Raw genomic sequence first — 57,671 nt, 5'->3', positions numbered from 1 at the left:
ATGCGCAGGGGATGGGGGTTTGGTTGGAGAAAGAGGCAAAGCAAAATATTTCCAAAAACTGAGAAATTAATAAAAGAAAGCGTTATCACTTTAGGAGATGAAGAAGGGTGGAGCGCAATACAATACACGACTGCGCCCTGGCTTCACTAAAATTTATACAAAGTTAAATTCCAAAAAGTTTCCTTTCAAAACCAAACTATCAGCCAGCACACCACAACAACATCTCTTCTTCTAAGGCTTTTAAGGTGACGCCACCCCCGAATGCCACCCAAAGCAAATATAATCATAAAAGCAAGCCAACTTTTTAAATTGAGTAGACTTTGAGTCTTTATTTTTTATAAATCCAAAATTTACGACAAGAAATTTTTTCACTAAAGCACAATCAAAATTTTCACCCTCTAGATAAGCCAAATATATTGCTGCTTTTTCAGGACTATAAAAATCTACAATTTCGGCGGCAGATTTTCCAAGAACATCTCTATTGTAAGATTTTTCATAGCTTTTATTTCTATAAAAAATCAAATCACCGGAATAATGCTTATCTAAATTGATTCCAAGTCTTTTGCAATCCTCATATGAACTCGCACCGATAGCTTTAAGATATTTGAAAATAGGAAGATAAGTGTTATTTTTACCAAGCATAGGAATCGTTTTATTAACCACCAAATTTGGCTTAAGCGCACGATCTTCCAATATCAAATCGGAGAATAAATCTATCGAACCGAATCCCTCATAACCCTTTTCAGACGCCCTTTCTTCTGCGGCCACTCCCACGCCAGCAACAAACTCCACGTCATCTTTGCTTTGAATTTGGTCAATGTATTTAACAAACAGCTTGGCCGACGGTTCAGTTGTTCGCACCAAATCATAAAGCTGCTCCTTAAAAAATCTCAATATACGGATCGGCAATTTTCTTTTAGACTCTTGTAGCGCAGAATACACAGACGAAAAATCATCTGTTTTTACGACGGTTATTGGCAATTGCGACTTATCTATGGCAATAAATGAAGGAATAACGCTCGCCGAAGCACCATGAGCTTGTTGCACAAAAATCAAATTATTTTGAAGCTTGTAGACTTTATCCGACCCTAAAGCATCCAGTATATTCCTCAACAAAAATCCAATATGAGGATCATGCAATGAATATCCTAAAAATATAATGGGGTGCTCGACAAATAAAGTAATCAACTTTGCAGCTAAGTACGGATTTTTTCTTTCAAAATCCTTATAGTCATCTTTCGTTAGAACCAATGAAGATGGATCGCTGGCACAGCCATGTATTTTATATATTTCCGCTATTGATTGAGGATTCGAAAACAACAATTCGTTTTGACCAAAAAAAACTTTATAATCTCCAAATAGCGACTCAAGCATGCCATCCCAGTTGGTTGTTATAACCCCGTCTATGCTTATATTGCGCAACAGAGATACCTCCTCCGCGAGAGGCATGTCCGCAGCATTTTTAATCTCAAGAGAGCTCAAGTAAATACATATTTCCATTCGCAGAGGATCAGATTTTTGCTTAACCTTCGATTTATGTATTAAACGACTTTCTTTATAATTATCACTTGACCACCAATAGGCATGAAAATCTTCATCCATTAGAGACGCCACTTGCGCCAAATCCCCATCAGCCAAGGAGTTATAGAACTCAAAGTCTTTTATGCCTTCACAAAATTTTCTAAGAAGCCTTTCCCAGGTCTCTAGACCCAAGTATCTTCTAGAAAGTCCGGAGCCAACAAATATAAAAGGGGCAGACGCAAACTGCTTTAAATGTTCAATGAGTTGCTGCCTTATGTCCATATAAGTCCAAAAATGGGTCACTAAATTCAAAGCGCCAAAATTCAGAAATGATATCTCGCAGCCCAGTAAATTGCCAAAATACTGACCACGAAACCACTTCCCCAGAATGAATCTATATGTTACACCTTTTTTTGCAACTTGTACATACCATCGAAATTTGGCCATAACGGATTTTAATACACCAAATTATATCGGTATTTTCATGCAAGATCAAAATTGATTGCCCAATACATTATAAAATTTGAGTCACCAATCAATCGCGAATAAAAGCAAAATCGCCCGATACAAAGTATTATTTTCCTGATATTCACCCTTCTAAACTTCCCTTCTTAATCCCAAGGAAAGCCTACCCATGTCCTCCATCACCTTCGGCCTAACCGACCGCGTCTTCGTCATCACTGGCGCCTCCCAAGGCATAGGCGCCGCCTGCGCCCGCCGCCTGATCGCCGACGGCGCCCGCGTCGCGTTGTGGGACGTCGCCGATGAGCCCGGCCGCGCGCTGGCCGAGGAGCTGGGCAGCGAGGACGGCCGCGCCCTGTACCAGCGCTGCGACGTCGCCTCCAGCGCCGACGTGCAGGCCGCCATGGCCGCCACGCTCACCTTCTTCGGCCGCGTGGACGGGCTGGTCAACAACGCCGGCATCTTCCGCGCCGCGGAATTCCTCGACATCACGGAAGCCGACTGGGACGCCGTCATCGCCGTCAACCTCAAGGGCGCCTTCCTCGCCGGCCAGGCCGTCGCGCGGGAGCTGGTGCGCCAGGGCACGGGCGGGGCCATCGTCAACATGAGCTCGGTCAACGGGCGCACGGCCATTCCCACGATTGCCAGCTACAACGCCAGCAAGGGCGGCATCGACCAGCTCACGCGCGTGATGGCGCTCTCGCTCGTGAAGCAGGGCATCCGCGTCAACGCCGTGGCGCCGGGCACCATCGCCACCGAGCTGGCCCGCCAGGCGGTGCTCACCAGCGAGGCGGCCCAGCAGCGCATCCTCAGCCGCACGCCCATGGGCCGCCTGGGCGAGCCGGACGAGGTGGCGGACACGGTCGCCTACCTGCTCAGCGACGCGGCCAGCTACGTCACCGGCGAGGTCGTGGTCGTGGACGGCGGGCGCATGGCGCTCAACTACACGATGCCCGCCGCCTGAGGACGCGCCGTCCGGGAGCCGGGTGGCAAACTCGCCGGCCCAACTGCATCACCACCGGAAGGCACAAGCCATGCGACTCCTTCACACCATGCTGCGCGTGGGCAACCTGCAGCGCTCCATCGACTTCTACACGCAGGTGCTGGGCATGGAGCTGCTGCGCACCACGCAGCGCCCCGAGCAGCAGTACGACCTGGCCTTCGTCGGCTACGGCGGCGGCAACCCGGGCCAGGCTGAGATCGAGCTGACCTACAACTACGGCACCGACCAATACGAGCTGGGCACGGCCTACGGCCACATCGCCATCGGCGTGCCGGACGTGGCCGCCACCTGCGCGGCCGTGCGCGACAAGGCCGCCGCCCTGGGCGGCGCCATCACGCGCGAGCCCGGCCCGGTCAAGGGCGGCTCCACCGTCATCGCCTTCATCACCGACCCGGACGGCTACAAGATCGAGCTGATCCAGCGCGGCACCTGAGCCCCCGGCCCTTCCTCACCTCACGTCCCTCGCCCCATGTCCCGTTCCCTCTACCAGCCCAGCCACGGTTTCTTCCAGCAGCAGGACGCCGCGACGCTGCACGCACTGATGCGCGCCCATCCGCTGGCCACGCTGGTGCACGTGGGCCCGCACGGCCCGGTGGCCGACGTGGTGCCGCTGGAGTTCGTCGCCGACGCGGGCGAGCACGGCACGCTGCGCGGCCACGTGCCGCGCGCCAACCCGGTGTGGCAACAGGCGCAGGGGCAGGAGGTGCTGGTGCTGTTCCACGGCCCGCAGGGCTACGTCAGCCCGGGCTGGTACGCCACCAAGGCCGAGCACGGCAAGGTGGTGCCGACCTGGAACTACGCCGTGGTGCAGGCCCGCGGCCCGCTGCGCGCCATCGAGGACGCCGCCTGGCTGCGCACCGAGCTGGGCCGCCTCACGGCGCACCACGAAGCGGCCGTCGGCGGCCATTGGGCGCTGGAAGACGCGCCGGCCGACTTCACCGACAAGCTGCTGGGCGCGATCGTGGGCATAGAGATCCCCGTGGCCTCGCTGGAAGGCAAGTTCAAGCTCAGCCAAAACCAGCCCACCGTGAACCGGGATGGCGTGGAGGCGGGGCTGGAAGCGCAAGGGGCGCCTGCGGCGGCGCTGCTGGAGCGCATGCGGGCGACGCGGTGAGGGGCGAAGGCTGAGGCGTTGAGGGCTACGGCCTGTCCCTTACGCACACTGCCCGCCGCAAGAGTCCGTCAGCGGTCCGTCAGCGCCAGCCGGAGGCCGATCGGCAGCGCCCCCCGAGTCGTCATTCCCGCGCAGGCGCACTGCTGTCCGGGGAAAACGTAACGGTGGCCGCACAAGGCTGTAGGCCGAAGAAAAACCGCCGTCATCCCGGCGAAGGCCGGGATCCACGCGCACCAAGGCGCTGGCGTGAAGCCTGTTGGCACGCTGCGGTGCACAACAGGGCGACATCTCGGCACTCGTGGATTCCGGCCTTCGCCGGAATGACGACCTTTTTTCTTGCGGCCTGCACCCGTAGCACTCGTGGTGCTTGATTGAGCAGCGTGCCCGTCACCGTTACGTTTTCCCCGGACAGTAGTGCGCCTTCGCGGGAATGACGAAGTAGAAAGCGAAGCGCTTCGGCTGACGGGATGCCGTCGCCAGGCTGCAGACCGCCGCTCGTGGATGCCCGCTTCCGCGGGCATGACGGGGTAGAAGGCGAAACGCCTTCGCTGCCGGGATGCAGGGGTGCCGCCCCCAAGTCATGGACCGCCGCTCGTGGCTGCCCGCTTCCGCGGGCATGAAGGGGTAGAAGCGTGGCACCTCGGCTGATGAGATGCCCTCGCCTCCTCTCACTTCCTCAGCGCCTGCGCCTCCCGCGCCAGTTGCGTGATGCGCTTCCAGTCTCCGGAGGCCACCGCATCGGCCGGCGTGAGCCAGGAGCCGCCGCAGACCTTCACGTTGGGCAGCGCCAGGAAGTCCGGCGCGTTCTGCGGCGTGAGGCCGCCCGTCGGACAGAACACCACGTCGCCGAACGGCCCACCCAGCGCCTTGAGCATCGGAATGCCGCCGGCCGCCGTCGCCGGGAAGAATTTCAGGAAGCTCAGCCCGTCCGCATTGGCGGCCATCACTTCGCTGGCCGTGGCCACGCCGGGCAGCAGCGGCAGGCCGATTTCGCGGCACTCCAGGCTGATCTCGGACACGTAGCCCGGCGTCACGGCGAACTGGCAGCCCGCGTCGCGCGCGGCGCGGGCGTCCGCCACCGAGCGCACGGTGCCGGCGCCCACGATGGCGTCCGGCACCTCGCGCGCAATGGCTTCCATGCACTGCAGCGCCACGGGGGTGCGCAGCGTCACTTCCAGCACGCGCACGCCGCCTTCGACCAGGGCCTGCGCCATGGGCACGGCGTCTTCCAGCCGCTGGATGACGATGACGGGAATGACTGGGCCGTAGCCGGCCAGCTCAAGTGCGTTGTTCACAGCCATGTGCAGGCGCCCTCCTCGGCGCTGTTGACGTTGCGGCGCATGCCGCCGAAGAGCTCGCGGCCCAGGCCGTGAGCGTTGTCCTCGGCATGCGCCGGGGAGATGGTGGCCAGCTCGCGCGCCGACCAGTCGGCGTCGTCCACCAGCACTTCCAAGGTGCCGGCGACGGCGTCCATGCGAATCAGGTCGCCATCGCGCACCCGGGCCAGCGGCCCGCCGTCCAAGGCCTCGGGCGTCACGTGGATGGCCGCCGGCACCTTGCCGGAGGCGCCGCTCATGCGCCCGTCCGTGACCAGCGCGACGCGGAAACCCTTGCCCTGCAGCACGGCCAGCGGCGGCGTGAGCTTGTGCAGCTCCGGCATGCCGTTGGCGCGCGGGCCCTGGAAGCGCACCACGGCGATGAGGTCGCGCTCCAGCTCGCCGGCCTTGAAGGCGGCCATGAGCGCTTCCTGCGAGTCGAACACCCGCGCGGGCGCCTCCACCACGTGCCGGTCGCCGGGCACGGCCGAGACCTTGATGACGGAGCGGCCCAGGTTGCCGGTCAGCAGCTTCAGCCCGCCCGTCTCCGAGAACGGCGCCGAATGGGTGCGGACGACGGCCGGGTCGATGGGCGACGGCGGCAGCGCGCGCCAGGACAGGCGCCCCTGCTCGTCGCGCGCAGGCACCTGGGTGTAGTGGCCTATGCCGCCTTCGGCGACGGTCATGACGTCCGGGTGCATGCAGCCGGCGTCCAGCAGCTCGCGCAGGACGAAGCCGGGGCCGCCGGCCCTTTGAAAATCGTTCACGTCGGCGCTGCCGTTGGGGTAGACGCGCGCCAGCAGCGGCACCACGGCGGAGAGCTCGGCGAAGTCGGTCCAGTTGATGAGGATGCCGGCCGAGCGCGCCACGGCCACCCAGTGGATGAGATGGTTGGTGGACCCGCCCGTGGCCAGCAGCGCAGCCATGGCGTTGACGATGACGCGCTCATCCACCTGCTCGCCGATGCACTGCTTGCGCTTGACCAGCGACACGGCGGTGCGCAGGGCTTCGCGGGTGAGGTCGTCGCGCAGGCCGTCGTGCGGATGGATGAAGGCGGCGCCGGGCACGTGCAGGCCCATGGCCTCCATCAGCATCTGGTTGCTGTTGGCCGTGCCGTAGAAGGTGCAGGTGCCGGGGCCATGGTAGGCGGCGCTCTCGGCCTTCAACAGCGCGTCGCGGCCCACCTTGCCCTGCGCGTATTCCTCGCGCACGTGGGACTTTTCGGTGTTCGAGAGGCCGCTGCTCATCGGACCGCCGGGCACGAAGACGCAGGGCAAGTGACCGAAGTGCAGCGCGCCTATGAGCAGCCCGGGGACGATCTTGTCGCAGATGCCCAGCAGCAGCGCGGCGTCGAACACGTCGTGGCTGAGCGCGATGGCCGTGCCCATGGCGATGGTGTCGCGCGAGAACAGGCTCAGCTCCATGCCCGGCGTGCCCTGCGTGACACCGTCGCACATGGCGGGCACGCCGCCGGCCACCTGCAGCGTGGCGCCGCTGCGGCGGGCCTCGTCGCGCAGCAGCGCGGGGTAGCTCTCGTAGGGCTGGTGGGCCGAGAGCATGTCGTTGTAGGCCGTGACCACGCCGATGTTGGGTGCCCGCTCCACGACCACTTTCAGCTTGTCGTTGCCGGGCAGCGCGGCAAAGGCGTGGGCGACGTTGGCGCAGCCCAGGCGGTCGCTGCCGCGCTGGCGGCCCCCAAGGCGGCGCACCTGCGCCAGGTAGGCGCTGCGCGTGGCGGCGCTGCGCTCGCGTATGCGTTCGGTGATGTCGAGGATGGCGGTCTTCATGGGCGTGCGGGGCTTCATGTAACTCGGTTACCCATTCTGAAGTAACCAGGTTACAGCGTCAAATCCGTAGAAGCCCGGGGCCGGCAAGCGGGGCACCCGCTACGCTTTCGGCCATGGACGAGACGCTGTCGCAAGAGGCCCTGCTGCAAGAGAGCCTGCTGTTGCGCGATCCGCTGAAGCTGCTGCAGCAGGTGCGGCAGGAATGGGAGCGCGCGGGCCGGGGCGACTTGTGGGTGTTCGGCTACGGCTCGCTGATCTGGCGCCCGGAGTTCGAGGCCGAGGAGCACCGCCCCGCGCAGGTGCACGGCTACCACCGGGCACTGCGCATGCGCTCGCGCATCAACCGTGGCACGCCAGAGCGCCCGGGGCTGGTCTATGCGCTGGTGCCGGGCGGCTGCTGCCGCGGCATGGCCTACCGGCTGGCCGCCGCGCGGGTGGAAGACGAGCTGCCCCGCCTGTGGGCGCGCGAGATGCCCACCGGCGTCTACGACCCGCGCTGGCTGCAGTGCCGCACGGCCAGCGGCACGGTGCGCGCGCTGGCCTTCACGCTGAGCCGGCGCAGCCCAAACTACACGGGCCAGTTGTCGGAGGAGGAGATCCTGGAGGTGCTGCGCCACGCCCGCGGGCGCTACGGCAGCACGATGGACTACCTGCTGCATACCGCCACGGCGCTGCGCCGCCACGGCATGGCCGATCGGGAAAGCGAAAAGCTGCTGGCCCTGGCGCGGCGGCATCGGCTGATCGAGGAGCGCTGAAAACGAAAAGGCCGCTTGCGCGGCCTTGTCTGCTTTTGGGCGGGTGGGTGCGCCTCACCAGGCGGGCGGCGCGGGCGCGAAGGCGCGGGGGCCGGGCGGGGGCTGCAGGCTGGCGGCGTCGCGCAGGGATTCCACGTCCATTTGCGTGCCGGGGTCGTCCACGTCCACGCCACAGGACGGATAGCGGGCCACCAGCCGCCGCGCGGCGCTGTCGTCGGGCAACAGCACCAGCTCCGAATACAGCTCGGCGCCGAAGCCCACCGGATGCCCGCGCCGCCCCGCGTGCTGCGCATAGGCCACCGCGTGCACACGCAGCGCCTGCGCCACGGCCACCAGCGTCGAGGGCAGCACCAGCGGCATGTCGGCCGGCAGCACCACCCAGCCGGACGAGCCGGGGCGCGCGCTCACGCCGGCGGAAATGCATTCGCTCAGGCCCGGTGTGCCGTCGCGGCCGTCGGGCAGCAGCACGTCCGGCACCACCACCACGTCGCGCGCGGCCAGTTGCGTGCACGCCCGCGCGGCCAGGGCTTCCCGGGTCACCGCCAGCACCGGCAGGCCACTGGCCACGGCCACGCGCAGCGAGGCCTCCAGCATGTCGCCGTCATCGAGCTGGCGCGGCGAGCGCAGCGGCCCGTAGAAACGACTTCCCCGACCAGCACCCAGTACGACGACCGTGGGGCAGAACGCCGTGTCAAGCACCATCGAGTCACCTCCGTCAAGTGAGCGGCCGTCAAAGAAGGGGCAGTCTCGTTGCGGTGCAACAAAAATCAAAGTGGGAACTCCCCCTAGGGCCGACCTCCTATGTGGAACACCCTGTTCAAGGGTTTATCCTCGGTTCATGGATACCCGACTTGCAGATTTGCGCAAGAGCTACGAACGCGCGGAGCTCGATGAACAGGCTTCGCTTGCCGATCCGATCAAGCAGTTCGAGCTGTGGCTGCAGCAGGCGCTGGACGCGCAACTGGCCGAGCCCAACGCGATGACCGTGGCCACCGTGGGCGCCGATGGACGGCCGTCCACGCGCGTGGTGCTGATCAAGGGCTGCGACGAGCGCGGCATCGTCTGGTACACGAACTACAACAGCCGCAAGGGCCGCGAGCTGGCGGGCAACCCCTTCGCGGCGCTGCAGTTCCACTGGGTGGAGCTGGAGCGCGTGGTGCGCATCGAGGGCCGCGTGGAGAAGGTCAGCGACCAGGAGTCGGACGCCTATTTCGCCTCGCGCCCGCTGGACTCGCGCCTGGGCGCCTGGGCCTCGCCGCAGAGTGAAGTGATTTCCGGCCGCACCGTGCTGGTGGCCAACGCGGCCAAGGCCGGCGTGCGTTTCGGCCTCAACCCGCCGCGGCCGCCGCACTGGGGCGGCTACCGGCTGGTACCGGACGGCTGGGAGTTCTGGCAGGGCCGCAAGTCGCGCCTGCACGACCGGCTGCGCTACCGGCTGCAGGAGGGGCAATGGGTGCGGGAGCGGCTGGCGCCCTGACCCATTGCCCCAAGGGCGCCCCGGCGGGTACGGGACGCCGGATCGCTCAAGCCGCCCTCACCCGCGACTTGAACGTCTTCCTGAACTTCTCCACCTTGGGCGCCACCACGAAGGCGCAGTAGCCCTGCCCGGGGTTGTTGGCGAAATAGTGCTGGTGGTAGGCCTCGGCGCGGGAGTAGTTGCGCTCGGGAACCAGTTCCGTCACCACGCGACCGCCCAGCGCCTCGTTGACCTCGGCCATCACCTCGCGGGCGACGGCGGCCTGCTCTTCGCTGTGGGTGTAGATGCCGGAGCGGTACTGCGGCCCAACGTCGTTGCCCTGGCGGTTGCGCGTGGTGGGGTCGTGGATGGTGAAGAAGATCTCCAGCACCTCGCGCAGCGGAATGCGCTCGGGGTCGAAGCTCACGCGCACGACTTCCGCATGGCCGGTGTCGCCCTCGCAGACCTGCTCGTAGCTGGGATGCAGGACGTGGCCGTTGCTGTAGCCCGACTCCACGGCCAGGACGCCGTCCACCAGCTCGTACACCGCCTCCAGGCACCAGAAGCAGCCGCCGCCCAGGGTGATGGTTTCAGAAGCCATGTACGCCGTCCTTTCGCAAGCAGCCGCCCCCGGCCGCGAGGCGTGGATTCTGCGGCCGGGGCGGCAACCCTATCGGTCACGCAGTTCGATGGCCTGCGCGGCGTAGAAGGCGGCCAGCGCGTCGATGTCGGCGTCGGACAGCGGCTTGGCGATGACGCTCATGATCTCGTGCCGCCGCTCGCCACCGCGAAAGGCGCGCAACTGGCGCTGCAAGTAGCCTTCCGGCTGCCCGGCCAGGTGCGGCGCATCCGGCGCCGCGCCTATGCCGCGCGGACCGTGGCAGACGGCGCAGGCGCCGGCGAGCTGGCGCCCGCGGGCGTCCTTGTCGGCGGGCTGCGCCCAAGCCGCCGCAGGCAGCACGCCGGCCAGCGCGGCGGCCAGCAGCAGCAGCAGCGCCGGCGCCGCCCGGCGGCCTTTCACTCCGGGGCGCTGCGTCATCACGGCTGGTAGGTGATGCGGTAGAGGGCGCCGGCGTAGTCGTCGGACACCAGCAGCGAGCCGTCCTTCATCACCGCCACGTCCACCGGGCGGCCGCGGAAGGTGCCGGTGTCGCCGTCCAGCCAGCCGCTGGCGAAGACCTCGGTCTTGTCGGCCGTGCCGTCCGGCTTGAGCGAGGTGAACAGCACCTGCGCGCCGTTGGGCTTGGTGCGGTTCCACGAACCGTGCTGCGCCGAGAAGAAGCCGCCCTGGTACTTGGCCGGGAACTGCTTGCCCGCGTAGAAGACCATCCCTAGGTCGGCCGCGTGCGCCTCGGTGAGCACCTGCGGCGCCACGATGTCCTTGGGCAGCGGGTCCTTGTCGTAGCCGTTCTCGGTGACGCGGGTCTTGCCCTTGATCCATGGGTAGCCGAAGAACTGGCCCGCCTTGGTGATGCGGCTGATGGTGCCCGCGGGGATGTCGTCGCCCATGCCGTCGGTCTGGTTGTCGGTGAACCAGAGCGTGCCGTCCTTGGGATTGAAGTCCTGGCCCACGGAGTTGCGTATGCCCGTGGCGTAGACCTCGCGCTTGCTGCCGTCGAAGGCGTTCATGCGCACGATCCCGCCTATGCCCCACTTCTTGTAGAGGTCCAGCTTCTCGCGCGGGGGCACGTTGAAGGGCTGGCCCAGGGTGACGTAGAGCATGCCGTCGGGGCCGACGCGGCAGGTGCGCGCGCCGTGGTTGAAGGACTCCTCCTCCACCGGGATCAGCCCGCCTTGAGGCACCACCTCGATGACGGCCACGTCCGGGCTCTCGTAGAAGAACTCGGCCGCCGGGAAGTTCAGCACCCGGTTGTGCTCGGCAACGATGAGGAAGCCGTCCTTGGTCCAGCACACGCCGTTGGGGTTCTGGAACTTCAGGCTGGGCGCGAAGGGTTTGACTTCGTCGGCCACGCCGTCGGAGTTGCGGTCGGTGACGGCCCACACCATCGTCTTGCGCGTGCCCACGAACAGCATGTTGGTGCTGGGCGCCACGGCCATGTGGCGGGCGTCGGGGACGACGGCGAAGAGGTCGATCTTGAAGCCCGGCGGGAGCTTGACGCGCTTGAGGTTGTCGCGGATGGCGTTGGCGTTGCGCCCTTCCTGCGGCACGGGCGGGATGTTGAGGTCCGTGCCCGACACCTTGAACTGCTTGAGTTTTTCGATGTTGCCGGGGCCGGCGGCGGGTTGGGCCTGCACGGCACCGGCCAGCAGCATCGCGCCGGCCAGCAGGCTCAGGACGAGCGGTTTCTTGCTTGCTCTCACGTCGCTGTCTCCTTCCACTGGCGCGCCGGAGCCACTGCAACATGGGCGGCCCGGCGCCAGGCGAGCCACTGTGAGCACGCCACCACCAGGGGTGCAGATGGGGCAAGCCCCAATGTCGCCCGCCTCGCCAAATCGGGCGGGCGTGCCGTTTCAGCGCATGTACCAGCTTGAGCACGGGCGGCGGCGCGGCCCAAGGCAGCCTGCCCCGGGCCGGCCGCGCCTCGTGGCGCCCCGTTGCCGACAGCCGCGCGTGGCTCAGCGCAACGACAGCTCCACCCGCGGCGCCCAAGCGGCGGCGGGCTTGCCGCCGCCGTCCTCGCCACCTTCGGCGGGCGTGTGAAGCTTGGGCGCGGCCACGAACAGCCGCTCGCCCGGGACGCCCTCGGCCATGAGCGCGTCGCGCACGGCCAGGGCGCGGCGCACGGCGAGCTGGCGCGCATCCTCGGCCGTGACGCTCATGGCCGCCAGCAGCCGCTGTTCCATTTCGGCCACGGGCAGCTCGCGCGCCAGCCCTATGAAGTTGCGGGGCTTTCCGGGCAAGGGGGTGTCGGCGTAGACGCGGCGCAACAGCGCCTCGCGCAGCGCAGGGGTGGGCTCGGGCAGCGCCTCCTGGCCGGTGGAGGTGCCCGCGCGCAGCGCCTGGCGGCGCTGCTCGGCGCGGATGCTGTCCTCCAGCCGGGCGCGGCGCAGGGCGTCCTCCTCGGCCACCGGGTCGGCTTCGCCGGTGATGGTGGTCTGCAGCGAGGATTTATCGACCAGCGCCTGCGCGGCCTTTTTCACCACGTCACGCCCGGCCTCGGCGGGTTGGGGGCTGCCGGGGTCGAAGGCCACCGTGCTCAGGTCCGGCCCGTGGGCGCCGGCCAACAGCGCGAAGGGCGACGTGATGGCCTTGAGCAGCAGGTTGCCTATGAGGCGCAGGACGATGCCGCCGATGCTGAACTGCGGGTCGTTGAGGCTGCCGCTGATGGGCAGCTCCAGGTCGATGTTGCCGTCGCGGTCCTTGAGCAGCGACACGGCCAGCAGCACGGGCAGCTTGGTGGCGCTGGGCGACTCCACGCGCTCGCCGAAGGTGAGCTGGTTGAGCGTGAGACGGTTGCGCGCCTGCAGCCGGCCGTCCTTGTCGATGCGGTAGCCCAGGTCCACGCTGAGCTTGCCGCGCTCTATGGCGTAGCCGGCGTACTTGCCGGCGTAGGGAGACAGCGGCGGCAGCTCCAGCCCGGTGGCGCGGGCCGTGATGTCCAGCTCCGGCGGGCTGGCCAGCGGGTTGAGCGAGCCCTGGATGTCCAGCAGCGCGCTGCCGGCGGCACGGCCCTGCAGCGACAGCGGCGCCAGGCCGGGCTGGTCGGAGCGCAGCGCGCCCATCGCGCCGTTGAGCCCCGTGAGCTCGGCGCTGTAGTTGGGCCGGACGAAACGGTCGTTGAAGTCGATGCGGCCGTTGACCAGCGTGGTGGCGCCCAGCACCAGGTCCACGGGCAGCTCGCGGGTGCGGCTCACGGGCGGGCCGACGGTGACGCCGCCGCGCGTGGTGGCGGCCGCAGCGGACGCCGCGGGCGATGCCGCCTCGGCGGCCGCGGGCGGCGTGCCGGCAGTGTCGAGCACGGCACGGCCTCTCAGGTCCTGCAGGTTGAGGCGGCCCTGCTCGGTGACGACCAGGCGGGCATAGAAGTCCGACAGCGTCGCGGCCTGCAGTTGCACGCGCGGCTTGGCGCCGGGCTGCACAGCGGCATCCAGGCCCTTGAGCGAGAGGGCCTGCCAGCTCAGCAGCTCGTCGTTCGGCGCACCGACGGCCACCACGTGCACGCCACCCAGCAGCACGTCGCCGCGGGCCTGCACGCGCAGCCCCGGGGCGGCGGTGTTGACCGAGACCTCGCCGTCGAAGCCGCCCTCGGCCTGCAGCAGGCGCAAGGGCAGCGCGGCACCGGCGTAGTCCTGCAGCAGGTGCAGCGGCAGGCGTTCGATGCGCCAGCGCCCGTCCAGCATCAGCGGCTGGGGCTGCACGCGGCCGCTCCACTGCACGCGGCCCGTTGGGGCGGCGGTGCGCCCGGCGGGGCGGTCGGCCTCGGCGAGCTGCAGGCTGAGGCTGCCCTGGCGCGCGCCGGCGGCCAGCGGCCATTGCAGGTCCTGCAGCGCGAGCTGCAGCCGGCTCACGTCCAGCCGCGCGGGCGGACTGCCGGGGGCGGGCAACGCGTCGCGCCAGAGGATGCGGCCCTCCTCCACCTGCAAGCGCCCCAATTTGACTTGCCAGCCGCCGCCCTGGGCCGCAGCGGCCGCCGGTGCGGGAGCAGGCGTGGACGCCGCGGGCGTTGGGAACCAGGAGGCCACGTTGAGCTGGCCTTGGGCGTCGCGGCTGAGTTGTGCGGCGGGCGCTTGCAGGCGCAGGCGGCCGATGTCCACCTGCCGGCGCGGCAGCTCCACGCGCACGGCCTCCAGCGCCAGCGAGTCCCAGGCGGCCAGGGGCGGCGCGCTGCGGGCGGCCGGGTCCAGCAGCTTCAGGCCGTCCAGCCGGGCTTGGGCGACTTCCACGGTCTGCAGGCCGTCCGGCGTCCAGCGCAGCCGGCCTTGCGTGCCCAGGCGGCCTTCGGCCTGCGGGCGCAGGGCCTGGGCCAGCACGGGGGCCAGCGGGCCCAGCGGCAGGTTTTCCAGCGCGAAGCCCAGCGTGCCGCCTTGGGCGGCGGCCTCGCCTTCGAGCTTCAGCGTAGCGGGCTCGTAGCTGCCCTCCTGCGGACGCAGGCGGGCGCTGGCCTGGAAGGGCGTGGCCTCGCGCAGGGGCCAGTGCACGCCGTGGGCTTGGGCATCGAGCTCCTCGACGCGCCAGGCCAGCTTGAGCGCCTCGTCACGCCAGTGCAGCGTGGCGCCCTTGACGGACAGGTCCTGCAGCGAGACGGCCCAGCCGGCGCCGTCCGCGCCGGCAGCACCGGAGGCGGCGCTCGCCGCCGGCTTGGCGGCTTTGGCAGGTTGAGGAGCCTGGGTCTGGGCCTGCGCCTGGGCCAGCGCGGGCACCACGCGGCCCTGGGCATCGCGCCCGGCATGCACGGCAAGGCCCTCCAGCGTGACGGCGGCCAGGGCCACGCGGCGCTGCAAGGGCTGCGAGGGCTGCACGTCCACGCGCAGCGACTGCCAGGCCAGCGCAGGCGCGTCGCCGGCGGCGGTGAGGGCCACGTCCTCGGCCTTGAGCTGGCCCTGCACGTCCAGTTGCGGCGTGCCGTCGTCGGCCAGTCGAAAGCGCAATTGGAACTGCGTGGCCAGGCGGCCGCGCTGCAGCTTCAGCGGCGCGGGCAGGTAGGGGCTGAATTGGGCGAGGTCGAGCGCGTCAAGGCGCAGCTCCAGGGTGCTGTCGCGGTGGCGCGAGAAGGGCGTGGCGCTGGCGCCGCTGTCGAAGCGGCTGCCGTCGAGCTCGAAGGCCAGGCGCGGCTGCACCTGCGTGTCTACGTCAGCGGGCAGGCTGGAGATAAAGGGCAGCGTGAGCTGCAGCGCGCGCAGCTCGTGGCGCACGCCGCGGGCCTCGTCCTCGAACAGCAGCTCGCCGCGCTCCAGGCGCAGGTTGTGCAGCGCAAAGCGCGGCGGCGGGCCCTCGCTGGGTTGCGCCTGGGGTTGAGGGCTCAACCGCCGCAGGATGTCGTCGAGGTCCGTGCCGCCGTCGGCGCGCTGCTTCACGCGCAACTGCGGCGCGTGCAGCTCCAGGGCACTGAGCACGGGCGCGAGCTTCCACAGCGAGCTGGCCTCCAGGTTGAGCAGCACGCGCTCTATCCTGGCCTGCGGCGGCACGTCGGCCGCGGGTGCGCCGGGGGATGCCGCTGCAGAGGCGCCGGCCAGGCTGACGCCTTCGAGCGCCAGCTCCAGGCTCCAGGGCTTGAAGGTGATGCGCTCCACGCTGAGCGGGCGGCCCAGCAGCTCGCTGCCGCGCTGCTGCAACTGCCACTTCAGCAGGGCTGGCAGGGCCAGCGCGCTCAACAGCCACAGCAGCCCCAGCGCGATCACGGCCAAGGCCCCCCGCCTTGCCGTGCGCTTGTTCAAAAACTTGTTCATCTTTTGCGCCATGCCATGCACCCGGGCTGCGCACAATGCGCGCCGTCCGGGATGAGGAAACAACCAATGAACGAGATTGTGATGCGGCTTGGACTGGAGTCCTGGAAGCCGCTGCTGGGCGCCCTGCTGCTGCCGCCTCTGCCTGCCCTGCTGGTGGTGGTGTTGGGCGGCCTGCTGTGGCGCCGGCGCCTGGGCCTGGCGCTGCTGGGTTTGGGTGTGGCGGCACTGTGGCTGGAAGCCTGCACGGCGGTGGCGGAGCCGGCCAAGCGCTGGCTGCTGCAGCCGCCGCCGGCGCTGGAGGCGGCGGCGCTGAAGGGGCTGGCGTCGGCGGGCACGGCCATCATCGTGCTGGGTGGCGGGCGTGAGGCCTTCGCGCCAGAGTACGGCACGTCCAGCCTCGGCATCTATTCACTGGAGCGGCTGCGCTACGGCCTGTGGCTGTCGCGCGCCAGCGGCCTGGGCGTGGGCTTCAGCGGCGGCGTGGGCCATGCCGGGATGCAGGGCGAGGCGGAAGCCACCATCGCGGCGCGGCTGGCGGCCGAGGAGTTCCGCCACCCGCTGCGCTGGGTGGAGGACGCCTCGCGCGACACGCGCGAGAACGCCGCGCGCAGCGTGGCGCTGCTCAAGCCGCAGGGCATCACCACCATCGTCCTGGTCACGCACGACTGGCACATGCCGCGCGCGCGGCGCGCCTTCGAGCAGGCGGGTGCCGCGGCCGGCATGGCGCTGCGCGTCGTCCCGGCGCCGGTGGGTCTGGCCGGCGACGACAGCCTGCCCCTGCTGCGCTGGCTGCCCAGCGGCGGCGGCTTCACGCTCATGCGCTGGGTGGTGCGCGAACGCATAGGCCTGCTGATGGGCTCGTGAAGGGCTCGTAAAGCCGCCCCAAAAAAAGCGAGCCCCTCCGCGCCGAAGCGCGGAGGGGACGGGCGATTGCCACCGCCGCTGGGGCTCCGGAGGTAGGCGGTCCGGGGCTCCTGTTGCGCAGAAGACTGCGCCACTTGCATGAACCTGCGCCAAGGCAGGCAGGGCAAAGGTAGCGCAGCGCCCTGCCCGCATCAAGCTTGGGGACGGCGGGCGCAGGGGTTTCAAGCGCCCTTGCCGCCAGCCATGAGACGCTCGAAGACTTGGTCCATGCGCGCCTGCACCGCGGGCTCCATGGTGATGGTGCGGCCCCACTCGCGGCTGGTTTCACCCGGCCACTTGTTGGTTGCGTCCAGCCCCATCTTGCCGCCCAGGCCGCTCACGGGTGAGGCGAAATCGAGGTAGTCGATGGGCGTGTCCGACACCAGCGTGGTGTCGCGCACAGGGTCCATGCGCGTGGTGATGGCCCAAATCACGTCGCGCCAGTCACGGATGTTCACGTCCTCGTCCGTCACCACGATGAACTTGGTGTACATGAACTGGCGCAGGAAGCTCCACAGGCCGAACATCAGCCGCTTGGCGTGGCCCGGGTAGGCCTTGCGCATGGAGATGACGGCCATGCGGTAGCTGCAGCCTTCCGGCGGCAGGTAGAAGTCCACGATCTCCGGGAACTGCTTCTGCAGGATGGGGACGAACACTTCGTTGAGCGCCACGCCTAGCACCGCGGGCTCGTCCGGTGGCTTGCCGGTGTAGGTGGAGTGGTACACCGGGTCGCGCCGCTGCGTGAGGCGATCGACGCGGAACACCGGGAACCAGTCCTGCTCGTTGTAGTAGCCGGTGTGGTCGCCAAAGGGGCCTTCGAGCGCGTGCAGGTAGCCGCCGCGCTCCTTGAGCGGCACGCCGTCCTCGCTCACGCCTTCGTAGCCGGGCGCAGCCACGGGGATGTGGCCTTCCAGCACGATCTCGGCACTGGCCGGCGCCTGCAGCTTCTGAGGGCCCTCGCCCACCGAGGTGTCGGCCAGCTCCGTGCGGCTGCCGCGCAGCAGGCCGGCGAACTGGTACTCCGACAGCGAATCCGGCACCGGCGTGACCGCGCCCAACAGCGTGGCCGGATCGGCCCCCAGCGCCACGGCGATGGGAAACGGCTGGCCCGGGTTGGCGCGCGCGAACTCGCGGAAGTCCAGCGCGCCGCCGCGGTGCGCCAGCCAGCGCATGATCAGCTCGCGCCGGCCGATGAGCTGCTGGCGGTAGATGCCCAGGTTCTGCCGCGTGCGCGGCTGCGCCACGGACTGCGGGCCGCGCGTGATCACCAGGCCCCAGGTCAGCAGCGGGCCGGCATCGCCGGGCCAGCACAGTTGAATGGGCAACCGGTGCAGGTTCACCTCGTCGCCCTGAAGCACCTGCTGCTGGCAGGCGGGCGAGGAAACGCGCGCGGGCTTCATGTCCCACAGCGCCTTGCCCATTTGCAGCAGCCGCCCGGCATCCTTCAAGCCGCGCGGGGGCTCGGGCTCCTTGAGGCTGGCCAGCAGGCGGCCGATGTCGCGCAGCTCCGAGGTGTCCTGCGCGCCCATGCCCAGCGCCACGCGGCGCGGGGTGCCGAACAGGTTGGCCAGCACCGGCATGTCGTGGCCCGTGGGCTTCTCGAACCACAGCGCCGGGCCGCCGGCCTGCAGCACGCGGTCGCTCAGGGCCGTCATTTCAAGCTTTGGTGACACTGGCTCGCTGATGCGCCGCAGCTCGCCAAGTCGTTCAAGTTGCACGACAAAGTCCCGCAGGTCGCGGTATTTCATTACCAATAGCTATGTAGAGTGGATTTGATATTCTTGACCGGTTATTTGAACCCTTCCTAGAATGGGTTCACCTGGCGTAGACCAGGGTTGATCCGATCCCTCAACAGGGTACCGCTGCCTTGCAGCCCGTCGCGTCGGGGACGCTGCGGAAAGGGTCCGATTCATGCGGGCCTGCTGCCGAACCATTATCGCCGCCGCCTTGCGTGGCACTTTCAACGCTTCCCGAGGGAGGCGCTGGATTGCCGCGCCGGTGGACGAAAGGAGAGCAATGACAGCGTTTGTCATGGTGCGCGCGGTGCGCGCTTCAGTCGCGGTCTTTGTGCGCGACGTCGTTGCCGGCCTGTTCCAGGTCAGCCACAACACGCTGGCCCTGGTGGGCCTCACCGTCGTGGCATTGCTGGCCTTTGCCGGAAGCCATGCCGATCTGCGCCATCAGGCCGAGCGTGCGGCCTTCGGATGGCTGCAATCCCGCTACGAGGCCCGCGCCGAGCGCGAAGGCAACATGCTCGTGGCCTTGTCGGACCCGCAAGGCGTGGCCCGCGCCACGGCGGCGGACCCGCGCGAGCTCGACCGCCAGCAGGCTGCCGTCGCCAAATGGCTCTCGCGCCGCTACCGCGTGGCACCGGAGCCCATCAGCCGCTTGGTGCAGGAAGCGTGGCAGGTCGGCCAGCGCGCGGGGCTGGAGCCCACGCTCATCCTGGCCATCATGGCCGTGGAGTCCAGCTTCAACCCGTTCGCCCAAAGCGCCGTCGGCGCCCAGGGGCTGATGCAGGTGATGACGCGTGTGCACGACGACAAGTACGAGCGCTTCGGCGGCACGCTTGCGGCCTTCGACCCGGTCACCAACCTGCGCGTGGGCGTGCAGGTGCTCAAGGAATGCATTCAGCGCGCCGGTGGCCTGGAAGCCGGGCTGCGCTACTACGTCGGAGCGGCCAACCTGGACGAGGACGGCGGCTACGCCGTGAAGGTGCTGGCTGAGCAGGGCTACCTGCGCCAAGTGGCCAATGGCCGCGGCGTGCCCACCAACGCGCCCATGCCCGCGATTCAGCCGCGCTCCGCACCTGTGGCCGCTGCCGAGCCGGACACGCAGGCCGTCGCCGTGCGCTGAAACCGCTTCGCCTCTCCCCGCCACACGACGGCGGTCCGGCTGCAACGGCAGCCCGGCCGCCGTTTCTCATTGGGCAGCGCCGGACATCGCAAGCCAAGCGCTCCTCGCACGTCATGGCGACGCACGGCCTTTTCGTGCACCCCGAAAGCAAAGAGCCCCTGACGAGATCACCCGTCAGGGGCTTGCGATTGGTAGGCGCGATTGGACTCGAACCAACGACCCCCACCATGTCAAGGTGGTGCTCTAACCAGCTGAGCTACGCGCCTGTTGTCTTCGCTTGAAAGCGTCTGCTTGCTTGCGAAGAACGCCATTCTAGCAGCAGTTTTTTCAGTTGCGCAAGCGGTTCTCTCGAAAAATTTGAAGAAAGTGCTGCGCGGGCTTTTAGACGGTCATTTGCCCTGGCGCCACGGGCCTTGGCGCCAGCCCATGAGGCGGGCAAAACGCCGCCATGGCGCCCTGCCCCGGCAGCGCATCAGCGCCGCGCCGCACGCCTCACGCCGCCTATGCGCTGCACCTGGCCCAGCACCTGCGACAGCCGCGCCGCGTCATGGACCTCGATGGTGAAGTTCATGCGCGTGCTGCCGCCGTGCGCGTCCTTCACGGACTGCATCTTCATGTCCGTGACCTTCATCTTCTCCTTGGCAAAGAGCTCGGAGATGTCGCGCAGCAGTCCGGGGCGGTCGGCGGCCTCGACGGTCACGTCCACGGGATAGAGCGCGTCCCGGTCGCTGCGCGGCCGTCCCCAGGTGACGGGAATGACGCGCTCCGGCGACTGCTGCGCCGCGTGGCGGAAGTTGGTGCAGTCCACGCGGTGCACGGCCACGCCCTTGCCACGGGTGACGAAGCCGCCTATGGCATCCGGCGGCGCCGGGCGGCAGCAGCGCGCCAGGCTGGTGAGCAGCGATTCCACGCCCACCACCAGGATGCCCCCGCGCGGCCCACCCTCCGGCGCCGTGGCACGCTTGGTGACCAGCTCGTCCAGCGGCGGCGCGGGCTCGGCCGGGCGCAGCAGCTGCTCGATGTTGCGCAGGGAGTACTCGTCCTTGCCGACCACCTCGAAGAGTGCGTCCGCGCTCTTGAAGCCCAGCCGTGCGGCCAGGTCGTCGAGCTTGAGCGCCGTGCGCCCTTCTCGCTGCAGCAGCTTTTCCACCGCCTCGCGGCCGCGCGCGATGGTGTCGCGCTGCGCCAGTGCGTTGAACCAGGCGCGCACCTTGGAGCGTGCCCGCGCGCTGGCCAGATAGCCCAGCTCGGGGTTGAGCCAGTCCAGCGATGGTCCGCCCTCCTTGCAGGTGTTGACCTCCACCGTCTGTCCGCTGCGCAGCGGCGTGTTCAGCGGCACCAGCGCACCGTCCACGCGGGCACCGCGGCAACGGTGGCCCAAGTCGGTGTGCACGTTGTAGGCGAAGTCCACGGGCGTGGCGCCGGCGGGCAGTTCCACCACCGTGGCCTGCGGCGTGAAGACGTAGATGCGGTCGTCGAAGGCGGCGTTGTCGCCGCCTTGCACGTAGTCGCGCTCCCATTCGAGCAGCTGGCGCAGCACGGCCTTGCGGGCCTCGGCCACGCGCTCCTCGAAAGCGCCCGCGGCGCTCACGCCGGCATAGCCGCGCGCGCCCGCCTCCTTGTAGGCCCAATGCGCGGCCACGCCGTACTCGGCGTGCTCGTGCATGGGACGGGTGCGGATCTGCACTTCCACCGGACGGTCCTCGTCGTCCAGCACCACGGTGTGCAGCGACTGGTAGCCGTTGGGCTTTGGCTTGGCGATGTAGTCGTCGAACTCGCCTTCCAGCGGCCGGTAGCGCTCGTGCACACGCGCCAGCGCCGCATAGCACTGCGGCACGTCCTCGACGATGACGCGCAGCGCCCGCAGGTCCAACACGCGCTCGAAGCCGAGGCGCTTGCCCTGCATCTTCTTGTAGATGCTGTAGATGTGCTTGGGCCGCCCCTGCACGGTGGCCTGAATGCCCACCTCGGCCAGCTCCTGCGCCAGCTCGGCCCGGAAACGCTCCACGCCCTGCTCGCGCTCGCTGCGCTTTTCGTGCAGCAGCGTGGCGATGCGCTTGTATTCCTGCGGCTGCAGGAAACGGAAGGACAGGTCTTCGAGCTCCCACTTGATCTGCCAGATGCCCAGCCGGTTGGCCAGCGGCGCAAAGACGTGCTGCGACTCCAGCGCCAGGTCCTGCGGACAGGGCAGCTTGCTCGCGGCGTACCAGCGCAGCGTCTGCAGACGCGAGGCCAGGCGCAGCAGCACCACGCGCAGGTCGCGCGAGAAGGCCAGCAGCATCTTGCGTACGCGCTCGGTCTGCTGCGCGCGCGCGGGCTCCTCGACGCGGGCCTGGCGCGCCGCGCGCTGTATCTGCACCAGTTGCCGCGTGTGGCTCACCAGGCTGGCGTAGGACTCGCCAAACGCCTTGGCGACCACCTCCTCGGGCTTTTGCAGGAAGTCCCCGGCGTAGACCAGGTAGGCCGCGGCCTGCATGGCCGGCGCCGCGCCGATGCTGCGCAGCACAGCGCAGACGCCGTCGGCGTGGGCGAGTGCGTCCTCGCCGGTGTCGAGCTCGCGCTGCCACAGCAGCGGCTCGGCAAAGGCCCGCGCGCGCTGCAGGGCGAGCAAGCCGGCATCCTCGGGAGAAAGAGCGCCTTCGCCTGGGGAAGAAGGCAGCTCGGCCAGTTCAACGATGGTGGCGGGCCGTGCGGTGACCCATTCGGATTGCAGGCTTCTCATGGCGACAACAAGAACTCCCTCACCGCCTGCACCTGATCAGGTTGCACCAGCATGGGCGCATGGCCCACGCCTTCGAACTCCACCACGCGCGCGCGCGGGCCGCGCTGCGTCATGGCCTGCGCGGTTTCGCGCGACAGCAAGTCGGACTGCGCGCCGCGCAGCAGCAGCACCTGGCAGCGCAGCGCGTCGTAGGCCTGCCACAGCGCGGCGCTGCCGGCCTGGGCCACTGCGGGCGTGAGCTGTTTGAAAACGTCGGCAATGCGCAGGTCGTAGTGCAGCGTGACGCCTTCGCCGTCGGGGCGCAGTTGCGGGCGGCAAATCTCCATCCACTGCTCGTCCGTGTGCGGGCCGAAGCTCTCGGAGATGTCGTGCAGGAAGGCCGCGGCCTCCTGCTCGTTGGCCCAGTGGCGCGGCACGCCCACGTAGTCGGCAATGCGCTGCAGGCCCTCGCCTTCAATGGTCGGACCAACGTCGTTGAGCACCATGCGGCGCAGCGGCGCGTTGGCCAGCGCACCCAGGCTCAGGCCTATGAGCCCGCCCATGGACGTACCGACCCAGTCCACCTCGCGCGCGTTCAGCCGCGCCAGCAGGTTGACCATGTCCGACACGTAGAACGGCACGTTGTAGCCGGTGGGGTCGTGCAGCCAGTCGGAGTGCCCGCGGCCGAGCACGTCCGGGCAGACCACGCGGTATTCGTTGCTCATGGCACGAGCCAGCGTGGAGAAGTCGCGCCCCTGGCGCGTGAGGCCGTGCACGCAAATGAGCACGCGGTCGTTGGCCGGATCACCCCATTCCCAGCACGCCATGCGGTACATGGCGCCAGGGCGCAGGCACGGGACGTGAATCAGCCTCGGCGAATCGTTCATGATGGCTCCCGTTTGTCTTTGGACCATCGTATCAACCTAAGGAGGCCATTCATGCTCAAGGCAAAGACCGCGCTCGTCACCGGATCCACCAGCGGCATCGGGCTGGGCATCGCCAAATGCCTCGCGCGCCAGGGCGCCAACATCATGCTCAACGGCTTCGGCGACAGCGAAGCGGCGCTGGCCGAGGTGCGCGAACTGGGCGTGCGCGTGGCCTACCACGGCGCCGACATGAGCAAGCCCGCGGAGATCGAACAGATGATGCAAGCCGCCGAAGCCGAGTTCGGCGCGGTGGACATCCTGGTCAACAACGCCGGCATCCAGCACGTGGCGGCGGTGGAGGATTTCCCGGCCGAGAAGTGGGACGCCATCATCGCCATCAACCTCAGCTCGGCTTTCCACACCACGCGGCTGGCGCTGCCGGGCATGAAGCAGCGCGGCTGGGGCCGCATCATCAACCTCGCCTCCGTGCACGGCCTGGTGGCCTCGGCGCAGAAGTCGGCCTACGTCGCGGCCAAGCACGGCCTGGTGGGCTTCACCAAGAGCGTGGCGCTGGAGACGGCCACCACGCCCGTGACCGTCAACGCCATCTGCCCGGGCTGGGTGCTCACGCCGCTGGTGGAAAAACAGGTGCAGGCCCGCGCACAGGCCGACGGCATCGAGCTCGAAGAAGCCAAGCGCCGGCTGCTCGGCGACAAGCAGCCTTCCATGCAGTTCACCACGGCCGAGCAGTTGGGCGAACTGGCGGTGTTCCTGTGCTCCAGCGCGGCCGACAACATCCGCGGCGCGGCCTTCAACGTGGACGGCGGCTGGGTCGCCCAATAAGAAAGAGAAAGTCCGCTGCGGCGCGGGCCCTCTATTTATTAATTAGAGGGCCGTGCGGCTCATTCCATCTGGACGGAGCCGCTGATCGTGGCCGTCACCTGCCCACGGCCGGGCTCCACGGGCAGCGACTCGTCGGCCGGTGCCGCCATCGCCTTGGCTCGCATGAGCACCGGCATGCCCACGGGCGGCGTATCGGTCTGCACCTGCACCTCGCGCAGGCTCCAGCGGCTGAAGCCGAACTGTCGCGTGATCTCGCCGGCGCGGCCCTTGTAGCGCTCGATGGCGCGCGCGCCGACCTCGGATTCGACCTGCTCCCGGGCCTCCCGAGACAAGGAATAAGCCACCCGGGCGATACTCATGCTGTTGATGCGAGGGACGAGCTGCGAAATCGCCCCCATGTCTCGGCCCTCGACCAGCAACTCCGTGCTGCCCTGCCAACCGCCTATGGCGCCCTTGGCGGTATAGCGCGGATACACCGACAGGTTGCCTGCCCGCACTTCCACCTGCCCCGGCTTGGCCACCTTGCGAGCTTCCACCAGCGCCGCATCCAGCGCTTGGCGCAGTGCCGACTGCACCGCGCCGGCGTCCGCGCCTTCGCGCGTGGTGCTGAAGGCCAGCGTCAGCCAGTCATTGGGTACGTCCATGCTGGCGCTGGCGCTCAGCTGAACCACGCGCTGTGGCGGCGCCGGCAGGGTTTGCGCCTGTACGGCGCCCAGCCACGCGGCCAGCGCCAAACAGGGCACGAAGGTGAAAGCTCTCATGGGAACACTCCAAAAAGGGGGGGTGCGGGCCGCGAACACGGGTCACCGAGAGACACTCTGTAACGCTTTAAGCGCCAGTCCGGATGCCGAAAGAGATGTAACAGAGGTGCCGATCGCGCCAGAACCATCTTGCCAACATGTTCACAATGCCGCCGTTACAAATAGGGAGCTCGCTATGAACACCCCTGCAAATCCCCGCCCCGACCGCGTTGTCGTCGTTGACGACGACGCCCGCATCCGCGACCTGCTGCGCCGCTACCTGACGCAGGAGGGCTTCGAAGTGCTCTTGGCCGAAGACGCCAAGGCGCTCAACCGCGTGCTCACGCGGGAAACCATTGACCTGATCGTCCTGGACCTGATGCTCCCGGGCGAGGACGGCCTGTCGATCTGCCGCCGCCTGCGCGCGGCCAACGACTCCACGCCCATCATCATGCTCACCGCCAAGGTGGAGGACGTGGACCGCATCGTGGGCCTGGAAGTCGGCGCCGACGACTACCTGCCCAAGCCCTTCAACCCGCGCGAGCTGCTGGCGCGCATCCACGCCGTGCTGCGCCGCCGCCCCGCGCTGGAGGCGCCGGGTGCGCCGTCCAAGGAGCCGCAGGTCGTGAACTTCGGCCCCTTCGAGTTCGACCTGTCGCTGCGCCGCCTGACCAAGGACGGCGAGCAGATGGCGCTGACCACGGGCGAGTTCTCCATGCTCAAGGCCCTGGTGCGCCACCCGCGCCAGCCGCTGTCGCGCGACAAGCTCGCGCAACTGGCGCGCGGCCGCGAGTTCGAGCCCTTCGACCGCAGCCTGGACGTGCAGATCTCGCGCCTGCGCAAGATGATCGAGCCCGACCCCGCGCAGCCGCGCTACATCCAGACGGTGTGGGGCGTGGGCTACGTGTTCGTACCCGATGGCGCAAGCTGAGATCGGCGTGCCTACGCCCACGGGCGAGGACGACGCCACGCGGCAGTCTCCCGCACCCGGCAAGCTGCGCGGCCTGCGCCGACGGCTGCGCCGGCTGCTGCCGCGCAAGGCCAACAGCCGGCCGCGGCAGTCGCTGGCGCTGAGCCTGTTCTGGCGCACCTTCTTCCTGCTCGCCCTGCTCCTGGGCGGCGGCATCTTCGCGTGGGTGCAGACGCTGCGCGCGCTGGAGCTGGAGCCGCGCGCGGTGCAGTCCGCGCAGCAGATCGCCAGCCTGGTCAACCTCTCGCGCGCGGCGCTGCGCTTCTCGGACAGCATCCACCGCGTCTCCGTCGTCAAGACGATGAGCGAGGAGGAAGCCGTCAAGGTGCTGCCGCGCGAGCCCGGCCACCGCTGGGAGCCCTTCGAGACCGACCGCTTCACGCGCCGCATAGGCCGCGAGCTGCGCGCACGGCTGGACGAGGACACCATCCTCGCCCGCAGCGTCAACGGCGTGGACGGCCTGTGGGTGGGCTTCACCATCGAGCGCGACGCCTACTGGCTGCAGGCCGAGGCCACGCGCGTGTACCCGCTCACCAGCGGCACCTGGTTCGTCTGGGTGGGCATCGCGCTCATCGCCACGCTGCTGGGCTCCGCGGCGATCGCCCGGCTGATCAACCAGCCGCTGCGCGACCTCTCGTTTGCCGCCAGCCGCATCCGCGAGGGCGAGTACGAATCGCAGCTCGACGAGAACACCCTCACCAGCGAGATCCGCGAGGTGAACATGGGGTTCAACCGCATGGCGCGCGAGCTGGCCAAGGTGGAGGAGGACCGCGCCGTGATGCTGGCCGGCATCTCGCATGACCTGCGCACGCCGCTGGCACGGCTGCGGCTGGAGGCCGAGATGAGCGTGCAGGACGAGGAAGCCCGCCGCAACATGGCCATGGACATCGACCAGCTCGACGCCATCATCGACAAGTTCATGGACTACGCCCGCCCGGGCGACGCGCCGCTGGTGCCCGTGAACCTGTCGGCGCTGATCGAACGCGAGGCCTCGGCCTTCCGCGATCCGACGCAGATCCGCATCAGTGCCCGCATCGCCATAGACCTGATGGTGCTGGCCGACGACACGGAGCTGGGCCGCGTCTTCGCCAACCTGTTCGAGAACGCCCGCCGCTACGGCCGCACCGAGAGCAGCGGCCCCGCGCTGGTGCTGGTGAGCTACACGCGCAGCGGCCCCTGGGTGGTGGTGAGCGTGCGCGACCACGGCCCTGGCGTGCCCCCGGCACGCCTGGCGCAACTGACCACGCCCTTCTACCGCGGCGACACCGCCCGCACCGCGGCCACGGGCGCGGGGCTGGGCCTGGCCATCGTCGACAAGTCGCTGCAGCGCATGGGCGGCCGGCTGGAGCTGGCCAACGCGCCGGACGGCGGGCTGGTCGCCCACGTGAGGCTCAAGCGGGCGCCGTGAGGGGACGCGGGCGCCCGTAGCCCGCGTCTGCTCAGCCGGCGGCCGTGCCCCGGCACAGCAGGCACACCGCCCGCGCCTCCATCGCCCGCTTCTCGCCCACGGGCCCCAGCTTCTCGGCCGTCTTGGCCTTCACGTTCACCTGCTCCGGCGCCACGCCCAGCACCTGCGCGATGCGCTCGCGCATGGCCGGGATGTGCGGCGCGAGCTTGGGCGCCTGCGCCACGATGGTGGAGTCCACGTTCACCACCTCCCAGCCCGCCGCGCGCACGCGGCGCATGGCCTCGGCCAGCAGCACGGCGGAGTCGGCGCCCTTGAAGGCCGCGTCCGTGTCCGGGAAGTGGCGGCCGATGTCGCCCAAGCCCGCCGCGCCCAGGAGCGCGTCGGTGAGCGCGTGCAGCAGCGCATCCGCGTCCGAATGGCCCAGCAGCCCGTGGGTGTGCGGGATGGCCACCCCGCCCAGCACCAGCGGCCGCCCTTCCACGAGCTGATGCACGTCCCAGCCCTCGCCGATGCGCAGCGCCGGGATCACGTCGCGCTCCCTTGGGACGAAGACGGGTTGGACGCGGGAACCATGAGCAGCCTTTCCGCCAGGCTGAAATCGCCGGGCCAGGTCAGTTTGAAATTTTCCAGGGAGCCGGGCACCAGCCGCGGGCGCAGGCCCAGGGCTTCGACCGCGCTGGACTCGTCGGTGACGGCGTCGCCCGCCTCGCGCAGCGCGCGCCGCAGCAGGCCGATGCGGAACATCTGCGGCGTCTGCGCCGCCCATTTGCCATTGCGGTCCACCGTGGCCGCCACGCAGCCGCCCTCGGCCTGCTTGAGCGTATCGGCCACCGGCAGCGCCAGCAGCCCGCCCACGGCGTCGTGCTCGCAGGCCTCGATGAGCTGCGTCACCCACTCGGGGCGGATCAGGCAGCGCGCCGCGTCGTGCACCAGCACCCAGTCATCCTCGGCGGCGCCGCGCTCCAGCAGCACTTCCAGCCCGGCCGTGACGGTGGCCGCGCGCGTGGCGCCGCCGCGGCGGGCCGTCCACAGCCGCGCTTCGGCGCCAGCGTTGGGCAAAGCGGCGTCGAACAGCGTGTCGTCCGGCGACAGGACGACCAGCGTGGCCTGCAGCCGCGGCACGCGCCCAAGGGCGGCCAGGGTGTGGGCCACCAGCGGACGGCCCGCCAGTGGAACGTACTGCTTTGGGCGGTCGGCTCCGGCACGGCTGCCGGTTCCGGCGCAAGGGACCAGCGCGTAGCAGCGTGGCACAGGCCCATGAACGAGGGTGGTCATCGGAGCCGGATTCTAGAATTTGGCCTCCGCCCTCCCTGGGCGTGCCTCCTGCTGCAAGCCTCCTCACGATGCAACTGCCCGCCATCGCCCCCGGCAAACGATTCACCTTGCCGCGCCCGCCGGGCTCGGCCGACGCGCTGCTGCTGGCCCGCGACGCCCGCCGCCACGCCGACGCCAAGCGCCTCACGGCCATCGTGACCGCCGACCCCGCCGACGCCCCGCGCCTGGCCGACGAGCTCGCCTTCTTCGAGCCCGACCTTCGCGTGGCCGTCTTCCCCGACTGGGAAACGCTGCCCTACGACAGCTTCAGCCCGCACCAGGACCTGATCTCCGAGCGCCTGGCCACGCTGTGGCGCGTGCTGCAGAAAGACGTGGACGTCGTCCTGCTGCCCGCCACCACGGCGCTTGCGCGCCTGGCGCCGCCGAGCTTCCTGGCCGCCTACACCTTCCACTTCCAGCAAAAGCAACAGCTCGACGAGGCCTCGCTCAAGGCGCAACTGACGCTGGCCGGTTACACGCACGTGAGCCAGGTCGTCTCGCCCGGCGAGTACGCCGTGCGCGGCGGATTGATAGACCTCTACCCCATGGGCTCGGCCGTGCCCTACCGCGTGGACCTGTTCGGCGACGAGGTGGATTCCATCCGCACCTTCGACCCCGACAGCCAGCGCAGCCTCTACCCCGTGCCGGAAGTGCGGCTGCTGCCCGGGCGCGAGTTCCCCATGGACGAGGCCTCGCGCACGGCCTTCCGCGCCCGCTGGCGCGAGCGCATGGAAGGCGACCCGACCCGCTCGCGCATCTACAAGGACATGGCTGCGGGCGTGGCCAGCGCGGGCATCGAGTACTGGCTGCCCCTCTTCTTCGACGAGGTCGCCGACATCTTCGAATACCTGGGCGACGCCGCTGCCGTGGTGCTGCACGGCGAGGTGGACGAGGCGCTGCAGCGCTTCTGGACCGACACGCGCGAGCGCCACCGCTTCCTGCAGCACGACGCCGAACGCCCGCTGCTGCCCCCGGAAGCCCTCTTCCTGCGCGTCGACGATTTCTATGCCCGCGCCAACACCCACGCCACGCTGTCGCTGCGCGGCGCGGGCGAGCTGGAGTGGGCGCGGCCCGCGCCGGACGTGAGCGTGGACCGCGGCGCCACGGAACCCCTGGCCCGGCTGGAAGCCCACCTGCGCGACACCGCCGCGCGCGTGCTGCTGGTGGCGGAGAGCGAAGGCCGCCGCGAAAGCCTGCTGGACCTGCTGCGCGACCACCGCATCGACGTGCCCAGCGTCGCCACGCTGGCCGAATTCCTCGCCAGCGACGAGAAGGTCGCCATCACCGCCGCGCCGCTGGCCGCCGGTTTCACCTGGAGCGAGCCGGCCGACCAGCGCCTGCTGGAGTTCCTGACCGAAACCGAGCTGTTCGCCGCCGCGGGCGGCGGCGCGCGGCGGCGGCGCAAGCAGGAGCAGGTCAGCAACGTCGATGCGCTGATCAAGGATTTGTCCGAGCTGAAGGTCGGCGACCCCGTGGTGCATGCCAATCACGGCATCGGCCGCTACCAGGGCCTCTTGAACATCGACCTGGGCGACGGCCCCTCGGAGTTCCTGCACCTGGAGTACGCCGACAAGGCCACGCTGTACGTGCCCGTGTCGCAGTTGCAGCTCATCAGCCGCTACACCGGCGTGAGCCCCGACGAGGCGCCGCTGCACAAGCTGGGCTCCAACCAGTGGGACAAGGCCAGGCGCAAGGCCGCCGAGCAGGTGCGCGACACCGCGGCCGAGCTGCTCAACCTCTACGCCCACCGCGCCGCGCGCGAGGGCCACGCCTTCCGCTTCTCGCCGCACGACTACGAGGCGTTTGCCGCCAGCTTCGGCTTCGAGGAAACGCCGGACCAGCGCGCCGCCATCCATGCCGTCATCCAGGACCTGATTTCGCCAAAGCCCATGGACCGGCTGGTGTGCGGCGACGTGGGCTTCGGCAAGACGGAGGTGGCGCTGCGCGCCGCGTTCGTCGCCGTCACCGGCGGCAAGCAGGTGGCCCTGCTGGCGCCCACCACGCTGCTGGCCGAGCAGCACTACCAGAACATCAGCGACCGTTTCGGCAAGTGGCCGGTGCGCGTGGCGGAGATGAGCCGCTTCCGCTCGGCCAAGGAGATCAAGGCCGCCATGGCCGGGCTGGCCGACGGCACGATAGACATCGTCATCGGCACCCACAAGCTGCTGAGCTCGGACGTGAAGTTCAAGCGCCTGGGCCTGCTGATCATCGACGAGGAGCACCGCTTCGGCGTGCGCCACAAGGAGGCGATGAAGGCCATGCGCGCCGAGGTGGACGTGCTCACCCTCACCGCCACGCCCATCCCGCGCACGCTGGGCATGGCGCTCGAAGGCCTGCGCGACCTCTCGGTGATCGCCACCGCGCCGCAGCGGCGGCTGGCCATCAAGACCTTCGTGAGGAGCGAGAACCAGGGCGTGATCCGCGAGGCGGTGCTGCGCGAATTGAAGCGCGGCGGGCAGGTGTACTTCCTGCACAACGAGGTCGAGACCATCGAGGCGCGCCGGGCCAAGCTGGCCGAGCTGCTGCCGGAGGCGCGCATTGCCGTGGCACACGGCCAGATGCCGGAGCGCGAGCTGGAGCGCGTGATGCGCGACTTCGTGGCCCAGCGCCACAACCTGCTGCTGTGCTCGACCATCATCGAGACCGGCATCGACGTGCCCAGCGCCAACACCATCGTCATCAGCCGCGCCGACAAGTTCGGTTTGGCGCAGTTGCACCAGTTGCGCGGCCGCGTGGGCCGCAGCCACCACCAGGCCTACGCCTACTTGCTGGTGCCGGACGTGGAAGGGCTCACCAAGCAGGCCGGCCAGCGGCTGGAGGCCATCCAGGCCATGGAGGAGCTGGGCAGCGGCTTCTACCTCGCCATGCACGACCTGGAGATTCGCGGCGCGGGCGAGGTGCTGGGCGAGAACCAGAGCGGGAACATGCAGGAGGTGGGCTTCCAGCTCTACAACGACATGCTCTCCGAGGCCGTGAAGGCGCTCAAGGCCGGGCGCGAGCCGGATCTGCTCAGCCCCTTCGGCGCCACCACCGAGATCAACTTGCACGCCCCGGCGCTGCTGCCCGACAGCTACTGCGGCGACGTGCACGTGCGCCTGAACCTGTACAAGCGGCTGGCCTGCGCCGAGCGCGGCGACGAGATCGACAAGCTGCTGGAGGAGGTGACGGACCGCTTCGGCAAGCTGCCCTCGCAAGGCCAGACCCTGTTCGACACGCACCGGCTGCGCGTGCTGGCCAAGCCCTATGGGGTGCTCAAGATCGATGCGGCGCCGGCGGCCATGGTGATCACGTTCCGGCCCAACGCGCCGGTGGACCCGATGCGCATCATCGAGCTGGTGCAGAAGAACCGGCACATCAAGCTGGCGGGCAACGACAAGCTGCGCATAGAGCGCAGCACGCCGGAGCCACGCGACCGCGCGCAGTTCATACGCGACGTGCTGAGGTCGCTGGGGACGCCGGTGAAGGAGGAGGCGTGAGGCCAGAAACCGGGGGCCGAGCCGCCCCGGATAATCACGGGTTTTGCCGCTGAACCGTCCCGCCCATGTCCACCGCCCCCGCCATCGCCTTTGCCCCCGGCCTGACCCTTCGCGGCTTCACGCCGCCGCTGCGCCTGGGGGACTTCGGCCTCATCGCCTTCGACATGGACTCGACCCTCATCAACATCGAGTGCATTGACGAAGTCGCCGACGCCGCCGGGCGCAAGGCCGAGGTGGCGGCCATCACCGAAGCGTCCATGCGCGGCGAGATCACCGACTTCAAGGAAAGCCTGCGCCGGCGCGTCGCCATGCTCCAGGGCGTGCCGGAGCAGTTCCTGCACGAGGTGTTCGAGCAGCGCCTGAAACCCAACCCCGGCGCCAAGGCCCTCATAGACGCCTGCCGCGCCGCCGGCCTCAAGACGCTGCTGGTCTCCGGCGGTTTCACCTTCTTCGCCGAACGCGTCTGCCAGGTCCTGGGCATCGACTACGCCCGCTCCAACGTGCTGGAGATCGTGGACGGCCACCTCACCGGCCGCCTGGTGGACCAGGACTGGGGCGACATCTGCGACGGCGCCGAGAAGCGCCGCATGCTGCTGGCCACCTGCGAACAGCTCGGCCTGCGCCCCGAGCAGGCCATCGCCATGGGCGACGGCGCCAACGACCTGCCGATGATGGGCGCCGCGGGCCTCTCGGTGGCCTACCACGCCAAGCCCAAGGTGCGCGAGCAGGCCATGGTCTCCATCGAGCAAGGCGGCCTGGACCGGCTGCTGGAAGTGCTGCACGCCTGAACACCCCGGCGCCCGTGGCGTGCGCGGCGTGCACGGTGCGGGCGGTCGTTCGGCAGACCGGCGGACTTCTTGAGCCGCTTGCGTCCGCGGCATCGTGAACTTGTTCACGGCGCCGGTACGCAGGCGCTTGCAAGCCGGCCGCAGCGCCACTTTTCCCGGGGGCGGGGATGCACGCCTCGTTACGATGGCCCGCCTTCCCGCCGGCCACCGTGGCGGACGACATCCCTGCCGTACCCCCATGTCCACCGCCGTTTCCCCGGCCACCGAGCACGACACGCCCCTGCACGGGTCCCGGCGCGAGCCGCTGGTGCTGGCCTTTGGCGCGCTGCTCATCGTGGCGCTCACCGTGGCGGCGGCACTCGTGCTGTGGCGCGCCCGCGAGGACAGCCTGGACACCTGGCGGCTGTACATGGAGAACTTCTCCGCCACCGCCGCCGAGCACGCCTCGCAGACTCTGCGCAGCGCCGACTACGCGCTGGGCAGCGTCGTGGACCACGTGCAGTCCCTGGGCGTGGACAGCCCCGAGCGGCTGCGCGAGGTGGCGCGCACCCGGCTCGTGTTCGAGTTCATACGCGAGCGCGCCGCCGAGCTGCCGCTGCTGGACGTGGCCGCCATCGTGGCCCTGGACGGCGAGGTGCTCAATTTCAGCCGCACCTTCCCGGCGCCGGCCATCAACCTGGCCGACCGCGACTACCTCCAGGCCCATCTGTCCGACCCCGCGCTCACCCTCTTCGTCTCCTCGCCGGTGAAGAACCGCGGCACCGGGCGCTGGACTTTCTACCTGGCCCGCAAGATACGCACGCCCGCGGGGCAGACCATTGGGCTGGCGCTGGCGGGCATCCAGTCCAGCTACTTCGAGCGCTTTTACCGCTCCATCAACCTCAGCGAGGACGACACCGCCATCCTGCTGCTGCGCAGCGACGGCACGCTGCTGGCGCGCCACCCGCCGCGCCCGCAGGCGCTGGGCCAGTCCTACCGCGAGGCGCCCTCCATGCGCGCGCTCACGCAGGCGCACGCCGAGGGCCGCAGTGCCGCCACCGTCCAAACCTCGGCGCCGCGCACCATAGACCCCAGCGACACCCTGCCCCGCATGGTCACGGCGCATGGGGTGGAGGGCTTCCCGCTGGCCGTCAGCATCACCACGCGCGAGCAACTGATGCTCGCCCCGTGGCGGCGCACGGCCTGGCTGTGCGCGCTGGGCGTGCTGCTGCTGGACGCCGCCATTGCCGGCATGACGATCAAGCTGTACCTGCTGCTGCGCCGGCGCCACGCCGCGCTGCGGCAACTCGACGCCGCGCGCGCCGCCGCCGAGGCCGCAGCGGCCGAGAAGTCGCGCTTCCTGGCCAACCTCAGCCACGAGGTACGCACGCCGCTGCACGGGCTGCTGGGCATGGCGCAGCGCATGCTGCAGTCGCCGCTGCAGCCGGCGCAGCGCCAGCAGGCGCAGATCATCGAGCGCACCGGGCGGCTGGTGTTGGGCTCCATCGACGAGGTGCTGGACTTCTCCCACGCCGCCGCCGGCCAGCCCGCGCTGGAGCCCGTGCCCGTGGACCTGGCGCGGCTTGGGCGCGACTGCATCGCCCTGTTCGAGCCGCAGGCCCGCCTCAAGGGCGTGGTGCTGCACCTGGACATGGACGATGGCGGCCGCGGCAGCCTGGTCAGCGCCGATCCGTTGCGGCTGAGCCAGGTGGTGAACCTGCTGCTGTCCAACGCCGTGAAGTTCACGTCCGCGGGCGGCGTGACGCTGCGCATCGCCCACACCGGCGCGGGCCTGTGGCGGCTGAGCGTGCATGACACCGGCACTGGCCTGACGCGGCGGCAGCACGAGACCCTGTTCGAGCCCAACGCGCCGGACGGCACCGCGCCCCGGTCCGACGCGGCCCTGGGCGAGCCGCGCAGCACCTTGGGCCTGGCCACGGTGCAGAGCCTGGTGCTGCTGTTGGGTGGCACCGTCCACGCCCGCAGCACGCCGGGCCAGGGCTCGGAGTTCTGGTGCGAATTGCCGCTGGACAGCATGGGACCTGCTCCCGCGCCGGCCCAGCCGGCACCGCCGTTGATGCCGCCTGCCGTGGAAACACGTCAGGGCCAGGCCCAGGACCAGCCCGCCGGGACGGGCGATGGAATTTCCGGGGAGCTCGGCCGCGGAATAGCCATGAAGAAGGATGTTGAAGCGTTGTTGGGCCAGCGCGACGGGATGCGGGTCGTGCAATAAGGGTTGAAAAGCCCTGCCTTGCCCCACAAAACCTTTATCTTCCCCCCGCCTGCACCCCCAACACGCCCACCAGCAATAAGAACAACACCAGCGATACCCCTTTCCAAAACACCACCGGATGCCGCTCCATCAGCGCCGGCCGGCGACGCTTCAAATATTCCGGACTGGGGTGGTGCAACTCATGCACGAATTCCGCCACGTCCGCCTGCCGCTCCTGCGGCTGCGCCTGCAAAGCCTTGCGCAAGGCCTCGTCCACCCAGCCCGCCACATCGCGCCGGGTTTCGGACAGCGGCGCATAACTCAGTTTCCGCTGCGCCGCCCGCGTGCGCGTCTTGGCGACTTCCAGCCCATAAGGCAGCTGGCCGGTGAGCATTTGATAAGCCAGCACCGCCAGCGAAAACAAGTCCGACCGCGCCGTCCCCTCCTCGCCCACGAAATACTCCGGCGCCGCGTACTGCGCCGTGCCCAGGATTTCTTGGCCCTGCCCCGGTGCCCCGTCCATCAAGCCGGCCACGCGCACGGCGCCGAAATCGATGATCTTGGCCGTGCCCGTCGCATCGATGAGTATGTTTTCCGGCCTTAAATCCTGGTGCAGCATTTCCAGCCGGTGAAAGGCCCTTAAACCCTTGGCGATTTGCGACACCAGGCCGCGCACCGCGTCCAGGCCGGGACGGGGGTGGTCGCGCATCCACTGCGCCAGCGTTTGCCCTTCCACATACTCCATGGCCACGGCCAGGTATTGCCGTGGCCGGGTGGCCGGACAGGGTTTCAAGACGTGCACGCTGTGGATGCGGCGGGCAATCCACTCCTCCATGAGAAAACGCTCGCGGTAGGCCGGGTCGGATTGCAGGTCTATGGACGGCGTTTTCAGCGCCACGGATTGGCCGGACGCCTCGTCCACGGCCAGGTAGATATGGCTGCGGCTGCTGGCGTGGATTTCGCGGACGATGCGGTAACCGTCCAGCACCATGCGCGGCTCCAAAAGCGGCGGCGCTGGCAATTCCGCGGCCTGCTGCTGGATATCGCCCGCTTGCGCCGCCGGCAATTGATCGACGCGCACGATCTGCACGGTCAGGTTGTCGGCGCTGCCGGCCCTGAAGGCTTCGGCCGCAATGAGTTTGGACGCCGTGTCCAGATCATCCTGGTGCCTGGCCATCGCACCCAGCATAAATTCCGGCGAAACATGCTCGTACACCCCATCGGTGGCCAGAATAAAAGTATCGCCAGGGGCGATGCTGAAAGTGCGGTAGTCGATTTCCAGCCGGCCGCTGATACCCAGGGCACGGCCCAGATAACTCTCGGCCGAGGACATGCGGACGCGGTGATCCTGCGTCAGCTGCTCCAGCGCTTGGCCCTGCACCTGGTAAATGCGGCAATCGCCCACGTGGAAAATGTGGGCGGTGGTGGACTTGAGCACCAGCGCGCTCAAGGTGCAGACATGGCCGCGGTCCTTGTCATAACGGCCCTGCCCCTGCTGGGTTTGCGAATACAGCCAGGAATTGGCGGCCGTCAAAACCCGCTCCACCGCGGTTTTCACGCTCCAGGCGTCCGAGGTGCAGTAATAGTCCTCCAGCAAACTGCGCACCGCCGACTGGCTGGCCACTTGGCCGAATTCGCTGCTGCTGATGCCGTCGGCAATCGCCACCGCGACGCCCTTGCTGCTCAATTGCGGCTCGCGCGGCAGGCAAATGCCGTGAAAATCCTGGTTGCCGTCCTTGCGGCCCTTGTCCGAATACTGGCCTGTGCTGACCTGAAGCTGTTTTTGTGTGGGCATAAAAAAAACAGCCCCGACCCTGAAAGGGCTGGGGCTGGCAACATGGGGGTGCGTGTTTCTCTTTATTTTAATGTGTGAACATCAGGCCAGCTTGCGCTTGGGAGCGGTCTTGATATGGGTGGCGTACAGGGTCAGGCCGGTGAAGGCCAGGCCGCCGACCAGGTTGCCCAGCACGGTGGGAATCTCGTTCCAGATCAGATAATCCAGCAGCGAGAAGTTGCCGCCCATGAGCAGGCCGGAGGGAAACAGGAACATGTTCACCACGGAATGTTCGAAGGCCATGCCGAAAAACAGCATGATGGGCATCCACATGGCAATCACCTTGCCGCCCACGGTGGTGGAAATCATGGCACCGACCACGCCGGTGGACACCATCCAATTGCACAGCATGCCGCGCACGAAAAGGGTCAGCATGCCGTAGAAACCATATTGCGCATAACCCAGGGTACGGCTTTCACCAATCACGCCAATGGCATGGCCCACCTTGCTGGGCTCGGTCTGGAAACCGTTGGTGAAGACGATGGCCATGAGCACGGCCACGGTCAGCGCGCCCAGGAAATTGCCGAGAAAGACAATTCCCCAGTTTTTCAACACGGCCTGGACGGTGACGCCCGGGCGCTTGTCAATCAGTGCCAGCGGCGTGAGCACGAACACCCCGGTGAGCAGGTCAAAACCCAGCAGGTAGAGCATGCAAAAACCCACGGGGAACAAAATGGCGCCGACGATGGGCATGCCGGTCTGCACCGATACCGTCACCGCGAACACGGCGGCCAGGGCCAGGATGGCACCGGCCATGTAGGCGCGAATCAGCGCGTCGCGCGTGGCCATGTGAATCTTGGATTCACCGGCATCGACCATTTTGGTCACGAATTCAGAAGGGACGAGATAAGCCACGACAATTCCTTTGGCTGGATATTGGTTTTTGCCTGCAGTGTTTTATCTTGGGCTCAGAAGGCGATGCTCACCAGGCCGTCCTGCACGCGTACGGCATAAGCCTTGACGGAGTTTTCCGGCGCCTCCAGGCATTCGCCATTGCTCAAATCGAAATGGTGCTTGTAGATGGGCGAGGCCACGACGATGCGCGCACCCAGGTTACCCACCAGGCCACGCGACAACACGCTGGCCTGGGCATTGGGGTCGAAATTGTCTATGGCATACAGGCGCTGCACGTCGTCCTCGACGCGAAATACCGCCACATGCCTTTCCTGCACCAGGGCGCAAACGCCGGTATTGGGCACGATGTCCTCGACGGCACACACGGGGGTCCAGGTGGTGTTGTCCATGGTTTGAATCCTTGTCCTCAATGTCCTGGTTTCAGGCCGTCTCGTTTTCAACCGCGGTTTCGGAAGCACCTTCCAATTGCGCCTTTTTCTCCTCCACGGTGGCCGGCCGGATTTGCCCGCGCTCCTGGATGAAAATCACGTTGCGGTCGCCCTGCTCGCTGTTGACGAATTGGCGGAAGCGCTTGCGGGTTTCCGGCGTGGTGACGGCGCTCTTCCATTCGCACTGGTAGGTGTTCACCACGTGCTGCATGTCGGCTTCCAATTCGGCGGCAATCCCCAGCTTGTCGTTGACAACGACCTGCTTGAGATAGTCCAGCCCGCCTTCCAGGTTGTCGCGCCACACGCTGGTGCGCTGCAGCCGGTCGGCGGTGCGCACGTAGAACATGAGGAAACGGTCGATGAAGCGGAGCAGATCGGCCTTGGACAAATCCGAGGCCAGCAATTCCGCGTGGCGGGGCTTCATGCCGCCGTTGCCGCAGACGTACAAATTCCAGCCCTTGTCCGTGGCAATCACGCCCACGTCCTTGCCCTGGGCTTCGGCGCATTCCCGCGTGCAGCCGGAAACCCCAAACTTGATTTTGTGCGGCGCGCGCAGGCCCTTGTAGCGATTTTCCAGCTCCACGGCCAGGCCGACGCTGTCGTCCACGCCATAACGGCACCAGGTGGAGCCCACGCAGGATTTCACCGTGCGCAGCGATTTGCCATAGGCGTGGCCGGATTCGAAACCTGCGGCAATCAGCTCTTCCCAGATCAGCGGCAATTGCTCGACGCGGGCACCAAACATGTCCACGCGCTGGCCGCCGGTGATCTTGGTGTAGAGGCCGTATTTCTTGGCGACCTGGCCCACGGCAATCAGTCCGTCCGGCGTGACCTCGCCACCGGCCATGCGCGGCACGACGGAATAGGTGCCATCCTTTTGAATGTTGCCCAGGAAATAGTCGTTGGAATCCTGCAGGCTGGCATGCTCCTTCTTGAGCACGAAATCGTTCCACACCGAGGCCAGGATATTGGCCGCCGTGGGCTTGCAAATGTCGCAGCCCAGCCCCTGGCCGTGCTTGGACAGCAATTCATCGAAGGATTTGATCTTGCCGACCTTGACGATATGGAACAGTTCCTGGCGCGAGTAGGAAAAATGCTCGCACAGGTGGTTGTTGACCGCGACGCCGAGTTTCTTCATCTCGGCCTTCATCACCTGGGTCACCAGCGGCACGCAGCCGCCGCAGGTCATGCCGGCCTTGGTGCAGGCCTTCAATTCGCCGATCGTATTCACGCCACCGGCCACGGCCTGGCACAACTGCGCCTTGGTGACGCTGTTGCAGGAGCAGATTTGCGCGGTATCCGGCAGGGCATCGGCGCCCAGGCCCGGCTTACTCTGCCCGTCCGACTGCGGCAATATCAGGAATTCAGGCGACTCCGGCAAGTCGATGCGATTAAGCATCAGCTGCAGCAGGCTGCCATATTCGCTGGCATCCCCCACCAGCACGGCGCCCAGCAATTGCTTTCCGTCCTCGGAGACCACGAGTTTCTTGTAGACCTTCTTGCGCTCGTCCACGAATTGGTAGGAGCGGCTGCGCGGGGTATTGCCCATGGCGTCGCCAATGCTGGCCACGTCCACGCCCATGAGTTTCAGCTTGGTGCTGAGGTCGGCACCGTTGAAATCCGCCGCCTGTTCGGCCAGGGTTTTGGCCACCACACGGGCCATGTCGTAACCCGGCGCCACCAGGCCGAAAAGCTGGCCGTTCCAGGAGGCGCATTCGCCGATGGCAAACACGTCCGGGTGGCTGGTGCGGCACTGGTTGTCGATCACGATGCCGCCGCGCGGGCCGACTTTCAAACCACACTGGCGGGCCAGGTCGTCGCGGGGGCGGATGCCGGCGGAAAACACGATCATGTCGGTTTCCAGATGCGTACCGTCGGCAAATACCATGCGGTGGCGCGCGGTTTCGCCGGTGACGATTTCCACCGTGTTCTTCTGCAAGTGCACGCCCACGCCCAACTCTTCAATCTTGGTGCGCAGCATGCGGCCGCCGCCCTCGTCCATTTGCACCGCCATCAGACGCGGCGCAAATTCCACGACATGGGTCTGCAATTTCATGTCGCGCAGCGCCTTGGCGCATTCCAGGCCCAGCAAACCGCCGCCCACCACCACACCGCTTTGCGAGCGGCGGCCGCATTCGGCCATCCCTTCCAAATCTTCTATCGTGCGATAAACGAAGCAGTCGGTGCGGTCCTTGCCGGGAATGGGCGGGACGAAGGGGTAAGAGCCGGTGGCGATCACCAGTTTGTCGTAGGTCAGCGTTTCGCCCGTGGAGGCGGTGACCCACTTGTTTTCCAGATCGATGATGGTGGCGCGCGCATTGAGTTTCAGCAGCAGGTTGTCGCGCTCGAAGAAACCTGCAGGCACCAGCGACAAATCGTCGGCCGACTTGCCGGCAAAATACTCGGAGAGGTGCACCCGGTCGTAGGCCGGGCGCGATTCCTCGCTCAACACGGTGACTTCGGCGTGGTGAATGCCGGCGTCGTACAGGCTTTCCAGGAACTTCTGTCCCACCATGCCGTGGCCGATAACGAGGATTTTCATGGGCTTCTCCATGCGGGGGTTTCGAGTGCGCCGGCAAGCCCTGGGCTGCGCCGGCGTCCGGAATGGGGTCAAACAGGAATTCGGGTATCGCCCCCGGCCCGCCTCAATCCGTTGCGCCCATGCGGCGGCTCGACCGGGCTTTGCCGGCTTTCACGGATGAAGAGTGGGTGGGGAGCGTTGCAATGCCTGGCGTCTGCGGTGACTCAGGCAGGCCCACGTCGTTGTGGCCTGGGGGTGTTGAACGCTTTTCGCGCCGCACCCCGGTGCATTGCATTGAGAGTGCTCAACTCTTCGCAAGCCCTGTGCCAGCAAGATTCGCCGGCCGTCCACCGGTGAGTCCCCGGTTTGTGTGCACCAAGGCCGGATACGGCGCACCAAGGCGACGCATGCACACCGCCCCGGCACTGCGCCCGTGCATGCGCAGGGACGGGGCGCGGCGGCCCGCCCGCCTGCCCAGTGCCGGCGCCTTTTTTGGGTTCTTCAGGGATCTGGAGTTTGTTGATGGCCGCGGAAATCGCCGCGCGGAAATGACCGAGCGGACAGCGCGCCGGGATGGACAGTGGGTTTCGTGAATTCCGTCATCACGCGGTGGTGCATGATGTGGAAACCTTCGAAAGCTTGACCTTTGCTAAGCGGGTTGGGCACGGACGCGATTTACTTTCATGACACGCAGATCCCGCCCCTTTTTGACCAGAAGCCTGCACCTGCCCAAACGTGTTTGGGGTTTGGCGCTGATTTATGGCGCGGCCGGCTTTATCCATTTGGTCCACAACGCCGAATACATGGTGTTTTATCCGGGCACACCGGAAGACGCGACCAAGGAGGCGATGTACCTGGCCTGGCTGGCCGTGAACGCCGTGGCGCTGGTGGCGGCGGTGCTGGCCATATTGGACCTGGGCGTGCTCGCCACGCTGTGCCTGGCGCTGTACGGCCTGCTGGGCCTGACCAGCCTGAGCCATTACGCCCAGGGCTTCTGGAGCGAGCACACGCTGGGGGCCAACGCCACCATTTGCGCCGAGGTGCTCATGGGCTTGGTGCTGGCGGTGCGCGCGGTGCGCCACCTAATGAAAAAGGCCTCCCACCGCGGCGCCGGCCACGGCAGCAGCGCCCGCACTGCGCGGCGCAACGGCGCCACTTCCACTTTCGGCTGACCGCAGCAGCAGGCGCGCCAGCCGCGCTCTTTAGGGCTCAGGGCTGTGCCGCGGGCAGCCACATGGTGAAGCGGCTGCCCTGGCCGACCGTGCTTTGCACCTCCAGCCGCCCGCCCATGCGCTGCAGCAGCTCACGGCTGATGGCCAGGCCTATGCCGGTGCCGGGAATGCCGCGCTGCTCGGCGCCCAAGCGGTTGAAGGGCTCGCCCAACTGCTGCATTTGCTCCGGCGCCAGGCCGGGACCGGTGTCGGCCACGCACAGGCCGCGCAGCGCGCCGTCGTCCGGGCCGCAGCTGCTCAAGCGCACCTCGCCGCCGGCGCGGTTGTACTTGATGGCGTTGGACAGCAGGTTCAGAAGCACCTGGCGCACGCGGCGCGCGTCGCCCAACACGCTGCCCTCCACGGGCTGCTGCGGCGGCAGCACGTGCACGCCGGCCTGGCGGGCTTGGGCCGCGCTCCAGTGCAGGGCCTCCTCCACCAGCGGCGCCAGCGCCACGGGGCGGGCCTGCGGCGCGGCCTGGCCGCGCTCGCCGGCGCCGGCCAGCTCCAGCAGGTCGTCTATGAGCAGCAGCAGGTGCTGGCCGGCCTCGGCGATGTGGCGCGCCCACTCGGCCTGCTGCGGGCCCGGCACCTGGCCGGCGCGCAACTGCAGCAACTGCGCAAAGCCCAGCACGGCGTTCAGCGGGGTGCGCAGCTCGTGGCTCACGCGCGCCAGCAGCGCGCTCTTGGCGCGGCTGGCCTGCTCGGCGCGCTCGCGCTCCAGCTCGGCGGCTTGGGCACGCATGCGGTCGGTGATGTCGCCGTTGACGCCCACCATGCGCACGGGCTGGCCCGGGCCGCCGGACAGGGCCCGCCCCCGCGTCGCCAGCCAGTGCTCGCTGCCGTCCGGCCAGCGCACGCGCAAGTCCATGGCGTAGGGCTCGCCGGCCTCGACGTGGCGGCGCGGCAGCTCGCTGAGCACGCGCTGGTCGTCGGGGTGGTTGGTCAGGCGCGAGAGCTGCCACACGGGGCGCGGATCGCCGGGGTCCAGCCCGCGCAGGCGGTACATGGCCTCGTTCCAGTAGAGGGTGCGGCCGTCCAGGTCGGACTCCCACACGCCCAGCCCCGCAGCCTGCACGGCCAGCGCCAGCCGCTCCAGCTCGTGGCGGCTGTGCGCCTCGGACTCCGCCACCAGCCAGGCCAGCACGCCTTCGCCCTGCGGGCACAGCGTGGCGTCCACGGCCGGCGCACCGGGCAGGCGCAGCAGAGGGGCGGCGGCTTCGCCGGCATCATCCTGAGCGGCGGGCAAGGAGGACGCCGGCGCAGACGGTGGTGCAAGCGGTGGCGCCGCCTCGGCGCAGGCCTGCGCCCAACGCGGCCAGAGGTCCTTGCCCACACCCAGGCGGCGGGCCCAATGTTGGGCGGCCGGGTTGCAGCGCCAGCGCAGCGCCCCGCCGGCGTCACGCCATACGCCCAGGGCAGGATGCGGCGCGGGCCACCAGAGGGCGTCATCCACGGCGGCGCTCCTGACGTGCTGCGGATCAACTCCGCACGGCCATGGGCTCGCCGAGCTTGATCAGGCGCAGCGGCTCCCAGGCCGGGTTCCACTTCAGCCCGCGCTGCGGGAAGAGCATCACCACCGTGGAGCCGAGCAGGAAGCGGCCCATTTCGTCCCCCTGCTTGAGCTCTATAGGCGGGCCGTCGGTGTAAGTCCACTCGCGCACGCCGGCCGGGCGCGGGGGGTTGACCATCCCGTGCCACACGGTGGCCATGCTGCCCACGATGGTGGCGCCCACCAGCACCAGCACCCAGGGGCCGTGCGCGCCTTCGAACACGCACACCACGCGCTCGTTGCGGGCGAAGAGGCCGGGCACGTTGCGGGCGGTGACGGGGTTCACCGAGAACAGCTCGCCGGGCACGTGGATCATGCGCAGCAGCCGCCCGTCGCAGGGCATGTGCACGCGGTGGTAGTCGCGCGGGCTGAGGTAGAGCGTGGCGAAGCTGCCGCCGTTGAAGGTGGCGGCCAGCGCGGCGTCGCCGCCCACCAGCGTGGTGGCCGTGTAGTCGTGGCCCTTGGCCTGGAAGATGCGCCCGGCGTTGACGTCGCCGAACTGGCTCACCGCGCCGTCCACGGGGCAGATGAGGTCGGCCACCGCCAGGGGCCGCGCGCCGGGCTTCAGAGGGCGCGTGAAGAACTCGTTGAAGCTGGCGTAGCTGGTGACGTCAGGGTTGAGCGCCTCGCTCATGTTCACCGCGTAGCGCTTGACGAACCAGCGGATGATGCGCGTGGTCGTTGCCCCGCCCTGCCATGAGGCGACCTTGCCGGCGAACTCGGTCAGCGCCCGCTTGGGCAACAGGTATTGGGCAAGGACGGTGAGGCGGTCTATCAAGGCGGTGTTCCGGTAGCGGCTGAAGCGGGCAAACCTGAAAGTGTAGCGAGGGGTTTCCGCGTGCCGGCTGTCGCCGGGATGCGGAGGTTGGACGCGGCCGGTGCCGCAGGCGCGCACCCTAAGGCTTTAAGGGTTATAGGGGGCGGCGCAGCGGTGTCAGGCTGTTTCGGGGCGGCGCGGCAAGGAGCGGGCCTGCCGCCCTTTCCCTGCTCAACTCGACATCTGCGCCCAGGCCTTGTCCAGCCGCTTGACGCTCACCGGCTGCGGCGTGCGCAGCTCCTGGGCGAAGAAGCTCACGCGCAGCTCCTCCAGCAGCCAGCGGTATTCGTCCAGCCGCGCGTCGTGCTGGCCCTTGAGCTCCGCGACGCGGCGCAGGTAGCGCTGCTCCAGCGGGCGCAGCTCGGCCAGGCGCTGCGCGTCGCGCGCGGGGTCGGCACGCCACTTGTCGAGTCGCATCACCACGGCTTTCAAGTAGCGCGGCAGGTGCTGCAGCGCGGCCCAGGGCGTGCGGGCGATGAAGCGCTTGTCCACCAGCCGCTGAAGCTGGGCCTGGATGTCGTCCACCGCCTCCTTGGGCAGGTTGCGCGTGTCCTTGAGCTTGCGCGCCGCCGCGGCGTACTCGGCCAGCACCAGGCCGGCCTGGCGCGCCACCTCCTGCGCGATGAGGTTCAAGCGGCTGCGGCCCTCCTCGATGCGCGCCTTGAAGGCGAGCTCGTCGGTGGGCAGCGGCTCGCCCAGGAAGGCGCGGTCCAGCGCCACGTCGATGATTTGCGCCCGCAACTCCTCCTGCGTGCCCAGCGGCATGTAGGCCACGGCCATCTTCTGCAGGTCGGGGATGTTCTTCTCCAGGTATTTCAGCGGCTCGCGGATCTGCAGCGCGATGAGGCGGCGCAGGCCCGCGCGGTGCTTCGCGGCGGCCACCTCCGGCTCGTCGAACACCTCGATCTCGACGTGCGTGCCCTTGTCGATCAGCGCCGGGAAGCCCACCAGCGTCTGCGCGCCCTTGCGCAGCTCCATGAGCTCCGGCAGTTCGCCAAAGGTCCAGGCGGTGTACTTCGCGGGCTCCACCGGCGCGGCGGGCGCCGGCGCGGGTGCAGGCACGCGCTGGGCCTTCGCACCGCCGCCACCCCCCGGCGCGGGCGCCGGTGCGGCTTCAGGCGCGGCGGCGGATTGCTTGACCTTGAGCGCCGCCAGCGCCTGGAAGGCCGAGCGCGCCTGGCTGCCCAGCTCGGCCTTGAGCGTGGGCAGGTGGCGGCCCATGCCGAGCTGGCGCCCGTGCTCGTCCACGACCTTGAAGTTCATGAACAGGTGCGGGCTGAGCATGTCCAGCTTGAAGTCGTTGCGCTGCACGGCCAACTGGGTGCGCTCGCGAACGAATTTCAAGACGGCATCAGTCAGCCCGCCGTCGCCGAACGGCACCAGTTCCACGAACTCGGCCGCGGTGTCGGGCAGCGGCACCAGCCGCGAACGCGGACGCTGAGGCAGGCTTTTCATCAGCGCCTGCACCTTGGCCGCCACCATGCCGGGCACGAGCCATTCGCAGCGGTCGTCGCTCACCTGGTTGAGCGCGTAAATGGGCACGGTGACGGTGACGCCGTCGCGCTGGTCGCCGGGCTCGTGCAGGTAGGCTGCGGCGCAGTCGATGCCGCCCAGGCGGATGGTCTTGGGGAAGGCCTCGCTGGTGACGCCCGCGGCCTCGTGGCGCATCAGCTCTTCCTTGCTGAGCTGCAGCAGCCGCGCATCGGCCTTGGCGGCATAGCGGAACCAGCGCTCCAGGCTGGCGCCGCTGTGCACGTCGGCAGGGATGTGGCGGTCGTAGTAGGCGAAGATCAGCTCGTCGTCCACCAGCACGTCCTGGCGCCGCGACTTGTGCTCCAGCTCCTGCACCTGGCGCACCATCTTCTGGTTGTGGGCCAGGAAAGGGAGCTTGGTGTCCCACTCGCCGGCCACCAGGGCCTGGCGAATGAAGATCTCGCGCGCCCCCATCGGGTCCAGCTTGGCGTAGTTCACGCGGCGGTTGTTGTAGATGACGATGCCGTAGAGCGTGGCCCGCTCCAGCGCCACGACCTCGGCGGCCTTCTTCTCCCAGTGCGGGTCCAGCAACTGCGTCTTGATCAGGTGGCCGGCAATGCCGGGCAGCCACTGCGGCTCGATGGCGGCAATGCCGCGGCCGAAGAGCCGCGTGGTCTCCACCAGCTCCGCGGTGACGATCCAGCGCCCGGGCTTCTTGCTCAGGTGCGCGCCGGGATGGCGCCAGAACTTGATGCCGCGCGCACCCAGGTACCAGTCGTCCTCGTCGCTCTTCAAGCCGATGTTGCCCAGCAGGCCCGCCAGCATGGACAGGTGCACCTGCTCGTAGGTCGCCGGAGCGTCGTTGAGCCGCCAACCATGCTCGGCCACCACGGTGTGGAGCTGGGAATGGATGTCGCGCCACTCGCGCACGCGGCGCGGGCTGATGAAGTTCTCGCGCAGCAGCGCCTCGTGCTTGCGCGCCGAGAGCTTGTGGGCCTGGCCGTCGCCGCCGCGGGAGGTGTCCAGCCATTTCCACAGCTTCAAATAGCCGCTGAACTCGGACTTCTCGTCGTCGAAGGGCTTGTGCCTTTGGTCCGCGGCCTGCTGCTGCTCCAGGGGACGGTCGCGCACGTCCTGCACGCTCAGGGCGCTGGCGATGACCAGCACTTCGGTGAGCGCATGGCGCTGGCGGGCCTCGATGATCATGCGGCCGATGCGCGGGTCCAGCGGCAGCTTGGACAGCTCGTGGCCGATGGGCGTCAGCTCGTTGAGGTCGTCCACGGCGCCCAGCTCGGCCAGCAGCGCGTAGCCGTCGGCAATGGCCTTGCGGGGCGGCGGCTCCAGGAAGGGAAAGTCTTCCACCGTGCCCAGGTGCAGGCTCTTCATGCGCAGGATCACGCCGGCCAGCGACGAGCGCAGGATCTCCGGGTCGGTGAAGCGCGTGCGGCCGGCGAAGTCGGTCTCGTCGTACAGGCGGATGCACACGCCGTTGGAGACGCGGCCGCAGCGGCCGGCGCGCTGGTTGGCCGCCGCCTGGCTCACCGGCTCGATCTGCAGCTGCTCGACCTTGTTGCGGTAGCTGTAGCGCTTGACGCGGGCAAGGCCGGAATCCACCACGTAGCGGATGCCGGGCACGGTGAGCGAGGTCTCGGCGACGTTGGTCGCCAGCACGATGCGCGGGCGCGCGCCGGTCTCGAACACGCGGTCCTGCTCCTGCTGCGACAGCCGGGCGAACAGGGGCAGGATTTCCACGCCGGGCGGGTGGTGGCCTCTTAATCGCTCAGCCGCCTCGCGGATCTCGCGCTCGCCGGGCAGGAAGACCAGCACGTCGCCCGGGCCCTGGCGCCAAAGCTCATCGACGGCATCGACGATGGCGTCGTTGAGGTCGAAGTCCTTGCCGTCCTCGAAGGGCCGCCAGCGCTGCTCCACCGGGTAGAGGCGGCCGCTGACGTGGATGACCGGCGCCGGGCCCTTGGCGGACTCGAAGTGCTTGGCGAAGCGGTCGGCGTCGATCGTGGCCGAGGTGACGATGATCTTGAGGTCCGGCCGCCGCGGCAGGAGCTGGCGCAGGTAGCCCAGCAGGAAGTCGATGTTGAGGCTGCGCTCGTGGGCCTCGTCGATGATGATGGTGTCGTAGGCGCGCAGCTCGGGGTCGCCCTGGGTCTCCGCCAGCAGGATGCCGTCGGTCATCAGCTTCACCGACGCACCGGGCTGCAGGCGGTCCTGGAAGCGGACCTTGTAGCCCACCACGTCGCCCAGCGGCGAGTTCAGCTCCTGCGCGATGCGCTTGGCCACGCTGGAGGCGGCAATGCGCCGCGGCTGGGTGTGGCCGATCAGGCGCCCGCCGTTGCCGCGGCCGCGGCCCAGGGCCAGCGCGATCTTGGGCAATTGCGTCGTCTTGCCCGAGCCGGTCTCGCCGCTGACGATGATCACCTGGTGCTCGCGCAGCGCGCGCGCGATCTCGTCGCGCCGGGCGCTGACGGGCAGGCTCTCCGGGAAGGTGATGGGCGGAATGGGCGTGACCGGGCGCGGCGCGGCGCCGGGCCGGGGCTCGCGGGGCTCACGCGGTTCGCGCGGCGGGCGGGCTTCGCGCGGCCCGCGCGGCGGCCGCGCGGCGGCCTCGTCGGGACGGCGGGGCTCCCGGGCGGGCGATTGGGCCGGCTTGTCGGCGCGGCGGCGCTCCTCCTGGTCGGAGGGCGCGGCGTTCGTTCTGGTATCGGGCATGGAGGGCATCGCGGGGCGGGATTATCCGCACCCACCCATCTCGGGACTTTCCCGCGCTGGGGAAGTCCCTGAATCGGAAAGTTTCGCGTCAGCCGGCGCCCTGCCCGGCCCGCCCCTTGGGCCAAGGCGCAAGGCCCCTCCGTGACCTGCATCAGCCTTTGCAGGGTTGCCCTGGATGGCGCGGTCCCAAGCGCCATGCTTGGGCGGCGCATTTCCCGTTTTCTTCAAGGCCGACAAGGACTTCGCGCAGCGTCAAGGGCTGAAAACCCACTGCTACATTCGTTTCGGCTGCACGCATGCGCACCCGCATGCGGCACCGCGCAGCCCGCCGCGATGCACCACCGGCACGACGGCAGGCGGGACGAACGACAAGTACGGAGACAGTCGATGAGCTTGCTGAAGACGGGCCTGAGCGCCCTGGCACTGGCCGCCATGAGCACCCTGGCGATGGCGGCCGACACGATCAAGATTGGCGTTTCGGGCCCCTTCACCGGGGGCTCCTCCTCCATGGGCGTGAGCATGCGCGACGGCGTGCGCCTGGCCGCCGAGGAGATCAACAAGGCCGGCGGCGTGTTGGGCCGCCAGATCCAGCTCGTGGAGCGCGACGACGAGGCCAAGAACGAGCGCGGCGTGCAGATCGCGCAGGAGCTCATCAACAAGGAGCGCGTGGCCGCCGTGGTGGGCTACATCAACACCGGCGTGGCGCTGGCCTCGCAGCGCTTCTTCCAGGACGCCAAGATCCCCGTGATGAACAACGTGGCCACGGGCTCCGTGATCACGCAGCAGTTCGCCGACCAGCCCGAGAACTACGTGTTCCGCAACTCGGCGCACGACAGCATCCAGGCGCCGATGATCGTGGAGGAGGCCGTCGCCCGCCGCGGCTTCAAGAAGGTGGCCATCCTGGCCGACTCCACCAACTACGGCCAGCTCGGCCGCCAGGACCTGGAAAAGGCGCTGGAGCTCAAGGGCCTCAAGCCCGTGGCGGTGGAGAAGTTCAACATCAAGGACGTGGACATGACGGCCCAGCTGCTCAAGGCCAAGGAGGCCGGCGCCGAGGCCATCCTGACCTACGGCATCGGCCCGGAGCTGGCGCAGATCGCCAACGGCATGACCAAGCTGGGCTGGAAGGTGCCCATGATCGGGAGCTGGACGCTCTCCATGGCCAACTACATCGACAACGCCGGCCCCGGCGGCGAAGGCGCGCGCATGCCGCAGACCTTCATCCAGGAGCCCACGACCCCGAAGCGCCAGAGTTTCATCATCAACTACCTGCGCACCTTCAAGCCCAAGAACAACCGCATCGACTCGCCGGTGTCCGCGGCCCAGGGCTACGACTCCATCTACCTGCTGGCCGCGGCCATGCAGCAGGCCGGCTCCACCGAGGGCCCCAAGGTCCGCGCCGCGCTGGAAGACCTCAAGACGCCCGTGGAAGGCGTGGTGACCACCTACAGCAAGCCCTACACGGCCAAGGACCACGAGGCCATCACGGCCAACATCCCGGTGCTGGGCGAGGTCAAGGGCCAGCGCGTGGTCTACGCCTACGAGGCCGACTTCAAGAAGGCCTCCGAGGTGCGCGTCAAGGACGTCAACGCCAAGGGCGCCCTGGTCCAGACCAAGAAGTAATCCGCACCCCCTCTCCACCACTCACAGCGGTCGTGACGCCGCCGCGGGGCGCTCCAGCCCGCGGCGGCGCACTTTGTTGCGGACGTCTTTCGCGGGCCTCGCCATGCAGATCCTGATCCAACTCATCTACAGCGGCATCGCGCTGGGGATGATCTACGCCGTCATCGCCTTCGGCTACCAGCTCACCTTCGCCACCTCCGACACGCTGAACTTCGGCCAGGGCGAGTCGCTCATGCTGGGCGCGCTGGTGGGCCTGTCGCTGGTCAACGCCGGCGTGAACTACTGGCTGATGATTCCCATCGTCTGCCTGTTCGGCGCGCTGCAAGGCGCCCTGGTGGAGCGCATCGGCGTGCGCCCGGCCATCAAGCTCAAGAGCGAGTTCGGCTGGATCATGAGCACCATCGCCCTGGGCATCATTTTTAAAAACGTGGCCGAGAACCTGTGGGGCCGCGATGACCTGAGGTTTCCTTCGCCCTTGCCCGAATCGCCCATGCAGCTGCTGGGCGCCAACGTGCTGCCCATGGAAGTGCTGGTGGTGGTCGGCGCCTTGGCCATGATGCTGGCCGTCGAGTTCTTCAACCGCAAGACCATCTACGGCAAGGCGGTGGTTGCCACTTTCAACGACCGCGACGCGGCGCGGCTCATGGGCATCAACACGGGGATGGTCATCACCTTCTCCTACGCGCTGTCCTCGCTCACCGCCGCGTTCGCCGGCGTGCTGATCGCGCCGCTCACGCTCACCGGCGCCACCATGGGCGCGGTGCTGGGCCTGAAGGCGTTTGCCGTGGCCATCATCGGCGGCCTCACCAGCGGCCTCGGCATCGTGGTGGGCGGGCTCATCCTGGGCATTGCCGAGACCACCACGGGCTTCTACCTCTCCACGGGCTACAAGGACGTGCCCGGGCTGGTGCTGCTGCTCATCGTCCTGGCCGTCAAGCCGCAGGGCCTGTTCGGCAAGACCGCGATCAAGAAGGTGTGAGGCCCGCCATGGCAGTCAATCGTTCCCAGGCCCTGCTGGCCGTGGCCGGCGTGGCGGCCGCGGCGCTGTTCCCGCTGGTGCTGCACAACCCGTACTACATCCACCTGGTCGAGACCATCATGATCTACGCGATCGTGCTGTTCGGCCTGGACATCGTGGTGGGCTACACCGGGCTGGTGTCGCTGGGCCATGCCGGACTCTTCGGCATAGGCGCCTACACCGCGGGCGTGCTGGTGTTCAAGCTGGCCGCGCCGCTGTGGCTCACGCTGCCCGCGGCCATCGCCGTGACGGCCGCCTTCGGCGCGCTGCTGGCGCTGCCGGCGCTGCGGGTGACGGGGCCCTACCTGGCGATGGTCACCCTGGCCTTCGGCACCATCATCCAGATCCTCATCAACGAGATGAGCTTCCTGACCGAAGGTCCCATGGGCATCAAGCTGGACAAGCCGGCGCTGCTTGGGGTAAAGCTCGACGAGGTGGGCTATTACTGGGTGGTGCTGGCGCTGCTGGTGGCCTCACTGGTGTTCGTCCACCGCGTGTTGCGCTCGCACCTTGGGCGCGCCTTCGAGGCGCTGCGCGGCTCGCCCGTGGCCTCGGACTGCATGGGCGTGTCGGTGTACCGCTACAAGGTGCACGCCTTCGTCATCAGCGCGGGCCTGGCGGGCTTGGCCGGCGCGCTCTACGCCTACTCCGAGCAGTACATCAGCCCGAACACCTACAACTTCGAGCAGACGGTGCTGTTCCTGCTGGCCATCATCATGGGCGGCCGCAAGACGCGCACCGGCGCGCTGCTGGGGGCGGCCATCATCGTGATGCTGCCCAAGCTGCTGGACGACATCGACGCCTTCCGCATGGTGTCCGTCGCCATGGCCGTGATCGTCACCGCGGGCGCGGTGGTGGCGCTGCAGCGCGGCAAGGCCACCGCCGTGCAGGCCGCCATTCCGGTGGCGGGCAGCCTGGCGCTGGCGGCCCTCTCCTTCGTGCTGACCACCATGACGGACTGGCGACTGTCCATCTTCGGCCTGATCACGCTCTTCGTCGTCTACTACCTGCAGGACGGCATCGTCGGCTTCATTCGCAGCGCCCTCAACCGCCAGCGCAGCGTGGCTGACGACGCGGAAGACACGCAGGCGCTGGGTTCGGCCGGCGCCGACGCGGTGTCGCAGGCCGCGGCTGGCGGCGCGCGCGGCGAGCCGCTGCTGCAGGCGCAAGGCGTGCTCATGCGCTTTGGCGGCCTCAAGGCGCTCAACGAGGTGGACCTCAGCATCGCCCGCGGCAGCATCCACGGCCTCATTGGTCCCAACGGGTCGGGCAAGAGCACCATGATGAACGTGCTCACCGGCATCTACGTGCCCACGGCCGGCGCCATCACCTTCGACGGGCGCTCGGTGGTTGGGCGCACCTCGTCCGACATCGCCCTGTCCGGCATCGCGCGCACCTTCCAGAACGTTCAGCTCTTCGGCGAGATGACGGCGCTGCAGAACGTGCTGGTGGGCCTGCACCACAGCTTCAAGTCGGGGCTGCTGGACGTGTCGCTGCACACGCCGCGCTACGCCCGCGAGAACCTGCGCGGCACGGCGCGCGCGCTGGGGCTGCTGCGCTTCGTGGGCCTGGGCGAGCTGGCGCACGAGCAGGCGCGCAACCTCCCCTACGGCAAGCAGCGGCTGCTGGAGATCGCCCGCGCGCTGGCGCTGGAGCCGCGGCTGCTGCTGCTGGACGAGCCCGCGGCGGGCCTGACCGCGCCGGACATCAAGGAGCTCATCGCCATCATCCGCAAGGTGCGCGACCACGGCATCACGGTGATCCTCATCGAGCACCACATGGACGTCGTCATGGGCCTGTGCGACACGGTCTCGGTGCTGGACTTCGGCCAGAAGATCGCCGAAGGCGCCCCTGCCGCCGTGCAGTCCGACGCCAAGGTCATCGAGGCCTACCTCGGCGGCCAGGCCGCCTGACCCGCTTCAACCGCAAACCCCACACATGCTCAACATCCACAAGCTGTGCGCCGGCTACGGCAAGGTGCAGGTGCTGCACGAGGTGTCCATGGACGTGGCCAAGGGCCAGGTGGTCACGCTCATTGGCTCCAACGGCGCGGGCAAGACCACCACCATGCGCGCCGTCTCCGGAATGATCCGGCCCAGCGCCGGCCAGATCAGCCTCAACGGGCGGCGCATCGACGCGCTGGAGTCGCACCACATCGCCCGCCTGGGCCTGGCGCACTCGCCGGAGGGCCGGCGCGTGTTCGCCACCATGAGCGTGGCCGACAACCTCGTGCTGGGCGCCTTCCCGCGCCTGACGGGCAGCCGGCCCAAGGGCGACGTCAAGGCCGACCTGGAGCGGGCCATGGAGCTGTTTCCGCGCCTGAAGGAGCGGCGCAACCAGCTCGCCGGCACGCTCTCCGGCGGCGAGCAGCAGATGCTGGCCATGGCGCGCGCCGTCATGCTCAACCCCGAGGTGGTGCTGCTGGACGAGCCCTCCATGGGCCTGGCGCCCATCCTGGTCGAGGAGGTGTTCCGCATCATCGAGCGGCTCAAGGCGCAGGGCGTGACCATGCTGCTGGTCGAGCAGTTCGCCGCCGCGGCGCTGGCCGTGGCCGATTACGGCTACGTGCTGGAAAACGGCCGCATCGCCGTGCACGGCCCGGCCCACAAGCTGCGCGACGACCCGGCGGTGAAGGCGGCCTACTTGGGCGGCGCGCACTGAGCGCCACGGGCATAGGCGCGGGCGCGGGCCAAGGCGGCCGCGCAGACGGGGCAGCGCCAGCCGCGCAGGCCCGGCGAATACCCCCAGCAAAGCCGGCCTTGGGCGGCGTCAGCAGCCCGGCGGCGGCCCCTGCTTTCAGGGGCATGCAAGAATTCCGGATTGACCGGCCTTGACCGCCGCCCCCCGCCCGCCTTTGCCTATTGCCGCCGCTGCCGTGAGCCTCGTCTTTCCGCACACCTTCGTTCCCTGGTTCCGGGCGGTCGCGCCCTACATCCACGCCTACCACGGCAAGACCTTCGTCATCGGCCTGGCCGGCGAGGCCATTGCCGCGGGCAAGCTCAACCAGTTCGCACAGGACCTCTCCATCCTGCAGGCCATGGGCATCAAGCTGGTGCTGGTGCACGGCTTCCGGCCGCAGGTCAACGAGCAGCTTGCCGCCAAGGGCCACGCCTCGCGCTACAGCCACGGGCTGCGCATCACCGACGAGGTGGCGCTGGACTGCGCGCAGGAGGCCGCGGGGCAGTTGCGCTTCGAGATCGAAGCCGCTTTCTCCCAGGGCCTGCCCAACACGCCCATGGCCAACGCCACGGTGCGCGTGGTGTCGGGCAACTTCCTCACCGCGCGCCCGGTGGGCATCGTGGACGGCGTGGACTTCATGCACAGCGGCGTCGTCCGCAAGGTGGACGCGGCGGCGATCCGCCGCGCCATCGAGTCCGAAACGCTGGTGCTGCTCTCGCCCTTCGGCTTCTCGCCCACGGGCGAGGCCTTCAACCTCGCCATGGAAGAAGTGGCCACCGCCACCGCCGTGGCGCTGCAGGCCGACAAGCTGCTGTTCCTCACCGAGATGCCCGGCATCCGCGAGGACCTGAACGACCCGGAAAGCGCCATAGACACCGAGCTGTCCGTGGCCGAGGCCGAGCGGCTGCTGGCCTCGCTGCCGCGGCCCACGCTGCCCACGGACACCGCCTTCTACCTGCAGCACTGCGTGCGCGCCTGCCGCGGCGGCGTGGAGCGCTCACACATCCTCCCGTACTCCGTGGACGGCGCGCTGCTCATGGAGGTCTTCACCCACGACGGCATCGGCACCATGGTGGTGGACGAGAAGCTGGAGAGCCTGCGCGAGGCCACCAGCGACGACGTGGGCGGCATCCTGCAGCTCATCGAGCCCTTCGAGCGCGACGGCACCCTGGTGCGGCGCGAGCGCACGGAGATCGAGCGCGACATCGCCAACTACACCGTCATCGAGCACGACGGCGTGATCTTCGGCTGCGCGGCGCTGTACCCCTACCCCGAGGCGCACACGGGCGAAATGGCGGCGCTGACCATCTCGCCGCAGGTGCAGAGCCAGGGCGACGGCGAACGCATCCTCAAGCGTGTGGAGCAGCGCGCCAAGGCGCTTGGGCTGGCGAGCATCTTCGTGCTCACCACGCGCACCAAGCACTGGTTCGTCAAGCGCGGGTTCTCGCAGGTGGACCCCGATTGGCTGCCCGAGGCCAGAAAGCGCAAGTACAACTGGGACCGGCGCTCGCTAGTGCTGGTCAAGAAACTCACCTGACAACCCCCGACAACCTCATTACACGAAGGAGAACCGACATGGCACGAGTGGTTCAGTGCGTTTATCTGAAGAAGGAAGCCGAGGGACTGGACTTTGCGCCCTACCCGGGCGAGCTGGGCAAGCGCATCTACGACAACGTCAGCAAGGAAGCCTTCGAGCAGTGGAAGCGCCACCAGACCATGCTGGTCAATGAAAACCGCCTCAACCTGGCCGACACGCGCGCCCGCCAATACCTGGCGCGGCAGATGGAGCGTTTCTTCTTCGGCGAAGGCGCCGACCAGCCCACCGGTTTCGTTCCGCCCTCGGCCTGATTTTTTCGATCCGCCGCCGGGCCTGCGCCCGGCGGGCCGCGCCAATATGGTGGCGGCCCAACACATTCCCTGCCGGGAAACGTTTCGGCGAATCGACCCGTGAATACTCCCCCACGGGTCCAGGCACAGCAAGGCAATTGACAGCTTGTCGTTCACAGCGAAACAGTGCGGCAACGTTTGAATATCGGCACATATCTCCTCCAACCCTGGCACGGAACGGTATGTGGGCAAAAGCGGTGATATATTTCGCCTTGCCCACATAACGAGGAGATGAGAATGACCTCCCTTCAAGAACTCCTGAACCAGCGTGCCGAGCTGGAGCGCCAAATTGCCGAAACCCAGCGTCAAGAGCGTTCCGAAGCCATTGCCACCATTCGCCAGCTGATGGCCGACCATGATTTGTCCATCGAGGACGTCACGGCCACGCGGGGTGCTTCGCGCTCGGCCGCTTCGGCCACCGATGGCCGCCGCGCCAAAGTGGCCGCCAAATATCGCAATCCCGCCACCGGCGAAAGCTGGACCGGCCGTGGCCTGCAGCCCAAGTGGCTCAAGGCGGCTTTGGCCGAAGGCAAGCAACTGGCCGACTTTTTGATTCCCGACGCGGCCTGATCCGCGTTTGAAGCTTTCTCCCGGCTTTCCCGAACTTTTGCCTGGACGTTTGCCTGCACTTTCGCCCAAGCTTTTGCCGGAGCCTTTCTCCCGTTTTTTTGCCGGCGTGGCAACGGGATTGAGCCGGAGAGCTTCACTGCCTGAGCTGATTCAAATCAGGCTTTGTACCGTGCTTGATGCACGATGTTTTGCCGATTCGACGAGTCGCCATGAAAAAGCCGCCTTTTATGGGCGGCTTTTTTCTTGCTGCGTGGATTCAAAAAATATTTTCAGTCACCGCCTCAATTTTCAAGGTCCGGGCGTGCACAAGTGCGCGGGGTGCGGGCGACCGTTGGGCGCACGAAGCCGCCACGGGGCGCCGGGGCGTGGCGCTTGGCTAGACTCCCCGGATGATCCCACCCGGCTTCGTTCAGGAATTGCTGTCGCGCGTGGACCTCGTGGAGCTCGTGGGCCGCCAGGTCCAGCTCAAGAAAACCGGGGCCAACTACGTCGGCCTGTGCCCCTTCCACGGGGAGAAGAGCCCCAGCTTCACCGTCAGCCCAAGCAAGCAGTTCTATCACTGCTTCGGCTGCGGGGCCAACGGCGACGCCATCCGCTTTCTCACCGAGCAGCATGGGCTCGGCTTCGTCGAGGCCGTCAAGGACCTGGCCCAGCAGGTGGGCCTGACCGTGCCGGAGGACGAGGCCGATCCGCGCCGCAAGGAGCTTGCCGCCCAACAGCGCGAGCACGAGGCCACGCTGGCCGACGTGCTTGGCCGCGCCGCGACGCACTACCGCAAGCAGCTCAAGGCCAGCCCGCGCGCCATCGACTACCTCAAGGGCCGCGGCCTCTCCGGCGAGATCGCCGCGCGCTTCGCGCTGGGCTACGCGCCGGACGGCTGGCGCGGCCTGGCCAGCGTGTTCCCGCGCTACGACGACCCGCTGCTGGCCGAGTCGGGGCTGGTCATCGTCCAGGGCGAGGACGGGCCGGAGCAAAAGCGCTACGACCGCTTCCGCGACCGCATCATGTTCCCCATACGCAGCGTCAAGGGCGAGGTCATCGCCTTCGGCGCGCGCGTGCTCGACAAGGGTGAGCCCAAGTACCTCAACTCGCCGGAGACGCCGCTGTTCCACAAGGGCCGCGAGCTCTACGGCCTCTACGAGGCGCGCGGCGCGCTGCGCGACAGCGGCTACGTGCTGGTCACCGAGGGCTACATGGACGTGGTGGCGCTGGCGCAGCTGGGCCTGCCCCACGCCGTGGCCACGCTGGGCACGGCCTGCACGCCGGAGCACGTGGCCAAGCTGCTGCGCTTCACGGACCAGGTGGTGTTCAGCTTCGACGGCGACGCCGCCGGGCGCCGAGCCGCGGCGCGCGCGCTGGAGGCGGCGCTGCCGCATGCCACCGACACGCGCTCCTTCCGCTTCCTGTTCCTGCCGGCCGAGCACGACCCGGACTCCTTCGTGCGCGAGCACGGCAAGGAGGCCTTCGAGCAGGCCGTGGCGCAGGCGGTGCCGCTGTCGCAGCAGTTGCTGGAGCTGGCGGCGCAGGAGTGCGACCTCGCCAGCGTCGAGGGCCGCGCGCGCATGCTGGCGCAGGCCAAGCCGCTGTGGAGCGCCTTGCCAGAAGGCGCGCTGCGGCTGCAGCTGTTGGGCGAGCTGGCCCGCCGCGGCGCGCTGCCGGCC

At 68.0% G+C, this 57,671-nt stretch carries 44 protein-coding genes and 1 tRNA gene (1 of these 45 running past the window's edge); 23 read left to right on the top strand and 22 right to left on the bottom strand.

Annotated features, from left to right (window positions below; genetic code table 11):
• Positions 1 to 62 carry the 3' end of an MBL fold metallo-hydrolase gene (locus tag SM757_RS23985; protein WP_322467326.1) on the top strand. The gene continues 910 nt to the left of window position 1, outside the view, so 62 of the gene's 972 nt are visible here — the last part of the coding sequence; its start codon lies off the left edge, out of view; it ends in the stop codon at positions 60 to 62.
• A gap of 178 nt (positions 63 to 240) precedes the next feature.
• Here the strand turns inward: SM757_RS23985 and SM757_RS23980 are convergent, their stop codons facing one another.
• Positions 241 to 1,968, bottom strand: coding sequence for an SIR2 family protein (locus tag SM757_RS23980; RefSeq protein WP_322467325.1), 1,728 nt, complete (start codon positions 1,966 to 1,968; stop codon positions 241 to 243).
• Positions 1,969 to 2,155: 187 nt separating this feature from the next.
• On the opposite strand from SM757_RS23980, the gene SM757_RS23975 reads away from it, so the two are divergent.
• The 3 genes from SM757_RS23975 to SM757_RS23965 all read left to right on the top strand — a co-directional run bounded on the left by SM757_RS23975 (position 2,156) and on the right by SM757_RS23965 (position 4,100).
• Entirely contained in the window at positions 2,156 to 2,947 is a 792-nt protein-coding gene (locus tag SM757_RS23975; RefSeq protein ID WP_322467324.1) for an SDR family NAD(P)-dependent oxidoreductase, read from the top strand.
• 70 nt (positions 2,948 to 3,017) lie between these two features.
• Entirely contained in the window at positions 3,018 to 3,419 is a 402-nt protein-coding gene (gene gloA, locus SM757_RS23970; RefSeq protein WP_066343013.1) for a lactoylglutathione lyase, read from the top strand.
• A gap of 36 nt (positions 3,420 to 3,455) precedes the next feature.
• Entirely contained in the window at positions 3,456 to 4,100 is a 645-nt protein-coding gene (locus tag SM757_RS23965; protein WP_322467323.1) for an FMN-binding negative transcriptional regulator, read from the top strand.
• A gap of 668 nt (positions 4,101 to 4,768) precedes the next feature.
• On the opposite strand, the gene eda is transcribed toward SM757_RS23965, so the two are convergent.
• Positions 4,769 to 5,401 carry a bifunctional 4-hydroxy-2-oxoglutarate aldolase/2-dehydro-3-deoxy-phosphogluconate aldolase gene (eda, locus tag SM757_RS23960; protein ID WP_066339497.1) on the bottom strand — a complete coding sequence of 211 codons (633 nt, stop codon included), beginning with the start codon at positions 5,399 to 5,401 and terminating at the stop codon, positions 4,769 to 4,771.
• Positions 5,392 to 7,203 carry a phosphogluconate dehydratase gene (edd, locus tag SM757_RS23955; RefSeq protein ID WP_322467322.1) on the bottom strand — a complete coding sequence of 604 codons (1,812 nt, stop codon included), beginning with the start codon at positions 7,201 to 7,203 and terminating at the stop codon, positions 5,392 to 5,394. The genes eda and edd overlap by 10 nt, the downstream gene beginning before the upstream one ends.
• A gap of 113 nt (positions 7,204 to 7,316) precedes the next feature.
• Between edd and SM757_RS23950 the strand changes: the two genes are divergently transcribed.
• Positions 7,317 to 7,958: a gamma-glutamylcyclotransferase gene (locus SM757_RS23950; protein ID WP_066339509.1), complete on the top strand. Its 642-nt coding sequence runs from the start codon at positions 7,317 to 7,319 to the stop codon at positions 7,956 to 7,958.
• Between the two features lie 54 nt (positions 7,959 to 8,012).
• On the opposite strand, the gene SM757_RS23945 is transcribed toward SM757_RS23950, so the two are convergent.
• Positions 8,013 to 8,660, bottom strand: a complete 648-nt coding sequence (locus SM757_RS23945) for a nucleotidyltransferase family protein (RefSeq protein ID WP_322467321.1) — start codon at positions 8,658 to 8,660, stop codon at positions 8,013 to 8,015.
• A 136-nt stretch (positions 8,661 to 8,796) separates the two neighbouring features.
• Between SM757_RS23945 and pdxH the strand changes: the two genes are divergently transcribed.
• On the top strand, positions 8,797 to 9,435 hold the full coding sequence (gene pdxH / locus SM757_RS23940) for a pyridoxamine 5'-phosphate oxidase (protein WP_322467320.1): 639 nt from the start codon (positions 8,797 to 8,799) through the stop codon (positions 9,433 to 9,435).
• Positions 9,436 to 9,481: 46 nt separating this feature from the next.
• Here pdxH and msrA read toward each other — a convergent pair whose 3' ends face one another.
• From msrA to SM757_RS23920, 4 genes are all read right to left on the bottom strand, one after another.
• Positions 9,482 to 10,015 (bottom strand): peptide-methionine (S)-S-oxide reductase MsrA, encoded by a 534-nt coding sequence (msrA, locus tag SM757_RS23935; protein ID WP_322467319.1) that lies wholly within the window; start codon positions 10,013 to 10,015, stop codon positions 9,482 to 9,484.
• Positions 10,016 to 10,084: 69 nt separating this feature from the next.
• On the bottom strand, positions 10,085 to 10,453 hold the full coding sequence (locus SM757_RS23930; RefSeq protein ID WP_322467318.1) for a c-type cytochrome: 369 nt from the start codon (positions 10,451 to 10,453) through the stop codon (positions 10,085 to 10,087).
• Positions 10,453 to 11,688 (bottom strand): PQQ-dependent sugar dehydrogenase, encoded by a 1,236-nt coding sequence (locus tag SM757_RS23925; protein ID WP_322467329.1) that lies wholly within the window; start codon positions 11,686 to 11,688, stop codon positions 10,453 to 10,455. The genes SM757_RS23930 and SM757_RS23925 overlap by 1 nt, the downstream gene beginning before the upstream one ends.
• Positions 11,689 to 11,991: 303 nt before the next feature.
• A complete protein-coding gene (locus SM757_RS23920) occupies positions 11,992 to 15,762 on the bottom strand; it encodes a DUF748 domain-containing protein (protein ID WP_322467317.1) in 3,771 nt (1,256 codons plus the stop codon).
• Positions 15,763 to 15,828: 66 nt separating this feature from the next.
• Here SM757_RS23920 and SM757_RS23915 point away from each other — a divergent pair, with 66 nt between their 5' ends.
• A complete protein-coding gene (locus SM757_RS23915; protein ID WP_322467316.1) occupies positions 15,829 to 16,626 on the top strand; it encodes a YdcF family protein in 798 nt (265 codons plus the stop codon).
• Between the two features lie 221 nt (positions 16,627 to 16,847).
• Here SM757_RS23915 and ubiD read toward each other — a convergent pair whose 3' ends face one another.
• On the bottom strand, positions 16,848 to 18,413 hold the full coding sequence (ubiD, locus tag SM757_RS23910) for a 4-hydroxy-3-polyprenylbenzoate decarboxylase (RefSeq protein ID WP_322467315.1): 1,566 nt from the start codon (positions 18,411 to 18,413) through the stop codon (positions 16,848 to 16,850).
• Between the two features lie 268 nt (positions 18,414 to 18,681).
• Here ubiD and SM757_RS23905 point away from each other — a divergent pair, with 268 nt between their 5' ends.
• Positions 18,682 to 19,521, top strand: a complete 840-nt coding sequence (locus SM757_RS23905) for a lytic transglycosylase domain-containing protein (protein WP_322467314.1) — start codon at positions 18,682 to 18,684, stop codon at positions 19,519 to 19,521.
• 189 nt (positions 19,522 to 19,710) lie between these two features.
• On the opposite strand, the gene SM757_RS23900 is transcribed toward SM757_RS23905, so the two are convergent.
• The 3 genes from SM757_RS23900 to SM757_RS23890 all read right to left on the bottom strand — a co-directional run bounded on the left by SM757_RS23900 (position 19,711) and on the right by SM757_RS23890 (position 23,109).
• Positions 19,711 to 19,787, bottom strand: a tRNA-Val gene (locus SM757_RS23900).
• Between the two features lie 206 nt (positions 19,788 to 19,993).
• Positions 19,994 to 22,243: a RelA/SpoT family protein gene (locus tag SM757_RS23895; RefSeq protein ID WP_322467313.1), complete on the bottom strand. Its 2,250-nt coding sequence runs from the start codon at positions 22,241 to 22,243 to the stop codon at positions 19,994 to 19,996.
• Positions 22,240 to 23,109: an alpha/beta fold hydrolase gene (locus SM757_RS23890; protein ID WP_322467312.1), complete on the bottom strand. Its 870-nt coding sequence runs from the start codon at positions 23,107 to 23,109 to the stop codon at positions 22,240 to 22,242. The genes SM757_RS23895 and SM757_RS23890 overlap by 4 nt, the downstream gene beginning before the upstream one ends.
• A 51-nt stretch (positions 23,110 to 23,160) precedes the next feature.
• On the opposite strand from SM757_RS23890, the gene SM757_RS23885 reads away from it, so the two are divergent.
• On the top strand, positions 23,161 to 23,931 hold the full coding sequence (locus tag SM757_RS23885; protein ID WP_322467311.1) for a 3-hydroxybutyrate dehydrogenase: 771 nt from the start codon (positions 23,161 to 23,163) through the stop codon (positions 23,929 to 23,931).
• Between the two features lie 59 nt (positions 23,932 to 23,990).
• On the opposite strand, the gene SM757_RS23880 is transcribed toward SM757_RS23885, so the two are convergent.
• Positions 23,991 to 24,692, bottom strand: a complete 702-nt coding sequence (locus tag SM757_RS23880; protein ID WP_322467310.1) for an SIMPL domain-containing protein — start codon at positions 24,690 to 24,692, stop codon at positions 23,991 to 23,993.
• A gap of 175 nt (positions 24,693 to 24,867) precedes the next feature.
• On the opposite strand from SM757_RS23880, the gene ompR reads away from it, so the two are divergent.
• Together ompR and SM757_RS23870 are read left to right on the top strand one after the other, a co-directional pair.
• Positions 24,868 to 25,602, top strand: coding sequence for an osmolarity response regulator transcription factor OmpR (ompR, locus tag SM757_RS23875; protein ID WP_028999127.1), 735 nt, complete (start codon positions 24,868 to 24,870; stop codon positions 25,600 to 25,602).
• Positions 25,603 to 25,741: 139 nt separating this feature from the next.
• Positions 25,742 to 27,049, top strand: coding sequence for a sensor histidine kinase (locus SM757_RS23870; protein WP_238455855.1), 1,308 nt, complete (start codon positions 25,742 to 25,744; stop codon positions 27,047 to 27,049).
• 31 nt (positions 27,050 to 27,080) lie between these two features.
• On the opposite strand, the gene ispF is transcribed toward SM757_RS23870, so the two are convergent.
• Complete coding sequence (gene ispF, locus SM757_RS23865; RefSeq protein WP_322467309.1) at positions 27,081 to 27,578, bottom strand: 2-C-methyl-D-erythritol 2,4-cyclodiphosphate synthase; 498 nt, start codon at positions 27,576 to 27,578, stop codon at positions 27,081 to 27,083.
• Entirely contained in the window at positions 27,575 to 28,324 is a 750-nt protein-coding gene (ispD, locus tag SM757_RS23860; RefSeq protein ID WP_322467308.1) for a 2-C-methyl-D-erythritol 4-phosphate cytidylyltransferase, read from the bottom strand. Before ispD ends, ispF begins: the two co-directional genes overlap by 4 nt.
• 68 nt (positions 28,325 to 28,392) lie before the next feature.
• Here ispD and mfd point away from each other — a divergent pair, with 68 nt between their 5' ends.
• From mfd to SM757_RS23845, 3 genes are all read left to right on the top strand, one after another.
• Positions 28,393 to 31,839, top strand: a complete 3,447-nt coding sequence (gene mfd, locus SM757_RS23855) for a transcription-repair coupling factor (protein ID WP_322467307.1) — start codon at positions 28,393 to 28,395, stop codon at positions 31,837 to 31,839.
• A 65-nt stretch (positions 31,840 to 31,904) separates the two neighbouring features.
• On the top strand, positions 31,905 to 32,627 hold the full coding sequence (gene serB, locus SM757_RS23850; RefSeq protein WP_322467306.1) for a phosphoserine phosphatase SerB: 723 nt from the start codon (positions 31,905 to 31,907) through the stop codon (positions 32,625 to 32,627).
• 238 nt (positions 32,628 to 32,865) lie between these two features.
• Positions 32,866 to 34,839 carry a sensor histidine kinase gene (locus tag SM757_RS23845; protein WP_322467305.1) on the top strand — a complete coding sequence of 658 codons (1,974 nt, stop codon included), beginning with the start codon at positions 32,866 to 32,868 and terminating at the stop codon, positions 34,837 to 34,839.
• A gap of 34 nt (positions 34,840 to 34,873) precedes the next feature.
• Here the strand turns inward: SM757_RS23845 and SM757_RS23840 are convergent, their stop codons facing one another.
• The 4 genes from SM757_RS23840 to nirB all read right to left on the bottom strand — a co-directional run bounded on the left by SM757_RS23840 (position 34,874) and on the right by nirB (position 40,477).
• Positions 34,874 to 36,613, bottom strand: coding sequence for a bifunctional protein-serine/threonine kinase/phosphatase (locus tag SM757_RS23840; RefSeq protein ID WP_322467304.1), 1,740 nt, complete (start codon positions 36,611 to 36,613; stop codon positions 34,874 to 34,876).
• Positions 36,614 to 36,694: 81 nt separating this feature from the next.
• Positions 36,695 to 37,507: a formate/nitrite transporter family protein gene (locus SM757_RS23835; protein WP_066339436.1), complete on the bottom strand. Its 813-nt coding sequence runs from the start codon at positions 37,505 to 37,507 to the stop codon at positions 36,695 to 36,697.
• A gap of 53 nt (positions 37,508 to 37,560) precedes the next feature.
• Positions 37,561 to 37,896 carry a nitrite reductase small subunit NirD gene (gene nirD, locus SM757_RS23830; RefSeq protein WP_322467303.1) on the bottom strand — a complete coding sequence of 112 codons (336 nt, stop codon included), beginning with the start codon at positions 37,894 to 37,896 and terminating at the stop codon, positions 37,561 to 37,563.
• 31 nt (positions 37,897 to 37,927) lie between these two features.
• On the bottom strand, positions 37,928 to 40,477 hold the full coding sequence (gene nirB, locus SM757_RS23825) for a nitrite reductase large subunit NirB (RefSeq protein ID WP_322467302.1): 2,550 nt from the start codon (positions 40,475 to 40,477) through the stop codon (positions 37,928 to 37,930).
• Between the two features lie 782 nt (positions 40,478 to 41,259).
• Between nirB and SM757_RS23820 the strand changes: the two genes are divergently transcribed.
• Positions 41,260 to 41,628: a hypothetical protein gene (locus tag SM757_RS23820; protein ID WP_322467301.1), complete on the top strand. Its 369-nt coding sequence runs from the start codon at positions 41,260 to 41,262 to the stop codon at positions 41,626 to 41,628.
• 37 nt (positions 41,629 to 41,665) lie between these two features.
• Here SM757_RS23820 and SM757_RS23815 read toward each other — a convergent pair whose 3' ends face one another.
• From SM757_RS23815 to hrpA, 3 genes are all read right to left on the bottom strand, one after another.
• Positions 41,666 to 43,123: a PAS domain-containing sensor histidine kinase gene (locus SM757_RS23815; protein ID WP_322467300.1), complete on the bottom strand. Its 1,458-nt coding sequence runs from the start codon at positions 43,121 to 43,123 to the stop codon at positions 41,666 to 41,668.
• Between the two features lie 25 nt (positions 43,124 to 43,148).
• Complete coding sequence (asd, locus tag SM757_RS23810; RefSeq protein WP_066339425.1) at positions 43,149 to 43,997, bottom strand: archaetidylserine decarboxylase; 849 nt, start codon at positions 43,995 to 43,997, stop codon at positions 43,149 to 43,151.
• A gap of 210 nt (positions 43,998 to 44,207) precedes the next feature.
• The gene (gene hrpA, locus SM757_RS23805; protein ID WP_407655800.1) at positions 44,208 to 48,242 is read right to left on the bottom strand and encodes an ATP-dependent RNA helicase HrpA; all 4,035 of its coding nucleotides are present in this window, start codon (positions 48,240 to 48,242) and stop codon (positions 44,208 to 44,210) included.
• Positions 48,243 to 48,620: 378 nt separating this feature from the next.
• Here hrpA and SM757_RS23800 point away from each other — a divergent pair, with 378 nt between their 5' ends.
• The 8 genes from SM757_RS23800 to dnaG form a co-directional block, all read left to right on the top strand.
• The gene (locus SM757_RS23800; protein WP_066335098.1) at positions 48,621 to 49,856 is read left to right on the top strand and encodes an ABC transporter substrate-binding protein; all 1,236 of its coding nucleotides are present in this window, start codon (positions 48,621 to 48,623) and stop codon (positions 49,854 to 49,856) included.
• Positions 49,857 to 49,959: 103 nt separating this feature from the next.
• Positions 49,960 to 50,835 carry a branched-chain amino acid ABC transporter permease gene (locus tag SM757_RS23795; protein WP_066335100.1) on the top strand — a complete coding sequence of 292 codons (876 nt, stop codon included), beginning with the start codon at positions 49,960 to 49,962 and terminating at the stop codon, positions 50,833 to 50,835.
• A gap of 8 nt (positions 50,836 to 50,843) precedes the next feature.
• Positions 50,844 to 52,787: a branched-chain amino acid ABC transporter ATP-binding protein/permease gene (locus SM757_RS23790; protein ID WP_322467298.1), complete on the top strand. Its 1,944-nt coding sequence runs from the start codon at positions 50,844 to 50,846 to the stop codon at positions 52,785 to 52,787.
• 25 nt (positions 52,788 to 52,812) lie between these two features.
• On the top strand, positions 52,813 to 53,535 hold the full coding sequence (locus SM757_RS23785) for an ABC transporter ATP-binding protein (protein WP_066335103.1): 723 nt from the start codon (positions 52,813 to 52,815) through the stop codon (positions 53,533 to 53,535).
• Positions 53,536 to 53,749: 214 nt separating this feature from the next.
• Positions 53,750 to 55,090, top strand: a complete 1,341-nt coding sequence (gene argA, locus SM757_RS23780; protein ID WP_066335107.1) for an amino-acid N-acetyltransferase — start codon at positions 53,750 to 53,752, stop codon at positions 55,088 to 55,090.
• A gap of 38 nt (positions 55,091 to 55,128) precedes the next feature.
• Positions 55,129 to 55,401 (top strand): oxidative damage protection protein, encoded by a 273-nt coding sequence (locus SM757_RS23775; protein ID WP_322467297.1) that lies wholly within the window; start codon positions 55,129 to 55,131, stop codon positions 55,399 to 55,401.
• A gap of 276 nt (positions 55,402 to 55,677) precedes the next feature.
• Complete coding sequence (locus SM757_RS23770; RefSeq protein ID WP_322467296.1) at positions 55,678 to 56,010, top strand: H-NS histone family protein; 333 nt, start codon at positions 55,678 to 55,680, stop codon at positions 56,008 to 56,010.
• A 389-nt stretch (positions 56,011 to 56,399) separates the two neighbouring features.
• The coding region (gene dnaG / locus SM757_RS23765; RefSeq protein WP_322467295.1) for a DNA primase at positions 56,400 to 57,671 on the top strand (1,272 nt) is incomplete at its 3' end.

The organism is Azohydromonas lata, assembly GCF_034427735.1.
GTDB lineage: Bacteria > Pseudomonadota > Gammaproteobacteria > Burkholderiales > Burkholderiaceae_C > Azohydromonas > Azohydromonas lata.
The sequence above is the reverse complement of the archived record's forward strand: the minus strand, read 5'-3'. Positions and strand labels throughout refer to the sequence as shown.

What these genes read in the sequence shown, in the direction of transcription:
- SM757_RS23980 (WP_322467325.1), bottom strand. Translation starts at nt 1,968, where the DNA reads ATGGCCAAATTTCGATGGTATGTACAAGTTGCAAAAAAAGGTGTAACA.
- SM757_RS23975 (WP_322467324.1), top strand. Translation starts at nt 2,156, where the DNA reads ATGTCCTCCATCACCTTCGGCCTAACCGACCGCGTCTTCGTCATCACT.
- gloA (WP_066343013.1), top strand. Translation starts at nt 3,018, where the DNA reads ATGCGACTCCTTCACACCATGCTGCGCGTGGGCAACCTGCAGCGCTCC.
- SM757_RS23965 (WP_322467323.1), top strand. Translation starts at nt 3,456, where the DNA reads ATGTCCCGTTCCCTCTACCAGCCCAGCCACGGTTTCTTCCAGCAGCAG.
- eda (WP_066339497.1), bottom strand. Translation starts at nt 5,401, where the DNA reads ATGGCTGTGAACAACGCACTTGAGCTGGCCGGCTACGGCCCAGTCATT.
- edd (WP_322467322.1), bottom strand. Translation starts at nt 7,203, where the DNA reads ATGAAGACCGCCATCCTCGACATCACCGAACGCATACGCGAGCGCAGC.
- SM757_RS23950 (WP_066339509.1), top strand. Translation starts at nt 7,317, where the DNA reads ATGGACGAGACGCTGTCGCAAGAGGCCCTGCTGCAAGAGAGCCTGCTG.
- SM757_RS23945 (WP_322467321.1), bottom strand. Translation starts at nt 8,660, where the DNA reads ATGGTGCTTGACACGGCGTTCTGCCCCACGGTCGTCGTACTGGGTGCT.
- pdxH (WP_322467320.1), top strand. Translation starts at nt 8,797, where the DNA reads ATGGATACCCGACTTGCAGATTTGCGCAAGAGCTACGAACGCGCGGAG.
- msrA (WP_322467319.1), bottom strand. Translation starts at nt 10,015, where the DNA reads ATGGCTTCTGAAACCATCACCCTGGGCGGCGGCTGCTTCTGGTGCCTG.
- SM757_RS23930 (WP_322467318.1), bottom strand. Translation starts at nt 10,453, where the DNA reads ATGACGCAGCGCCCCGGAGTGAAAGGCCGCCGGGCGGCGCCGGCGCTG.
- SM757_RS23925 (WP_322467329.1), bottom strand. Translation starts at nt 11,688, where the DNA reads ATGCTGCTGGCCGGTGCCGTGCAGGCCCAACCCGCCGCCGGCCCCGGC.
- SM757_RS23920 (WP_322467317.1), bottom strand. Translation starts at nt 15,762, where the DNA reads ATGAACAAGTTTTTGAACAAGCGCACGGCAAGGCGGGGGGCCTTGGCC.
- SM757_RS23915 (WP_322467316.1), top strand. Translation starts at nt 15,829, where the DNA reads ATGAACGAGATTGTGATGCGGCTTGGACTGGAGTCCTGGAAGCCGCTG.
- ubiD (WP_322467315.1), bottom strand. Translation starts at nt 18,413, where the DNA reads ATGAAATACCGCGACCTGCGGGACTTTGTCGTGCAACTTGAACGACTT.
- SM757_RS23905 (WP_322467314.1), top strand. Translation starts at nt 18,682, where the DNA reads ATGACAGCGTTTGTCATGGTGCGCGCGGTGCGCGCTTCAGTCGCGGTC.
- SM757_RS23895 (WP_322467313.1), bottom strand. Translation starts at nt 22,243, where the DNA reads ATGAGAAGCCTGCAATCCGAATGGGTCACCGCACGGCCCGCCACCATC.
- SM757_RS23890 (WP_322467312.1), bottom strand. Translation starts at nt 23,109, where the DNA reads ATGAACGATTCGCCGAGGCTGATTCACGTCCCGTGCCTGCGCCCTGGC.
- SM757_RS23885 (WP_322467311.1), top strand. Translation starts at nt 23,161, where the DNA reads ATGCTCAAGGCAAAGACCGCGCTCGTCACCGGATCCACCAGCGGCATC.
- SM757_RS23880 (WP_322467310.1), bottom strand. Translation starts at nt 24,692, where the DNA reads ATGAGAGCTTTCACCTTCGTGCCCTGTTTGGCGCTGGCCGCGTGGCTG.
- ompR (WP_028999127.1), top strand. Translation starts at nt 24,868, where the DNA reads ATGAACACCCCTGCAAATCCCCGCCCCGACCGCGTTGTCGTCGTTGAC.
- ispD (WP_322467308.1), bottom strand. Translation starts at nt 28,324, where the DNA reads ATGACCACCCTCGTTCATGGGCCTGTGCCACGCTGCTACGCGCTGGTC.
- mfd (WP_322467307.1), top strand. Translation starts at nt 28,393, where the DNA reads ATGCAACTGCCCGCCATCGCCCCCGGCAAACGATTCACCTTGCCGCGC.
- serB (WP_322467306.1), top strand. Translation starts at nt 31,905, where the DNA reads ATGTCCACCGCCCCCGCCATCGCCTTTGCCCCCGGCCTGACCCTTCGC.
- SM757_RS23845 (WP_322467305.1), top strand. Translation starts at nt 32,866, where the DNA reads ATGTCCACCGCCGTTTCCCCGGCCACCGAGCACGACACGCCCCTGCAC.
- SM757_RS23840 (WP_322467304.1), bottom strand. Translation starts at nt 36,613, where the DNA reads ATGCCCACACAAAAACAGCTTCAGGTCAGCACAGGCCAGTATTCGGAC.
- nirD (WP_322467303.1), bottom strand. Translation starts at nt 37,896, where the DNA reads ATGGACAACACCACCTGGACCCCCGTGTGTGCCGTCGAGGACATCGTG.
- nirB (WP_322467302.1), bottom strand. Translation starts at nt 40,477, where the DNA reads ATGAAAATCCTCGTTATCGGCCACGGCATGGTGGGACAGAAGTTCCTG.
- SM757_RS23820 (WP_322467301.1), top strand. Translation starts at nt 41,260, where the DNA reads ATGGTGTTTTATCCGGGCACACCGGAAGACGCGACCAAGGAGGCGATG.
- hrpA (WP_407655800.1), bottom strand. Translation starts at nt 48,242, where the DNA reads ATGCCCTCCATGCCCGATACCAGAACGAACGCCGCGCCCTCCGACCAG.
- SM757_RS23800 (WP_066335098.1), top strand. Translation starts at nt 48,621, where the DNA reads ATGAGCTTGCTGAAGACGGGCCTGAGCGCCCTGGCACTGGCCGCCATG.
- SM757_RS23795 (WP_066335100.1), top strand. Translation starts at nt 49,960, where the DNA reads ATGCAGATCCTGATCCAACTCATCTACAGCGGCATCGCGCTGGGGATG.
- SM757_RS23790 (WP_322467298.1), top strand. Translation starts at nt 50,844, where the DNA reads ATGGCAGTCAATCGTTCCCAGGCCCTGCTGGCCGTGGCCGGCGTGGCG.
- SM757_RS23785 (WP_066335103.1), top strand. Translation starts at nt 52,813, where the DNA reads ATGCTCAACATCCACAAGCTGTGCGCCGGCTACGGCAAGGTGCAGGTG.
- SM757_RS23775 (WP_322467297.1), top strand. Translation starts at nt 55,129, where the DNA reads ATGGCACGAGTGGTTCAGTGCGTTTATCTGAAGAAGGAAGCCGAGGGA.
- SM757_RS23770 (WP_322467296.1), top strand. Translation starts at nt 55,678, where the DNA reads ATGACCTCCCTTCAAGAACTCCTGAACCAGCGTGCCGAGCTGGAGCGC.